This window comes from Bacillus sp. MUM 13 (assembly GCF_001866725.1).
Taxonomy (GTDB): Bacteria; Bacillota; Bacilli; order Bacillales; family DSM-1321; genus Peribacillus.
This window is the reverse complement of sequence record NZ_MLYQ01000040.1, coordinates 1-57,671: the sequence shown is the minus strand read 5'-3', so window position 1 is coordinate 57,671 and position 57,671 is coordinate 1. Positions and strand designations below refer to the sequence as shown.

The window sequence follows — 57,671 nt, the reverse complement described above, 5'->3', positions numbered from 1 at the left end:
ACGAAATGCTCACCGTTCTTTCAGGTTCCATGGAGCCTGTATTAAAGACAGGATCTGTAATTGCTGTCAAGCCGCTTGAGAATACAGATGCTCTTAAAGTGAAGGATGTAATTACCTATCGTGCTGTGGATCAGCCGGATATGCTCATCACCCATCGAATTAAAAGAATCATCTCTGAAAATGGGAAAAGAGTATTTATCACAAAAGGGGACAGCAACAATATAGAGGATACCATTCCTGTTCCTGAAGATCATGTCCTGTTTCAGTACAAAGGGCTGATGATTCCTTATGTTGGAGAAGCATTGGCTTTTTCAAAAACGAAAACAGGTATTTTATTTTTATTAATCATACCGGGAATATTGATCTTTTTGTGGCAGTTCCTGAAAATATGGAACGATGATCATGCAAGCGATAAACGGAAAGAGCAGATTTCCTGATTAGGAGTTTGCTACTGCAGAAGAAAGGAAGAATGCTATGGGAAAGAAATCGAAGGCGGGATTATCCATCGGGGCCATTATGCTTGCAGCCGCATTGACGGGCGGCGGGACATTTGCCTTTTTCTCGGACTCTGTCACGCAGTCCGGCAGCACATTTACTGCTGGCGTCGTGAAAATTGAGGATGTTTCAGAAACAAAGGGCTTTTCTTCATCACAGTATATTTCCGCGCTTGCACCCGGAGATACTGATACCAATACGGTTACGGTCAAAAATACCGGAAATCTTGATGTTTGGGTCAGAATTAATGAAGAGGCTTCAAATGCCACCAAAACAGGCGCACTTTTCAGCGGTGAAACACCTGTTGTGATTACCTATGACAGTGATGGTGCAAAGAAGCTTGCCCCTAATGAAACGGCCACCTTCAAAGTGACCTATGAATTCCCTTTAAAAGCAGATAAAACCTATCAGGAAGCACAAGGAAAATTTGATGTGGTGTTTGACGCTGTCCAGTCACGGAATAACGATGAAGGAAAAGGACCTAAAACTTGGAATTGAATGCATCTATAATATGAGGCTCAGTTACCTATGATTTCCGCTCCAGACGCTTCCTTTCCGGGGGGCGTTCGCCGGGCCTCCTCGTCGCTATCGCTCCTGCGGGGTCTCGCCTGCAACGCTAATCCCCCAGGAGTCAAGCGTCTTCCGCTCCAATCAATAAAGTGTATATATCAGCTATGTCCTTTAACTAAATAAAATTCATTTTTTTCATAAAACTGCAGACCACCTCTGCAGTTTTTTAAATTTTTAAAATTATTAGCCTTTTTCTATGGATTTATTTTACACATGAGGTAAAGTAGTGTTGTGAACAATTAATTATATTTGAATAGAGGTGTCAGCATGAATTTCGATTATCATTATCATCCATATCCATCTCAAAGGTCAACGGTCATGGCCCGTAATGGAATGGTGGCTACATCCCAGCCGCTTGCAGCACAGGCTGGACTTGATATCCTGAAAAAGGGCGGCAATGCGATTGATGCAGCGATTGCGGCAGCTGCCGCTTTAACGGTTGTAGAACCGACGTCCAATGGAATTGGCGGCGATGCTTTTGCCCTTGTATGGACAAAAGGGAAGCTGCATGGGCTTAATGCGAGCGGACCAGCTCCTGCTTCCATATCCATAGAGGATATTAAAAAGAGGGGCTTCGATGAAATTCCTGTTCATGGGTGGATTCCTGTTACAGTGCCTGGTGCACCATCGGCATGGGCTGAGCTTTCAAAGAAGTTCGGAAAGCTGTCATTAAAAGAAGTGCTTCAGCCTGCCATTGAGTATGCTGAAAAAGGCTATCCGCTTTCACCGATTTTGGGCAAGTACTGGGAATATGCATATAGAAGATTTCAGCAGACTTTAAAAGACGATGAATTTCAGCATTGGTTTGAAACCTTCGCACCTGATGGCAGGGCGCCTAAAGTCGGCGAAATTTGGCGTTCAGAAGGACATGCTGCTACATTAAGGTCGATTGCCGAAAGCGATGGGGAAAGCTTTTACCGAGGAGAAATTGCTGAGAAAATTGCCGCTTTTTCAAAGAAATATAATGGATATTTATCGAAAGAAGATTTGGCATCCTTCCAGGCAGAATGGGTCGAGCCGATTTCTGTCAATTACAGGGGATACGATGTGTGGGAAATCCCGCCGAATGGACAGGGCCTTGTTGCGCTGATGGGCTTGAATATTGCAAAAGGTTTTGAGTTTAACGAGAAGGATACCGCAGATTCCTACCATAAACAAATAGAAGCAATGAAGCTTGCTTTTACAGACGGCAAGGCATACATAACAGATCCGGCAGAAATGGGTACTGCAGTCGAGGAGCTCCTCTCAGATCATTACGGAGAATCAAGGGGAAGTGAAATCGGCGATACAGCCATTGAACCAGATCCTTATCAGCCGGCTAAAGGAGGAACCGTTTACCTTGCAGCAGCGGATGGAGAGGGGAATATGGTGTCCTTCATTCAAAGCAATTATATGGGGTTCGGTTCTGGGCTTGTTGTGCCTGGAACAGGGATTGGCCTGCAAAACAGGGGGCATGATTTTTCACTGAATCCGGATGATGCGAATGTGCTGAAGCCTGGTAAAAGAACCTATCATACGATCATTCCAGGATTTCTGACAAAAGATAATGAGGCAGTTGGGCCACTCGGTGTGATGGGCGGTTATATGCAGCCCCAGGGCCATATGCAGGTTGTCATGAATACAGTTGATTTTCATCTGAATCCTCAGGCAGCACTTGATGCACCGAGATGGCAGTGGATTTCGGGCAAAAAGGTTCAGGTAGAGCCGCATTTTCCTAATCATATCGCCCAAGCCCTCAGCCGAAAAGGACATCAAATTGAAGTGGCACTTGATACAGGCGGCTTTGGCAGGGGCCAGATCATTTGGCGCGATCCCAAAACAGGTGTCCTCATGGGAGGGACGGAGCCGCGTACAGACGGAAGCATTGCCGCATGGTAAAATGGAAATATGCTAGATTTTAGAGAGGAACTGCGGTGAATCAACATGAAACAAACGGATATTTTTATGGCTTTTTTCAGAGTGGGCATGCTAGGCTTTGGCGGCGGCCCATCAGCCATTCCTCTTGTACAGAAGGAAGTTGTGGAAAAGTATAAATGGATGGATCAGGATGAGTTCGGGGACGTGCTTGCTTTGGCAAATGCGCTGCCAGGCCCAATTGCGACAAAGCTTGCGGGATATATCGGCTACCGTGTCGGAGGCTTTTGGGGCATGCTCAACGGTGTTGCGGCAGCGATTGTGCCGACCATCCTTCTCATGATTTTCCTTCTGAATGTGTTAAATACATTCAGGGATCAGCCATGGGTAGGGGGAATGACAAAAGCGGTTGTACCTGTGGTCGCCGTCATGCTGCTTACAATGACCTGGGATTTTATCAAGAAATCAAGGAACTCAAATCTCGGATGGCTCTGGACCATCATTCTTGCCCTCGTTAGCCTGGTGCTGATGCAGGTGCTGCATGTACATCCTGCGATCATTATTTTCGTGCTGCTGCTCGGGGCGCTTCTGAAAAAAGATGCACCTTCTGATAAAAAGCAAAAGGGGAGCACAACACCATGATATATTTTAAGATTTTCTGGGCCTTTTTTGTGCCGGGCATTCTTGGATACGGAGGAGGACCTGCTTCCATTCCGCTTGTCGAAAAAGAAGTAGTTGATCATTATCATTGGCTGTCAGTGAATGAATTCAGCGAAGTGCTCGCACTGGGAAACGCATTGCCAGGGCCGATTGCTACTAAACTAGCGGGTTATATCGGATACCAGCAGGGCGGTATCCTGGGTGCGGTTGTCGGGGAACTTGCTTCAGTAGGCCCATCGCTTCTTCTGATGGTGGCTCTGCTCAGCCTGCTGATGAAGCATAAAGAATCACCGAAGGTAAAAAGAATGACCATGAGCGTCCGTCCTGTCATCGCAGTTTTGCTTGGAGTTATGACATACGACTTCTTTTTTTCTTCGTACAAAAATTCAGGGCTTCTGCAGACTGCTGCAATTGCGGCTATCAGCTATGTGCTGATGGAAAAACTGAAGGTCCATCCAGCATATGTTATTGCAGGAGCGCTGATTTACGGCGGACTTGCACTATCCTAAAAAAATCTCCAGTTACGGATGTGCCGTAGTTGGAGATTTTTATTTTGGCTTAGCTTCAATCACATAACGCTTCGGGGCATGCCCGATATAGGAAAAAGGGTAGCAGGTGCTTAGCGTAAGAATTTCTTCAGGGTCCGTGCTGCGAATGACCGTTGTATCATCTTTATCAACAATGTACGTTCGATAGATGATATAGGTATAGCTTTTATTATTTAACTGGATAGTCAGTTCATCAGATTTCCTTAGTGTTCCGAGCTTTCTGAAAACAGTATCTCTGTGTCCGGAGAGGACAATTTGGCTGTGCCCTCCTGGAAGTGAGGTAGAAGAAACATGGCCAACACCTTTTTCCAAGTCATCTTCATCTGCTCCTTCCACGATTGGCAGCTCCTTATTTAAGAGGGGAATTTGCAGAATTCCTATAACCTCTCCATTTTCTGCGTGCGGCTTTGCTGCAGACTTTATTTCTGTCTGCTGGATGTGCTGCTGTGCGGTCATTGACTTTGCTTGTGCCAAGCTTTGTTTTTGTTCTTTGTGCTGCATATTCATTTTATAAAATGAGAGACAAAGACAAAGTACACCTAAAACCAAGATAGCTAGTCCAGTTTGTTTCATTCCATTTTTGAGCTCCTTTTGAATTTTATGAATTCAATCCAGGTGTTTAGTTCCTCCTTGCTCGCGCCAGAGGAAATCGCTTCCTGCAATAGTGCCGCCCATTCAGAATCAAACTCTTCCTGTTCCTTGGATTCTCCCATTAAATCCTCTACAGTTGTCTCCAGAATATCTGCAATCTGAGATAAGATTTTTATGGAAGGGTTTTTCTGGATCCCCCTTTCAATATAGCTCAAATAAGACTTTGAGATGCCAATCTCATTAGCCAGCCGATTAAGTGAGTAACCTTTCTCCTTCCGAAATTTCTTTATTTTATCACCAATCATATCGACTCTCCTTATTAAGTAGTATTTACCTCTATTTTACATTATTAAGAACAAAATGTTCTTTAATAAATACAAAATAATGAGGAAATGGAAGAAAATTCTTGAAAAAGAATGAAAATAGTTCTTTTTGTGGAACGAATGGGCGATTTTTGGATTTTAAAGATTGCTACCTTTGTACTATACTTCAAATATAAGTTCAATAAAAAGAACGAAATAAACGAAATATACAAATATCATCCTTTTTAAAGAACTTGTTCTTTAAAAAGAACATAATATTCATCAATTAAAATAGGCAGGTGTTTATCGTGAAAAAACTGATTAAGTTCCTAAGTAATGCATTAACCTTCGTACTCGCGGCTTTATTGATTTTGATGGCATTCTTCGTGGTTTCGTCCAAAGCTTCAGGCGGCACTCCGCAAGCCTTTGGATATCAGCTAAAATCCGTGCTTTCCGGCTCCATGGAACCGACATTCCTGACAGGCTCAGTAATTGCTGTTAAGCCCCTGAAAGCTGCTGAAAAAACACAGCTGAAAAAAGGCGACATCATTACGTTCCAGGCTGGCGAGGATAAAACAATCACTCACAGAATTCAAAAGGTTATAAAATCTGGAGCCAATGTTTCGTATCAGACAAAAGGCGATAACAACAATGCTGCTGATCTGGAGCCAGTGCTTTCTGCCAATGTAGTAGATAAATATAACGGATTCACGATTCCATATGCGGGATATTTCATGAATTACGCTTCATCGAAAACAGGTTCAGCACTGCTGATGATCATTCCGGGCTTGCTGCTTCTGGCTTATGCAGCAGTTTCCATCTTAAAAGCCTTAAAGGAAATTGACCCTAAGAAAAACGAGGATAAAACAAAAACAGCTTAAAAAGGTTGCATTTCCTGCAGCAATGCAGGAATCAATATAAATTACATACCCACTAGGGTCAGGGAGGAAGAAAGAAATGAGTCTTAAGAAAAAATTAGGTTTAGGAATGGGTGCAGCTGCACTAGGTTTATCATTAGTCGGCGGAGGAACGTTTGCATACTTTAGTGATTCTGAAACAACAAACAATACATTTGCTGCAGGAACTTTAGATCTAAATGTTGATCCTGATATCATCGTCAACGTGAACAACATTAAGCCTGGAGACAAGATAAACCGTACATTTAAACTCCAAAACAATGGTTCTTTAGATATCTCAAAAGTGTTGTTAACAACTACTTATGAAGTTACAGATGCACAAGGTAAAAAGAATGATGATGATTTTGGAAAGCATATCAGGGTAAATTTCCTGAAGAATGAAGATAAATCGGGAATTCTTAATCCTAACAATGTGATTGTCAGTAAAACATTATTTGAATTAAAAAGCATGACTCCTGACCAAGTGAAAAATTTAAGTTTATTTGAATTGCTGGGTAAAGAGAGGAGCGGACTACAAGCTCATACTGAGGACAACTTATATGTACAATTTGAATTTGTCGATAACGATGCAGACCAAAATCAATTCCAGGGAGATTCTATCAGCCTTCACTGGAAATTCGATGCTCAACAAACCAAGGGTGAATCAAAATAATGAAATAGCTAAATAAAGGCGGGAATTCCATTCCCGCCTTTATTTAAATTAATTGTGATGCTGTTTTTAAACTACATGGTGATTGCGGGGTAATGCCGTGCATAAAAAAAGGCTATTGGCAAAGCCGGTTTTGATTATTGCTGCATTATTGGTGATTTACAGCTTTATCTATCCAAGTGTCTCTGAAGCATCGGAGCAGGAAATTGATATTGAAACAAACCCAGATCAGTTTTTATTTAAGGTAGGAAACTTAAAGCCAGGTGACTGGATGCCTCGTGAAATTACGATTCGCAACGCGGGCAAAAGGGATTTTAATTATTATTCTTTTGTTGAAAAAAAGCATTCGGAAAAAGAGTTATTTGTAAACCTGACATTATCCGTTCAAGACAAGAATAATCATTTCTTATACAAAGGGAAGTTAGCTGATTTTAAGGGATTTCCTCCCCGCTTCTTAAAGAGCGGCAGATCAGAAACTCTGCAATATACCGTTAAGATGCCAGAGGAGCTTGGGAATGAGTTCCAGGGTTCTGCGGCAGCAGCTCTATTTAAATTTTATGCCCAAGAGCCGGATTCTGCTGTAACACCTCCTTCAGGAAATGCCGGCGGCACTTCTCCTGATCATCATGGCAGCATGCCTGGACAGCAGCAAAACATGGATACAAAGCATGCTGACCATAACCAAACGGGAGAAAAGCTTCCTGATACAGCAACTGATACTTATAACATTCTGCTGGCTGGAGTATTTTTGACTCTTTCAGGCGGCACATTGCTTATTTTGCAGAAAAGAAAAAAACGAGAACGGCATTAAACAATAGAGGAGTTGTCAGTATGTACCGGAAAAATTGTTATAAATGCCACAGGCCTTCTTTTAGCAGTGCGGGTGATGGCCAATGGCTATGTCCTGTATGCGGGGCTGACTTAACGGATCAAAAGCTATTTCAGGCTGTTTCAATAGAAAATAGCCAGCAGAAATATGAATCTGTTAAAAAAAGCTACTCGCCAGGAAAGAAATAAAGAAAAAACTATATGGTTCGACATGAAGTGCAGCTGCCTCTGCCGTTAGCACATTTCCATCTTGCTAAAAAATGCGAATTGTTAAAATTTAGTATAAAATGTAAATAAATAGTTGGAAAATTCCTAAAATAATCGACAAGAAACAGCATAGGTTAACCTGCTTAACTATTATAATAAGAAAACTAGCTGATTTTTTTATGAATGCAGAAAAAGGCAAACCTATTGAAAGATAGGGACGCAAAGTCACGGGTCTAAGGGTGGAATAATGCTATGGCGGCCGGTCTGCCTGAAATACAAAGGTATTTTGGGAGGTTAATGATGGGAAAGACTGTATTGGATCTAGAGTGGGTTGAATTAATTAAGGAAGCTAAATTAATTGGAATTAACAAGGACGATATCAGGCAATTTCTCTTATCAAAGCAATCATTATTCAATCAGGGCGGACCAGAGACTTGTGAAAATACATATACGGAAAGCTGATGTAATTTGAAAGCCCTTAAACAAACGGCAATCTGGCCGGTTGTTTAAGGGCTTTGTCTTGGCGAATTTTCATACTTAATTTGCTTTTAGTTCCTGCTTATGATCACTATTCATCTTCTTTTTTCAATCTCCACTTGTTGAATTCGATAAACTCACGGAACTGGTCTTTGGTCACTCCAGAATCCATGGCTTCCTGAATGATATTCAGCCAGTCGGCATCCAGGTTTTCGGTGTCAGGCTCATCATGCAAAAGTGAATCTACCGGCACCCCCAGCACAGCAGATATTTTTTCAAGAAATTGAATGGAGGGGTTTGTTTGCAGGTTTCTTTCGAGTGAGCTTAAATATGATTTAGCTACTCCAGCTTTGTCAGCGAGCTCTGTCATGGACATTTTTCTTTTTTCTCTTAAATTTTTCACGCGGATTCCGATCATGTCACCACATCCTGAAACTTTTTCTTTATTTATCATATATATGTTATTTAATCTAGTCTATTTACATTTTACCAGCACTTATGCTATATAATCCATCTTTTCTTCAAATACAGTAAGTTGTACCTGCCATATAGAAATGGTAATATAAATTGTGGGCTTATTAGGCAGTTTTTTTGCAAAGCAGCCTATAAGAACGGCTGTTAAGAAACATGCCCATCTTCTATTTAAAATCAAAAATGGCCTGGCTTTGCTGCCAGGACAGTTGAAATAACAAATCTATCATTAAGTCAGCAAGTATTATTGATTCTATCGATAAAGAGGAGCGTTAATGAATGCTTAATATATTAAATAAAGTATTTGATCCAAATAAACGTGATGTAAAGAGGCTTCAGCGGATTGCTGATCAAATCGAGGGCCTTGCACAGGAAACGGCTGCTCTCTCTGACAGCGAGCTTAAAGCGAAGACGGAAGAATTCAAGCAGCGCTACCAAAACGGTGAAACGGTGGATGATTTGCTTGTTGAGGCATTTGCTGTTGTGCGTGAAGGAGCCAAGCGAGCACTCGGGCTTTATCCTTTCCATGTGCAGCTGATGGGGGGGATTTCCCTTCATGACGGAAATATTTCTGAGATGAAAACCGGTGAAGGTAAAACCCTTACCTCCACATTGCCGGTATATCTGAATGCAATCACAGGTAAAGGCGTTCACGTGGTTACGGTCAATGAATACCTGGCCAGCCGTGATGCTGCCGAAATGGGCAAGCTTTATGAATTCCTTGGCTTGACTGTCGGCTTGAACCTAAATGGCTTATCACAGGAAGAAAAGCAGGAAGCATACCAGGCAGACATCACCTACAGCACAAATAATGAGCTTGGCTTTGATTATCTTCGCGATAACATGGTGCTATATAAAGAGCAAATGGTTCAGCGCCCGCTTCATTTTGCAGTCATCGATGAAGTTGACTCCATCCTGATTGATGAAGCGCGTACACCGCTCATCATTTCGGGTTCAGCACAAAAATCAACAGCCCTGTATATCCAGGCGAACGCTTTTGTGAGAACGCTGGTAAAGGATACTCATTATACGTATGATGAAAAAACAAAAGGTGTCCAGCTTACGGAAGAAGGAATCAACCGCGCTGAGTCAGCATTCAATATTGATAACCTGTTCGATATCAATCATATTACCCTGAACCATCATATTAACCAGGCATTGAAGGCCCATGTAACCATGCACCTTGATGTCGACTATGTGGTGCAGGAAGGCGAAATTGTCATTGTTGACCAATTTACCGGCCGTTTAATGAAGGGCCGCCGCTACAGTGAAGGGCTGCACCAGGCTATTGAAGCAAAAGAAGGCCTGGAAATCCAGAACGAAAGCATGACTCTTGCGACAATAACATTCCAAAACTACTTCCGTATGTATGAAAAGCTTTCCGGAATGACTGGTACAGCTAAAACGGAAGAAGAGGAATTCCGCAATATCTACAATATGAACGTCATTGTCATCCCTACAAACCGTGAAATTGTCCGTGATGACCGTGCAGATCTGATTTATGCTTCCATGGACGGCAAGTTCCGGGCGGTTGTTGAGGATATTGCTGTGCGCCATCAAAAAGGGCAGCCGATACTTGTCGGTACAGTTGCTATTGAAACATCAGAAATCATTTCAAATTACTTGACTAAAAAAGGCATCCGCCACGATGTGCTGAATGCGAAGAATCATGAACGTGAAGCGGAAATTATTGCGAATGCCGGCGAGCAGGGTGCAGTTACGATTGCTACAAACATGGCAGGACGCGGTACTGACATCAAGCTTGGTGAAGGCGTGAAGGAATTGGGCGGCCTTGCAGTCATTGGTACGGAACGCCATGAAAGCAGGCGCATCGATAACCAGCTTCGCGGACGTTCAGGACGCCAGGGAGATCCGGGTGTGACTCAATTTTATCTATCAATGGAAGACGAATTGATGCGCAGGTTTGGATCTGACAATATGAAAAATATGATGACACGCCTTGGCATGGACGATACCCAGCCGATACAGAGCAAAATGGTATCAAGAGCTGTTGAGTCGGCGCAAAAACGTGTTGAGGGAAATAACTTTGATGCCCGTAAGCAGCTGCTTCAATATGATGACGTGCTTCGCCAGCAGCGTGAAATCATCTACAGACAGCGTTTTGATGTCCTTGACAGCGAAAATCTCCGCAGCATTGCAGAAAACATGATCAGCTCTTCTATCCATAGGGCGGTTGCCGCATTCGGCACGTTCGGCGAAGAAGAAGAATCATTGAATACTGCTGGAATCGTTGATTACGTGAACGCAAATCTTCTAAGTGAAGGCGACATTACAGAGGAAGATCTGAAAGGCAAGGATACAGAAGAAATTTCCGAGTGGCTTTTTGAACAAGTGAAAGAGCGCTATGATGAAAAAGAAGAGCTGCTTTCTTCTGAGCAAATGCGCGAGTTCGAGAAGGTTATCGTGCTTCGGGCTGTTGACAGCAAATGGATGGACCATATCGATGCGATGGAACAGCTCCGCCAGGGAATCCATCTTCGTGCATATGGCCAGATCGATCCATTGCGTGAGTACCAGCAGGAAGGCTTCGCAATGTTCGAAGAAATGATTGCGTCCATTGAGGATGAAGTGACTCAATACATTATGAAAGCTGAAATCCAGAATAACCTGGAGCGCCAGGAAGTGATCAAAGGACATGCCGTGAATCCGAAGGAAGATGGAGAAACGGTCAAGAAAAAGCCTGTCCGAAGCAAATCCGATACTGGCCGCAATGCTCCGTGCCCTTGCGGAAGCGGAAAGAAATATAAAAATTGCCACGGCCTTATGCAATAATAGCATCTAATCCGGGCATATAGTACAGACCTGTCATGAAAGAGGCTGGGCAGCTTCCGGTGCCGCCTCTTTTCGTGCGTTTTGATTAGAGTTTGCTTATCGGCCGTTTTTTGCATATAGTTATCTAGAGATGAACGTGCACGTTTTTAAAATGAAGAATATCCTTTTATAAAGGATTTACTACTTATGAGGTGAAGAATATGGAATTGTCAGATATTAGAAATGAGCTTGAAAAAACCGCTGGACGTTTAGCGGACTTTAGGGGGTCTCTTTGACTTAGAAGAAAAGGAAGCCCGAATTGCAGAACTTGATAATGTTATGACAGATCCTGATTTCTGGAATGACCAGCAAAAAGCACAAACAGTTATTAATGAAGCAAATGCGTTAAAAGAACAGGTGAATCAGCTTTCAGAACTCAATGAGTCCTATGAAAACCTTGATTTAACGTATGAACTTGTGAAGGAAGAAAGTGATGCAGAGCTTCAGGCTGAGCTTGAGCAGGAGATCATGGAGCTTTCTCAGAAAATGAATGACTTTGAGCTTCAGCTTTTATTAAGTGAAGAATATGATAAGAAAAATGCCATCCTTGAATTGCATCCCGGAGCTGGCGGAACCGAATCACAGGACTGGGGCTCCATGCTGCTTCGCATGTACACCCGCTGGGGCGAAAAGCGCGGCTTCAAGGTGGAGACGCTGGATTATCTTCCTGGCGACGAAGCAGGAATCAAGAGCGTTACCCTCTTAATTAAGGGGCATAATGCTTATGGATATTTGAAGGCTGAAAAAGGGGTGCATCGATTGGTGCGTATTTCTCCTTTCGATTCATCGGGCCGCCGCCACACATCCTTTGTTTCCTGTGATGTTATGCCGGAATTCGATGATAATATCGAAATTGAAATCCGTACGGAAGATTTGAAAATCGATACGTACCGTGCGAGCGGCGCGGGCGGACAGCATATCAATACAACCGATTCAGCCGTCCGGATTACCCATCTGCCGACAAATACGGTTGTTACCTGCCAGTCCGAGCGTTCACAGATTAAAAACCGCGCCCAGGCGATGACGATGCTGAAGTCTAAGCTTTATCAGCGTGAAATTGAAGAACAGCAGGCACAGCTTGATGAAATCCGCGGCGAGAAAGACGAAATTGGCTGGGGAAGCCAGATTCGCTCATACGTATTCCATCCATATTCCATGGTGAAGGATCACCGCACAAGCACAGAAACAGGTAACGTCCAGGCTGTTATGGACGGAGACATTGATGTTTTCATCGATTCTTACCTTCGTTCAAAGCTATAAGATATAAAAAAATCCAGGCTCGCAGACGCACATTTTTGTGCATTTGCAAGCCTGGATTTTTTTATGGGCAAACTGTTGAATACCGGTAGATTGCAATTCTTCAACGCTTTATCAGAGTGCCATTTACATACCTAAGCAGGGAATGCTATACTTCTTCTGTTCTTTTTCTTTTTTTACAATAATGTTAAAAAGCAGGAAATGTTTGAAAACAGCAACATTTAATAAGGGCTGTTTTCGTAAACCTTGCTGCCATAGAACAAGGTGTTGATTTCCGCTACAGGTTGCTCCGCTTTCCGCGGGGCGTGCGCTGAGCCTCCTCGACTTTCGTCTGCGGGGTCTCGCCTGTCACGCAGATCCCGCAGGAGTCTTCGCACCTTTCGCTCCAATCAACCTGCGTAAACAATAGTCTGCCTCGAGAACTTATTAAGTAACAATAATTTTTAAGAAAACAGTCTTAAGTAAAAACGGGATTTTCAAGGAGGATACGATGAAAAAAAGATACAGAGATCCAAAGCATCCGCTAGCCGATAAACTGACTGAATATCTATTGGTGCTGATTGGGGCCGGAATTGTGGCGATTGCCTTTAACGTGTTTTTATTGCCGAATCACATTGCTTCCGGCGGAGTGAGCGGTATCAGTACCATCTTGAATGCAAAGCTCGGCTGGGAGCCTGCGTATGTGCAATGGGCTTTTAACGTGCCGCTTTTCATTGCGGGCCTGCTGCTGCTTGGCATGCAGTTTGGTGTGAAAACACTTGTCGGAACGGTCTTCTTGCCATTTGTCGTGTTTTTGACAAAGAACTGGGAGCCCTGGACACATGATGCCCTTCTTGGTTCGATTTGCGGCGGGCTTGGTGTCGGGCTTGGCCTTGGAATAGTTTTCAGGGGGAAGGCATCTACAGGCGGAACAGATCTTGCCGCGCAAATCATCCATAAGTACACACATTTTTCCCTTGGAGCCTGTGTGGCTATCATTGATGGATTGATTGTTTTGAGTGCAGCGATTGTTTTTGATATTGAAAAAGGGCTATATGCCCTGATTGGATTATATGTAACAAGCAAGACCATTGATTTGGTACAGATTGGCCTGAAGCGTTCCAGAATGGTGCTGATTATCACGACCCGCGAGCAGGAGGTAAGCAAGGCCATTCTTACTGAAGTGGACCGCGGAGTAACCAAGCTATCCGGAGTTGGCGGCTATACGGAAGACTCCCGGCCGATTCTTATGTGCGTGATTGATCAATCGGAGTTCACCAAATTGAAACAAATCGTCCAAGCCGCTGATCCCAGGGCGTTTGTCATCGTCACTGATGCTTCTGAGGTATTGGGCGAAGGTTTTAATCACGCTTAGAGCTGGTATAATAAAGGTATACTTGCAAGTTGGTTTAGGAGGAAATGTTTTGAAGAAAAAGCTATTTGCCTTATTGGCAGGAACATCGATTGTTCTTGCAGCCTGCGGCGGCGGAAATGACAGCAGCAAAAACGATACGTCCAGTGCGGGTGCAGGGGATGCAGCGAAAATTTTTGAAAATAAATGCTCTGCATGCCATGGACAGAACCTGGAGGGAGCAGTAGGGCCAAACCTTACGAAAATCGGCTCCAAGCTTACAACAGATCAGATTAAGAAAACAATAGCGAACGGAAAAGGCAACATGCCGGCAGAGCTTATCACCGGCAAAGATGCTGACAAAGTTGCAGAGTGGCTTTCAAAGAAAAAATAAGCAAAAGCGCAGTCTCCCCTGAAATAAATAAGGGTGCTGCGCTTTTTTTTATGGGACAAACTGCCCCCTGCTGTTTAGAGCTGCCTATTAGTGCAATCACATATTGAGGTCAAGAATGAGGACGGACCAATTGGAATTATAGCGGGCACTATATCAGGCATGATCGCCTGCATCAGGAATACTGTGGGGAAATCTTATAAAAATCCAGCGGAATCATAGGTTGCAGAGATGGGAGGCGCATGGCCTAAGGCTTTTTTCCTTGTTGTTAAAGTTCAGAATATTTCAATCTCGATGAAATGAAACTGTAACATTTTTATTCTTATTTTGACAAATTTTGATGTTATAATGTTTCTGTGCTTCATAAACAGGGTAATACCTGTTATTTTTTCGCATTTTTATTCCATAGTTTGTCGAAAAAATGCAGTATCCTTAAAAGTGGAAATACAAAAGGTTATGAAATACATAGCTAATTAGGTGGTTTTTAAATGATTGAAATGACAGACGTCTCGAAAACTTACCCTAATGGCGTGACTGCTATTAGCGGACTCAATGTAAAAATAAAGCAAGCTGAATTTGTGTATGTGGTAGGGCCGAGCGGTGCCGGCAAATCTACCTTTATAAAGATGATGTATCGTGAAGAAAAACCTACAAAAGGCAATATCATTGTAAATGGCCTCAGCCTTCCAAAGCTCCGTAATACAAAGGTGCCTCTTTTCCGAAGAAATATCGGAATGGTCTTCCAGGATTTTAAATTGCTGCAAACCCTAACTATTTATGAAAATGTGGCATTCGCCATGGAAGTTATTGAAAAGCATCCTGACGAAATCAAGCGCCGTGTAATGGAAGTGCTCAATCTTGTCGGTTTGAAGCACAAAGTAAGAATGCTTCCTGCTGAGTTATCAGGCGGAGAGCAGCAGAGGGTAGCGATTGCCCGTTCGATTGTCAACTCGCCTAAAGTGGTGATTGCAGATGAGCCGACTGGTAACCTCGATCCGGAAACATCATGGGAAATCATGAATATTTTTGAAGAAATCAATAAGCGCGGAACGACAGTCGTCATGGCGACTCATAATAAAGATATTGTAAACAACATGAAGCATCGTGTTATTGCCATTGAAAATGGGAAAATTGTGCGCGATGAACAGCGGGGTGAATACGGATATGAAATTTAGAACCTTGCGCCGCCACTTCAGAGAAAGCGGAAAAAATCTCGGCCGGAATGGCTGGATGACCTTCGCCTCCATCAGTGCCGTTACCGTTACATTGCTTTTGGTTGGTGTGTTCTTTGTCATCATGATGAACTTGAACCATATTGCAGGCAACGTTGAGAAGGATGTTGAAATCAGGGCTCACATTGATACAGCCGCTAATGAACAGGACAAGCAGCTGATCGGCAAAAAAATTGAAAGCATTCCACAGGTAGCGTCCGTTACCTATTCTCCAAAGCAAAAGGAATTGAACAACTTAATAAACGACCTTGGCGAAAACGGGGATTCATTTAAACTGTTTAAGCAAAATAACCCGCTGCGTGATGTGTATGTCGTTAAGACAAAATCGCCGAAGGATGTTATCAAGGTAGCGAAAGAAATTGAAGGCTTTAACTATGTCCAGATGGTGAAATATGGACAAGGCTATGTTGAGAAGCTATTTAAAGTAGTCAACATTGCACGAAACATCGGAATCGTCTTAATCATCGGGCTGCTGTTTACAGCCATGTTCCTGATTTCCAATACAATTAAAATTACAATAGTTGCAAGAAGAAAAGAAATCGAGATTATGAGACTGGTAGGGGCAACAAATACCTTTATCAGATGGCCATTCTTCCTTGAAGGATTGTGGCTTGGCATTTTAGGTGCTGTGGTGCCGATTGTGCTGATCGGAGTTTCCTATCACTACTTATACGATTATATGAAACCAAGGCTTACGATAAAATTTGTGGATTTGCTGCAGATGAATCCTTTCATATATCAAATCTCTGCCATCCTGATTGTTCTGGGAGCATTGATCGGAATATGGGGAAGCGTCATGTCTGTAAGGAAATTCCTGAAAGTATAGATGGTCTGCAAAGCCTGAAGGGCTTTGCGCCTCTCTTTTAAGTTCCATTAGAGAGAAGCCTTGCTTATAAAAATAGCAGATGGAATCGCATCTGTTGGGGGAAAGAAAGGGGAACTTGGGAATTGAAAAAGAAACTTATCGCGCTTAATACGACGATCATGCTTGGACTTGGCAGTGTGTTTGCACTTCCGAACGTACATGCAGAATCGATTTCGGATATGAAGCAGAAGCAGCAGGACATACAAGATAAGCGTGCAGGGGTACAATCTGGCATACATAATGCGGAGAAGAAAATCAACCAGCTTCAAGATAAACAGGAAACTGTGGATCAGCAGCTTTCCCGCCTCGAAGCAGCCATTGATGATTCCGTCAAAAAAATTGATGAGAAAAATAATCAAATCGCTTCTACTAAGGCAGATATTGAAAAGCTAAAAAAAGAGATTGCTGTTTTAAAAGAAAGAATCAAACAAAGAAATGAAGTACTAAAACAACGTGCTGTTTCCTTCCAGGAAAGCGGCGGCGATGTCAGCTATCTTGAGGTTATTCTTGGCTCATCAAGCTTCAGCGATTTTGTGGGCCGTGTTAATGCGGTTGCAACAATCGTGGACGCTGACCAGGAAATCCTTAAGCAAAATGAACAGGATAAAAAAGATCTCGAAGATAAACAGAAATCAGTAGAAAAGAAATTGGCAGATCTTGAAGGAATGCTGGCAGATCTTAAAAATATGCAATCAAACTTAATCGTGCAGAAGAAACAAAAAACTGTGCTGATGGCGCAGTTGAAGAAGAAAGAAAGAGATACTGACGAAGAAAGAATGGGCTTGAAGGAAGAATCAGAAACACTTGCAGCCCAGGAGTCAGCTATTAAAAAAGCAATTGAGTTAGAAAAGACGCGCCAGGCAGAGCTTGCTGCAGCAAGAAAACGTGCAGCTGAAGAAGCGGCAAAACGTGCAGCAGAAGCAAAGAAAGCAGCGGCAGCCGCAGCAGCTTCTCATCATGCGAAAAGAAGCAGTACAAGCCATAGCTCCAGCCCGGCACCAGCACCAGCACCAGCTCCGAGTGAGAGCGAGCATCATGATGCACCGGCTGTTTCATCAGGTATGTTCACCCGCCCTAGCGCAGGTGTTGTTACCTCACAGCTTGGATCACGCTGGAACAAGTTCCACGCGGGAATCGATATTGCAGCACCAGGCACAAATCCGGTAGTAGCTGCAGCGGACGGCGTAGTAATCCGTTCGTATCTATCAAGCACGTACGGAAACTGTGTCATGATTTCCCATTCTATCAATGGCCAGCTGTATACAACCGTTTATGCGCATCTTCGCTCAAGAAATGTCAGCAATGGACAAGTTGTTGCTAAAGGACAGCAGGTCGGCATCATGGGCAACACAGGACACTCAACAGGGCAGCATTTGCACTTTGAGCTTCACATCGGACCTTGGAATGTTGCAAAAACAAACGCAGTCAATCCATTAAACTACTTGAATATGTAAGATACAAGGAAACCCTGAAAAGCCTGTCAATTGGCTTTTCAGGGTTTTTTGTTTGGCTTTTTAGGGCCTATTTTTAATTCTGCTTCGATTCCAGTCATCATCTCAAAAGCTCCCCCCGACTTGTTGGAGCAGACTACGACTTTTGCAGAGGTTTCAGGATAATAGGCAGAGTGGAAGTTTACTCCAGGGTCGTACCCCATTACATGGTATTTAAGTATATGATTATCCGTTTTCTTAATCCATATACCATAAGCATAGAAGTCACATTCATCGACTTGAATATGAGCTTTTATTAATGTGCTTGTGTACGCTTCACTTAAAAGCTGAAAAGTAAAAAGCGCCTCCCACAGCTTAACCATGTCTGCTGCAGTTACAAATGCTCCGCCATCGGAGCCTCCTTTGACGGGTAAGGAATATATATTTGTCTTCCAAGTACCATCAGGGTGGTCTATATATCCTAATGCTGTATTTGGAGGGAGAGAGTCGAATGTGAAATATCCCGAGTCCATCATGTTAGCTTTTTTAAAAATATATTCTTGAACGTATTCAGAGAATTCAAGGTCTGTTGCCTGTTCAACAATGAGCCCCAACAAAATATAACCCGCATTGTTGTAGTGAAAAGATTGTCCTGCTTGAAATTTCATCCGCTCGTTTTGAAATAATGGAAGGAAATCTTTTAACCTCCTTAATTGATACATAGGATATGTAATCCAGAGTTCCTCGAAGTCTGTCATAACTTCTTCATCAAAATAATCAGGTATTCCTGAAGTATGTGTCAGTAAATGATGGACAGTTATATCTTTGTCAAAGTACTGAAAATCAATATCCAGACAATCGCTTAATTTCGAATCAAAAGAAATTTTTCCTTTTTCTGCGAGCTGGCATATGGCAATAGCAGTAAAGAGCTTGCATCCTGAAGCTATTCCAAAGCGAGTTGATGAATTGTTTTTTCGCTGTTCAGAACGGTTAGCGAAACCAAAGTTTAAATCTATTATCATGTCCTCATCTTTTACTAATACGGTACCTGAGAAATCATTTTTCCTCTGAATATTTGAAATTACATCAGCTACGTGTACATTCATAAGAATTCTCTCCGATCTCATTTTTATAGTTAGGCTGTTTTTCGAAAATCCTGCTATTGTACAAGGTATTGATTTCCGCCTCCAAGCACCCTAGGTTAACAATGGGATCTCATTAAAAAAATAGTTTAAAAAGCACGAAAAGGGATAGTTTTAAACTTCATATTCTTATTTTACATATAATTCCACTTTAGAAGATTGAAAATTACTCTTTTTTTGAAAAAATCTTGCAGGTTTCCTTTTGAAATGCTGTTATACGCCTTAATTCTCATCTTTTATTTCCAGTTAAATGGATAATAGTTCCAAATTCGCTTTGATTAGAGCCAAATCTTCCTTGATTCGAGCGAAATCTCTGGTGATTAGAGCCAGATAGCCCCTCATTAGAGCGAATTGGTAAACGAGGGCTGTCGGATTGGAGTTTTAGCAATATTTTTGCCGCAAAAAAAAGCAGCTCCGTTAAAGGAACTGCTTACTAGACTTATAGAATGAGCATGCCGGCTAGTCCGCTTAAAATGCCGAGTACGACAACGGATGAAGCGACAAACAGAAGGACTTTCTTTGGAAAAGATCTTCCGACGATCAATAGTGACGGCAGGCTGATTGCAGGCAGTGTGACAAGCAATGCAGCAGCAGGTCCGCCGCCAAGACCGAATGACATCAGTGTTTGGATAATCGGGATTTCAGCAGCTGTCGGAATGACGAACAGCATGCCTGTGATGGCAAAGCCGATGACTGCCAGAATTCCTACAGCAGCTGCACCGCTCAGGTTAGGGAACAGCCAGACACTGACAAATCCAAGCAGCAGTACAGACAGGATGTATGCAGGCACAATATAAAGCAGCATCATGCCTAAAGCCTTGGCCCAGCGTGTAAGGAATGAGCCTGTTGGCTGGTTTTCCTCAGAATGGGAGATTACTTGTTCCATATCAAGAGGTTTTGTATCTTTTGCAAAACGGTTTGCAAGGTAGCTGACACCGAATGTCAGAATCAGCCCGAAAAACAGGCGGATCAGTGTGAATTTCCATGATAGAACGAAGGTCATGAATATTAGTGTAGCTGGATTAATTGTGGGATTGCCGAGCCAAAATGCAAGACTTGCCCCCACTGATACATTTTTCTTCCGCAGGCCGACAGCCATCGGCGCGGCGCAGCATGTGCACATCATTCCCGGAACGGCAGCCAGCCCTGCAATAGCTGTGCTTCCGAAGGATGTTTTGCCAAGTACTTTAAGAAGCCAGTGCGCAGGAAGCAGAACCTGAATAAGAGATCCCAGCAGGATTCCAAGTACAGCAGCCTTCCAGACTGAATTGAAATAGGCTATAGCATAGCTCCAGGCAGCATGCCATGATGGAGTGGATGAAGCATGCTCTCCTAAAATAGAAGGACCGATAGAATGAGTGGTAGCAGCCAGAATGGTCTTCTGGTAATAAGGCCACCATTTTACATATGATAGACCGGCAGCGGCGATTATAAGAAAGATAACAAGGAATATAGCAGCTTTTTTGCCGCTCATAGATTCCTGCTGAACCGGATGGTTTGTTGTGTGAGCCATGAGTTGCCTCCTTTTAGTATAAATCCAATTTTTAATTATAGCACAAAGAGGAAATCTGTATAGATATTTCTGCCTGAAGAAATAATGGATACCAGCGTGGACTGCGGCAAATAATGTTTCCAAGAGTAATGGATTTTCCCCCAGCCTTGTACCAATTCCCTGCTGATGGAAGTTCCGATTTATGAAATTTTTCGGAATGTGTTTTATAATAAGAAGTAAACAGTCTTCATAATAGAAAGGTAGATGTCTTATGACACAATCAATAAAACTTACTTCATTATCAACAAAAGGGGGATGCGGCTGTAAAATCGGGCCGGCAGACTTAGCACAGGTTATCCGCATGCTTCCGCCGGCTGCCCCGGATCCTAACCTTCTTGTAGGATTAGATACGAGCGATGATGCAGGAGTTTACCGCCTTAACGATGAAATGGCTCTTGTTCAAACGCTTGATTTCTTTACGCCAATCGTAGATGATCCTTATTCATTCGGACAAGTAGCTGCGGCGAATGCTATCAGCGATATTTATGCAATGGGAGGCAAACCGCTGACTGCCCTTAATATCGTGGCATTTCCAATTGCTGTACTTGAAAAGGAGATTCTTGCAGATATCTTGCGCGGTGCTGCTGATAAGCTGAAGGAAGCAGGAGCAACACTTGTGGGCGGACACTCGATTGAAGATAAAGAGCCGAAATTCGGGCTTGCGGTTACGGGACTTGTACATCCAGATAAAATCCGTGCCAATACTGGAGCCAAGCCTGGCGACAAGCTGATCCTGACTAAGCCAATCGGAGTCGGCATCCTGACATCTTCCATTAAAAAAGGCCTGCTTTCTGATGAAGAAATTGAACGGGTAACAGCAGTTATGGCTACACTGAATAAAACAGCGGCTGAAACCATGGAATCGTATGATGTTCATGCCTGTACCGACGTGACTGGATTTGGCCTGCTTGGTCATTCATCTGAAATGGCAAAAGGAAGCAGTGCCGGACTCCGTATTTTCAGCGATCAGGTACCAGTGCTTGAGCGTGCGAGAGAGCTTGCTGAAAAAGGCGTGATCCCGGGCGGAACAAGAAATAATTTTGCGCACCTGGAAGGTTCTGTGACATTCCCTGAAGCAATGGATGACATTGATCAATTGATTTTGTGTGATGCTGTTACTTCAGGAGGCCTGCTGATTTCGGTTTCAGGTGAAGAAGCAGAAGCCCTTTTTGAGGAATTGAAGTCTCATGGTGTTGAAGCGGCGATAATCGGTGAAGTAACTGAAGAAAATCCGGGACATATAACAGTTATATAAGAAGAAGCAGTGAAAGGCGGAGAATAATTTGTTCCAGGATATTACTGTAGATGAGTTGTTGAAGCTGCAGGAAAAAAAAGAATTGATGCTTGTGGATGTACGGTCTCCTTCTGAATATAGAGATTCTACCATACCGGGAAGTTTGAATATCCCGCTGTTTAATGATGCGGAAAGAGCAGAAATCGGCACCATTTATAAACAGGACAGCGCAGAATCGGCAAAAAAGCGCGGACTTGAAATTGTGTCGGCTAAACTGCCTGAATTTATCAGGGAGTTTCAGCAAATAGACGCGAATAAGGCAGTCTTTTGCTGGCGCGGAGGAATGCGCAGCAAAACCTCTGCCACAGTCCTTGACCTCATGGGCATCCGGACATACCGTCTGCAGGGCGGTGTCAGGGCCTACCGCAAATGGGTCGTGGAAAACCTTGAACAAATCGACTTTAAGCCGGAGGCATACGTGCTGAACGGCTATACAGGTTCAGGGAAAACCCTTATCCTCCAGCAGCTTCGGGAAAAAGGATTTCCGGTGATGGACCTTGAAGGGATGGCCAGCCACAGAGGCTCGATTTTTGGACAGATCGGTTTGCGCCCCAATAATCAAAAAACCTTTGAATCTCTTTTGCTACAGGACCTGATGGCCTACAAGGATTCACCGTATGTATTATTTGAAGCGGAAAGCAAGAGAATCGGCAAAGTGGTGCTTCCTCCATTTTTTATTGAAAAGAAGGAGCAGGGAATGCAGATTTTCATCGATATGCCAATGGAAGAAAGAGTCCGTCATATCCTTGATGATTACAAGCCTTGGGAGCATAAAGAAGACTGCATAGAGGCCTTCGAGAAAATCAGGAACCGGATCCACACCCCGGTTGCTGCTGAAATTGCGGCTAATCTCCAAGCGGAGGATTATGCGTCGGCTGTAGAGCTGCTGCTGGAATTCTACTATGATCCGCGCTATGAGCATACAGCAAAGCAGTTTCCAGAAGAGCGCAGAATCACCATCTCAGTAAAAAATGCAGAAGAAGCGGCTGAAACCATTCAGGAAATCCTGATTGGGCAAAAAGCCAATATCAAGTAAACATCGCAGCCTGGCCAAGTGCCAGGCTGTTTTTTGTGTTTATTTAAAAAAACGCAGGACGCGGCGTTCTAGTCTTTGTTCATCTATACGAGGCGCTTGCGCACTTTCATTCATATTCTGGACAGGCTTTTCATATAGTGAATTACACTAGATGTGGGGTCTGACCCCATTGATTGAAAAGGGGATTATTATGGCTAAAAAATGGGCTCTTCCTCTGGCGATTGCGGTTTCGTTATCTGCCGGGGCCGGCGGGGGTTATCTGGCGAGTTCGAAGTTTGGGAATCACCAGGATTACAGCGGAACCAATGGAATCAATACGAATGAAACGCGTAACCGGTCGGGTTTTGAGAAAACCGAAGAGTGGACAAAGCTTGAACAGGCATATGAGCTGATTCAAAGCCAATACGTAGAAAAGGTCGGCAATAAGCAGCTGATAGAAGGTGCCATTACTGGAATGCTGTCTTCTTTGAAGGATCCTTATTCTGTTTATATGGACAAAGAAACGGCCAAGCAGTTTAATGAAGCGCTGGATAGCACATTCGAAGGTATTGGGACAGAAATCGGCATGGAGGATGGACATATTGTCATTGTCTCTCCTTATAAAGACTCTCCTGCAGAGAAGGCTGGCCTTAAACCGAAGGATCAGCTTTTAAAGGTGGATGGAAAAAGTGTGGAAGATTTGGATTTGTATAAAACACGTCTCCTTATACGCGGCAAAAAGGGAACCAGTGTAAGTCTTGAAATAAAGAGGGCTGGCATATCCCGGCCTCTTACAATGGATATTGTCCGTGATGAAATTCCGCTTGAAACGGTGTTTTCCTCTATAAAAAAGGTACACGGAGAGAAAATCGGGTATATTGAGCTGTCTTCTTTCTCTGAACATACATCTGAGGATTTCAAAAAGCAGCTGGGGGCAATGGAAAAGAAAAAAATAGAGGGTCTTGTCATTGATGTGCGCGGCAATCCAGGAGGGCTTCTGACAAGTGTGGAAAGCATCCTCGGGGAATTCATTCCGAAGGATAAAGCGTATCTTCAAATCGAGCAGCGTGACGGGGAAACACAGTCTTATTACACAAAGCTGAAGGAAGAAAAAAATTATCCGATCGCAGTTTTAACGGATAAAGGAAGTGCCTCTGCAGCTGAAATCCTGGCTGGAGCGATGGAGGAAGCTGGCGGATATGCACTGATCGGAGAAAAAACATTCGGAAAAGGGACCGTCCAGCAGCCTGTACCCATGGGGGATGGAAGCAATATCAAGCTTACTTTATTCAAATGGCTGACTCCAGATGGAAACTGGATTCATAAAAAAGGCATCGAGCCGACGATTGAAGTTCATCAGCCCCAGTATTTCAATTCGCAGCCGCTTAATATCGAGCAGCCGCTTAAATTGGACAGCAATGATGAACAAGTTGGCCATGCTCAGAGAATTCTAAGCGGTTTGGGATTCGAACCGGGGAGGGATGATGGCTATTTTGACAAAAAAACGGAAATTGCCGTCAAGGCTTTTCAGCAGCATGAAGGTATAGAGGCGACAGGAGAGCTGGATAAGAAGACCGCTGCCCATATGGAAGCTGGCATTATCGAAAAAATCAAGAATGAAAATAATGATATCCAGCTGCAGACAGCACTGAAGTATGTAGCTGAATAGAAATAAGGCCCGGGAACATGATCCCGGGCCTTGCGTTTGTTATGCTCTATTCCTTTTTTTTATGATAAAGGATGCAAATGTCAGGACAAACAGGATAAACAGGCTTACAAAGGTTCCAATCGCATTCTGGCTGCTCAGAATGAATGAACAGAAAATGAAGGAAAGAGAAAGAATCGCGAATATGGATGGCAGCGGATGCCACAAAACCTTAAATGACGGCTTCTCCGGATACTCGCTGCGGAGCTTCAGCTGTGCGGCAAGTATGGCGATCCACAATAAAAGGACCGTAAAGCCAGGAATGGTCATCATATAGCTTATGATTTGTTCAGGTGTGAGGTATGCAAGAAATACGCCTGCTCCAATGAATAGACCTGTCAAAGAAATTCCGAAAACCGGTACAGAGCTTTTTGTTGTCCGAGAAAGGAACCGCGGTGCTTCCCCAGTTTGTGACATGGAGAATAATGTTCTTGATGTCGCGTATATCCCTGAATTGGCAGCAGAAAGAACAGCTGTCAGCAATACGAAATTCATGATGCCTGCAGCTCCCGGAAGCCCGGATGTGGTGAATACCTGCACAAAAGGAGAACCGGCAGACGATACCTTATCCCATGGCATAATTCCGCAAATGATCAAAATAGGCAGCACGTAAAAAAGGATGACTCTCCACACTGTTCCTTTGATAATCTTTGGCAGGACACGCTGTGCATCTTTTGTTTCCGTTACAGCCACACCAATCAGTTCTGCTCCGCCGTAGGAAAATACAACCACTAAGAAGGCGCTGAGAATTCCGTTTGCACCGTGGGGGAAGAAACCTCCATGTGCGGTATAATTGGTAAAAGGATGATCAGGCGATCCTGGAAATAATCCGAATAAGATACATGCTCCCAATATAATAAAAGCAATTAGTGCGATAATTTTGATGCCGGCAAACCAAAATTCGAATTCACCGTAATTTTTAACTGAAGTCAAATTGATCCCGATAATCAAAGCTCCGCATATCAGGGCGAGCAGCCACAGGGGAAGAGACGGGAACCAGTACTGTAAAAAAGAGCCTGCTGCCAGTAATTCAACAATAGTAACGATGATCCAGTTAATCCAGTACAGCCAGCCAGCAATAAAGGAAACTTGAGAGCCGAACGCATGATGAATCAATTTCTGTACATTCATGTCCGGAAAAACCATTGCCATCTCCCCAAGAGCTGCCATGACGATAAACAGCAGAAGCCCCCCAATTAAATATGCGATGATGACGCTGGGTCCTGCAAGATTCAATGTATCTGAACTGCCTTTAAAAATCCCTGTGCCAATCATCCCTGCCAATGCTATTAATTGCACATGCCTCGATAATAGGCCTCTATTTAACACTTGCTCATGCTTTTTCATGATGTGACAACCTTTCCCTCAAAATAGTAAACAATCTCAAATGATTGCATGGATTTACGCTTAAACGCTTTTAAGCATTAAAGCGACATATATAAATATAGCACAAATCAGCGAAATCCTCAAATTGCTTTTATAAAGGCTCTTTTCTTGAAGATTGTTTTTTTAATGAGTGCTGTGAGGCGGTCCCATTGGTAAATCGGGTTGACTGGAGAATCCTGGAGCGGAAATCAACCACCCTGTTCCATAGCAGCAAAGTTTCGAAAACAGCCTTAATAAAAGAAGGCAGTACATATATTCCGAATAGGCAGGATACCGGCAGTTTGTTAAAATAGAACATAGCCATGTGTACATGCATCGTGATTAAGATTGAGAAGGATGGTGAAGAGGAATTGAGGGAAGATTGGCTTATAGCATGCTTGCAGGGATTAGTGAAAATCTTTCAGCATCCTGTTTTATATATTGCTGTTTTAGTGAGTCTATTAACAGGATATCTCCGTGTGAAAAGAGAAAGAAAGGATTTTCATGTCCGTATTTTTGATGTGTCACAGGAATTGCGCTATCTTTTTCCGCAGGGAATAGTATGGGGATTGATATTGTCCCTTGTTGCCCTGGGGTGCGGCATTGTCATCCCGGAAGCATCTGTAATATTGATTGCTTTCATTACCATCGTGCTTGCGGCAACGACAAAGTTCAGGCTGCTTTCGCCTGCATACAGCATTGGTCTGGCATTTTTAGGCCTGTTTTTTATTTACGATCAAAATGTTTCGGTTCCTTATTTTCATGAAGCATTTTCCGCTATGGGCCAGTCGAAGTATCCGTCTCTTGCTGTGCTGCTGGGTCTCCTTTTAATAAGTGAAGGGTTTTTAATTGGAAGGAGTGCCATTAAACGGCCTTCTCCCAAACGGGCAGTCTCAAAGCGCGGACAGACAGTTGGTGTATATGTATCACGCAGAGTCTGGCTGATTCCGATGTTTGTCCTGATTCCAGGAGGGAACCTGCCGGAAATCTTTGACTGGTATCCCGTTTTTTCCATCGGCTCTGCACATATTATGCCGATTGTTCTTCCATTTTTGCTCGGCTTTTCGCAAAAAGTCCGAGGCATGCTCCCATTCATGGCCATCAAGGCTCACGGCAGGCAGGTTGTGCTTTTGGGAGTGATTGTCACACTGATTGCAGTCGGTAGCAAATGGTATCCGAATTTGTCCATCATTTCAGTTGTGCTGGCGATGCTCGGCCGGGAGCTGATTTCCTACTTCGTAAAAACCTCGGATGCGAAGAGGCCATTTTACTTTTCACCCAGCAAGCTTGGTGTCCGGATCCTGGGCGTTATTCCAGGTACTCCAGCAGATAAAATGGGACTTGAAATGGGAGAAATCATCAGCAAAGTGAACGGTGTGACAGCCGGAAACGAACTGGAGTTTTATGCAGCACTTCAAAAAAACCGTGCCTACTGCAAGCTTGAGGTCATCGGCAATAATGGAGAAATCCGCTTTGCTCAAAAAGCCCTCTATGAGGGAGAACACCATGAGCTCGGCATTCTATTCACTGAGGCCGCAGACAGTGACAGCGGAAAAGCGGTATAAATAAAGCTTTAGAATTTACGAGATTACTTAAGGCTATTAGGACTATATTTTCATCACTTAGAGAGTGTACTTTCTAAGTGATTTTTTTCGTTTCCGCAATAATATGCGAGACCCAGAGACACTCAGGGCCACTCGAAAGATAGAGCGATGTATTAGGACCAGTCTATATCTGAATTTAACTTTTTAACATCAGCCATAATACGCTGAATTAACGATTCTGCGGTTTGACTTTTGGCTAATCTTGGACTTTGGCCTGACCAAAGCGATATATAATCTGGATTATTATGTGCAGCAGAAGACTTTCTAATGTCTTGTGTCAGTGTATTTTGAACAGGATAATTCGGCAGGGAACGTTCATTATGCTGCATTTCTAAGATGAATTTATTTTTAATTCCCCTTGCCCATTTTCCGGAAAATGACCGGGTTAAAACTGTCTGGTCTTCATGAGCGTGAAGTATTGCGTCTTTATGGATCTGAGGTGCTCCGCTTTCAATGCAAGTCAAGAAAGCTGTACCCATTTGTACGCCCTGTGCTCCTAAGCAAATAGACGCCATTAACCCTCTACCGTCCATTAATCCTCCTGCAGAAACAACTGGAATGCTTACATGATCCACAACTTGCGGGACGAGTGACATTAAACCAACTAAGCTCTCCTGATCTCCATCGATAAAATTTCCCCGATGTCCGCCAGCTTCACTGCCTTGAGCAACCACAATATCCATACCTGAATTTTCATTTTCAACAGCTTCTCTAACAGTTGTGGCTGTTCCAATCAGAATAATGTTAACTGATTTTAATTCATCTATTACTTCTTTAGGAGGAATGCCAAATGTAAAGGAACAAACAGGCACCTTCTCTTCAATAACAACCCTGATTTGTTCCATGAATATTTCTAAAACTTCATCAAAATCAGGGATTTCAAAGCTATCTTTTGGGTGTACATGTAATTTCCGGCGAATCGTGTCTAAGATCTTATTAGCAGACTCAATTTCATTTTCTATTAGATTAAAAGGGCTAGGAACAAAAAGATTAATCCCAAAAGGCTTCGATGTTAGCTGTTTTATTTCCCTGACTTGTTCCCGTATCTGATCAGGGGACATATACCCTGCACCAATCATCCCGAGACCCCCGGAATTTGAAACCGCAGCTGCTAAATTCGAAGTTGTTGCTCCGCCAGCCATAGGAGCTTGTATAATCGGATAATCAATTTTCAAAAGTCCTGTCATTTTATTGTTTAACATGTTTTCACTCCTCGTTTTATGACTGATTTGCTTATATCTGACAATAATCCCCTAAAAAATGTTTATAGGTAAAATTCTATCTCTTTTCTGAAATATTGCAAAATACATGAATTGAAAACAGCGGCAGTTCTCTTGCCAGTCCTATGAAATAGTAAAAAAATAATCCGGGAAAAACGTGTGGAAAAAAGTATATGAAGAGTAATTATGGGGTTGTTATAGTAAAATACTGGGTACATATAGCTGCGGGGTGAAAATATGTCTATTTATGATGATATCGAGAAAATTAAGCAACAAATAGAAAAAGAAGATGAAGTGCCTTTAAAGATTGCTCTGTTTGGGCAGCCGGGTGCAGGGAAATCATCCATTATCAATAAGCTGGTCGGGGAGCAGGTCGCCAAAACTGGAGCCAGCACAGATGTGACGGTGGATGCGGATTTTATTCCTTATGAAGGATTGCTCCTTGTCGATCTCCCTGGATACGGAACTTCCAAGTTTCCTCCCAATGAGTGGATGAGCAGGTTCGATCCAAAGGACTTTGATTTGTTTTTATGTGTGTTTTCCGGCAAGTTCCATGATGCAGACACGGCTTTTTTCAAGGAATTAAAAGAAGAGGGCAGGGTTTGTTTATTTGTCCGCAATATGGCAGACCAATTATGGGAAGACGGAAAAACCCTAGAAGAGTTGGAACAGAATATCAGGGATGATGTTGAAAAGCAGGTAGGGTCTAAAGAAAAGGTCTATTTTACAAGCTGCAGGAATGCTACAGGCTTTGATGTTCTGCAGGAAGCCATTACACAATCCCTTAAGCCTGCCCAAAGAGAAAAGTATACGCGATATGCCAAAGCATATACGATGGATCATCTTGAGGCAAAGAAAGAGGAATGTAAAAAGCTTGTCGTACGTTATGCTGCAATAGCCGCTGCGAATGGAATTAATCCAATCCCTGGTGTGGATGTGAGTGTGGATTTTTCCGTGATGCTGAAGTTATTTTCGGATATCCGAAAATCATATGGATTAAATGACGAAAAAATTTCCAAGCTCGAGGGGGCCTTGCTTCCGCTGGCCAAGAAGGTTTTGGATTATGCAACAAGAGAAGGCGTGGCCCTGCTTTTGAAACGGTTTGCGGCCAAAACAGCCATGAAAAGCACGGCAAAGTTTGTGCCTATCGTCGGACAAATTGCCGCAGCATCAGCAGGCTATGCTATGACATATACAGCAGGAAACCACTTCCTGAATGACTGCCACGAGCTGGCTGCTGAGGTACTGAATAAGGAATTGGCCTGAGGACTATGATGATCAATCCGTTTAAGAGATTAAGGAAGTCGGCGGATTATTCCGCTTCCTCACATAAGCCAAATATCAGGAAATCTGTGCTGGAAGAGAACTTTTCCCGTTTAGAACGCGTTCTTGATGGATCGGAAAAAAAGACAATCGCCATTATCGGACAGCCGGGCGCCGGGAAGTCCTCGCTGCTTTTGAAGCTGACAGATGGCCAATGCACTCCGAAGCCGGTTATCGGACAGGGGACAGATGCAACAGATTGGAGCCTTGATCCTCAGACAAATCTGTTTTATGACTATAATGGAAGCCTATATATTGATACTCCGGGCTATGATACACTAGCGCATCCATTGAAAAGCTACCGTGATTATCTGCCTTTTGACAGGTTTGACGTGATCTTATTTTCAGTCAGAGGCAAAATTCATGGCAGTGATGAAGAGATGTTTGAGAGCATTCTTGAAAAAAGCAGGAGAACTTCATCGATTGTACTGATAAGAAGCTTTTCTGATGATTTAACAGACGATGAAAAAGCAAGTATCGAACAAGACTTTCATCTGAAATTCCGTTACACGAGATATAATATTCCGCTGATCTTCGTAAGCAACCGTTACGGAGAGGGAATAGACGAACTCAAGAAGGTTTTGGAACATAAAAAAACCAGCTAAGGACGATCTCGGGTAGAGATCGTCCTTTTGCTTACTTCTCCATAGCCTTCCAATCACCCGCAAGCATTCCGTACACAATATGGTCTACAAAATGGTCATACAGCCATTCTGCCTCCCTGATCCGCCCTTCATTCACAAATCCCAATCGCTCAGGGATGCTTCTGCTTTTGGTATTTTCAGAGGCCGCCCTTATTTCAACACGGTTTAACTTTAAATCATTGATAGCATAATCAGTCAGCGCCTTGGCTGTTCTCGTCATAATGCCATGCCCCTGATATCCCTCAGAAAGCCAGTAGCCGATTGCCGCGAATTTATTGGACCAGTTGATGCTGTTAAAACCGGCTGTTCCCACAATTTCCCCTTTGTAGAGAATCGCTGTGTTCAAGCTTGTGTTATTGCCAAAATTCTTCAAGCTTGAAGAAATGAACTCCTGTGTATCCTCTAATTTGGTATTAAAATCCAGCCAGGGAAGCCATTCGCGCAAATAGCTCCTTGATTGATTCGTTAATTCAAATATTCTCTCAGCATCTTTAAGCTCCAATAACTTTAAAGAGAGTTCATCATCAATTTTGTGCAAAAACATAGCTTTATCCCCCTGATAATAAAATTGGTTTATTTTGTATATTACCATAAGTTTAAGCAGAATTGGCAAGGGAAAGAAAGAGAGTTTAAATTTAATAGACGAAAAAGGTGATCCGCAGTGCAGCGAGGCGCTGCCGGATCACCTTTTTTTGCCTTAAATCTTAGAATCCTTTGATGACTCGCCCATACGCCAGTAAACAAGGAAGCTGACAAAAACACATGCCGCCACGTAAAAGTAGAAAACTTGCTCTTTGCCGATATTTTTCAGCCATAATGCGATGAATTCAGCGGTTCCGCCAAAGATAGCAACAGTAAGGGCATAAGGGAAACCAACGCCAAGCGCACGGATTTCTGTCGGAAAGAGCTCGGCTTTTACAATGGCATTAATCGATGTATAGCCGGTGACAATGATAAGTCCTGCCATCATAAGCAGGAAGGCGGCTATCGGGTTTTTTGTATGTTCAAGCAACATAAAGAGCGGAATCGTACAAAGAGTCCCGAGCACCCCGAAGCTGATCAGAAGCGGGCGTCTGCCAATTTTATCAGACAGCATGCCGGCAAGCGGCTGGAGCACGACAAAGATCAGAAGGGCGATGAAGTTGATCCAGCTGACGGTTTCCTTGTTGATGCCGGAAGTATTGACCATGAATTTCTGCAAATAGGTGGTATATGTATAAAAGGCGACAGTACCGCCAAGAGTAAGGCCTGCTACTGTTAAAACAGCCTTGGGATGCTTCATTAGCGCCCGGACAGTCCCTGCGTTTTTCTTGCTTTCGCTATTCATTTTTTCAAATTGCTCTGACTCATCCATTGTGCGGCGCAGCCACAATACGGCCAGGGCACCTAATGCGCCGATGACAAATGGAATTCTCCAGCCCCAGGATTTCATATCCGCTTCATCGAGCATTTGCTGCAGAATGATTTGGACACCAAGCGCTACCATCTGGCCTGCGACAAGTGTGACATATTGAAAGCTTGAGTAAAAGCCCCGTCTGCCATTTGAGGCCATTTCTGAAAGGTAAGTGGCTGAAGTTCCATATTCCCCGCCAAGCGACAGCCCCTGGAGCAGCCGTGCAAGAACAAGGATGATTGGTGCAAGCATCCCTATTGTAGAATAGCCTGGTGTGCAGGCGATGACGAGCGAACCTCCCGCCATGACAGTAATGGAAAGGGTAAGGGCTGAGCGCCGTCCAAAGCGGTCGGCATAGCGTCCCATCAGCAGGCTTCCTAATGGGCGCATCAAAAATCCTACCGCAAAAATGGCTGCAGTATTCAGCAGCTGGCTTGTCGGGTCGCCGCTCGGAAAGAATTCTGCCGAAAAGTAGACGGCAAAAGCAGAATAAACGTACCAGTCATACCACTCAATCAGGTTGCCGACCGAACCTTTGAAAATGTTGCCAGTAATGCGCCGGGTTTCAGCGTGTTCAGATGAATGTTTCATTGTTCCTCCTCCTCATGATGATCTGGTTTCATTGTTGCTGTTTCATAGTTTATGAATCTGTTAAAGCTCCCTATGGTACGGGATAAGGATAAATCAGCAGGCAATTTTACTAGAGCCTACTATTATAAAATAATCTTAATTTTCTAAAATTACAATGAAAACGCTTGTACCGAAGAGCGTCATAGAAATAAAAAAGCCGCCCATTGGTGAAATGGGCGGTACTTAAGTGGGGTCACGCAGTTCACTGATCGATTTTTTAAAAATTACTGCGTCATACAGGAATTTTTTCAAGAATCATGCGGTTTGTACCCGGAATCATGCAGCTTTCTGGCATAATCATGCGACTTTACGTGAAAATCATGCAACTTTCTATGAAAATCATGCAACTTACAGGAAGAATCGTGCAGCCTGCTCCGCATCGCGTTTTATAAAATGGCTCTTTTCTTAAAGATTGCTTAATTAGTTCTCGAGGCAATTCCATTGTTATAGCAGGTTGATTGGAGCGGAAGGTGCGGAGACTCCCGCGGTCTCAGCGCACGCCCCGCGGAAAGCGAAGCATCCTGGAGCGGAAATCAACCCCTTGTTCCATAGCAACAAAGTTTACGAAAACAGCCTATAAAATAAACACAGCAAAGAGGATGGCCAGGAGAATCCGGTAATAAGCAAAGATGCTCAGGCCGATTTTTCCGATTAATTTAAGAAAGACGACCGCGACCAGCATGGCTACAATGAATGCAGTAACAAAGCCGATTGAAAACATGGGAATGTCGCTTGCATGCAAAAAGTCCAGGCTTTTGATTAAATCAAGCCCTGTTGCACCGACCATGATCGGAAGCGCGACAAGAAAAGAAAATTCCGCTGATGTTTTATGGTTTGCCCCTGCAAGCAGGCCACCTGATATGGTGGAGCCTGCACGGGAGAATCCGGGACAGACGGCGAGGCATTGAAACAGGCCAATAGCCAGTGCCTGTTTATAGGTAAGCTCATCGACTGTTCCGGCTGTGAATCTGCCGTGCTTTTTTTCGGCAAAAATCATTAAAATGGCTCCGGCAACAAGGCTGACGACGACTACACTTGGAGAGAACAGCTTGGTTTTGATGAAATCATGAAGCAAAAGACCGGCTAAAGCGGCTGGTACAACGCCTAATATTATATGTATAAGATCCAGTTTTTTCTCGGGCTTTCCGATCGTTTTGAAATTCAGCAGGGAGAGGTACCTTCTCCAGTATAAAACTAATATGGCTAGCATTGATCCCAGCTGGATAATCACTTCAAAGGTATTCGCCTTTTGTCCTTTAAATCCAAACAAGTGGCCTGCAAGAATCAAGTGGCCGGTCGATGATACAGGCAGAAATTCGGTTAAGCCTTCTACTATCCCTAATATAAATGCAATGATATGTTCGCTCATTTGGTGCCTCCTTTTTTAACAGAATATCATATGTAAAAGAAGGCAATTGTTAAGATTTTATGTAGTTTTTTAAAGAGAGCTTAAAGGGAAACCTTGGTTTTTGCGCTTTTTTTCATCCTATTAAAATATACAAAATCACAGACGGCGCTAGGAGTACGAAAAGAGATTCTGTTTGGGTAGCTAAGGTAGCATAGACATGATTCGGTTTTGCAATGCGGCAGATGAATCAGCTCACTGTCAAAGCTGGTGTCGCGATAATAATATAGTCCGTTATTGGCCAGCCAAATGTGAAAGTTTCCATGAAACAGTACAATGTTTCCGGAGGTGCTTAATTCATTCACTTGTTTTAGCATTTCCTGATAAGATAGCATTGTTTTTCCACTCCTCTATTTATCTTCTTGTCGTGCATTATTTCCAAATCTATCAAAATGTATACTGTTTAGCGGCGTTTGTGATTCATTTAGAATAATAGCTGTTTCTTTACTATTCCTATCCGTTATAATGGAATACAAAATCATTTTCATACGGAAAGAGGGAGAGCAATGGGAAAAGGATTAGCCGGCAGAAAAGTTGCCATTGGCGGCTCGCGGAAAACAGAGGAAATGAGCTTGCTGATTGAAAAACAGGGAGGAGTCCCAGTTGTACGGTCTCTGCAGGGTACGGTTTTTTTAGCAGAAGAACAAACAGCACCGCATATTAAGTCTTTTATCGATTTTCAGGCGGATTGGTCTATATTCACGACTGGAGCAGGCATTGAAACGTTAATACAAATAGCCGGGAAGATGGGTATGGAGGAACCGTTTTTGCAGGCTGTCCGAAAAACAAAAGTGGCATCACGGGGCTATAAAACGGCAGGTGCCTTAAAGAAGCTGGGTGTTGATATTACGGCGGCGGACAGCGACGGTACGACAAGCGGACTGGTTCAGGCGCTGAAAAGCTTTGACTTTAACGGAAAAAAGGTCATGGTTCAGCTCCACGGAGAGAAGGCTCCCTCCCTTATCTCTTTTCTTGAAAATAACGGAGCAACTGTGATGCAGATTCTTCCTTATCAGCATATTGCTCCAGAACGGGAAACGGTGGAGAAGTTGTGCAAAGAGCTGATAAGGGGTGAAGTGGATGCGGTTTGTTTCACAACGGCCATACAGGTTTTTTCCCTTTTTGCTTTTGCCAGAAAAGAAGGGTGCTTAGAGGGCCTAATACATGCCTTTGGCAGCCATACAATGGCGGCCGCAGTCGGCAAGGTCACAGCGGATGCATTGAAGGAAGAAGGAATAGAGCGGATGCTGGTGCCTGGCAAGGAAAGAATGGGGGCCTTGGTCGTCGAGCTTTCCCGCTATTATGAAAACCAGTAACATAGCTGGCGGAAATCCGGCAGCTTGTTACTGGTAATGCTCCAGCACGGTGAAAAATTCCTTGATGAAAAGATAGAAATCCTTTTCTGATGGAGCGAGTTCCCTGGTTTTAGGCGTAATGATCCCAACTGTTCTCCTGACCTGGGGAGCTTCGATTGGAATTTTTGCGGTAAAACGCGGGGTGGAGTCGTAAAAGGTGCCGTCTGGAAGAATACTGACGCCCATTCCAGCTGACACAAGCCCTTTGATGGCATCCATGTCTTCCCCTTCTGAAGCTGTTTTTGGCTTGAAACCTGCTTGCCTGCATGCTTCCACTGCAATTCTCCGCAGCACGTAACCTTGAGGAAACAGCACAAAATCATCGTTGCGAAGCTCGCTTAGAGCCAGGCTTTTCTTTTCAGCAAGGGGATGATTGATAGGCACTAATGCTGACAGGTTTTCTGTAAATAATATGCGGGTGTTAATTTCGTCATCCTCTGGGGGGACAGGGCCGAGCAGGGCTAAATCGATATCCCCGTTTTTCACGGATTCAATGAGCGAAGAATAAGAACCCTGATGCAGATGAAAGGAAACGCTTGGCTGCTTATTTTTATAAGCAGATATGATTGTGGGCAGCAGGTAGCTGGCAAGGCTTGTCGGATAGCCGATTTTAATCGTGCCATGCTCAGGGTTCAAGTATTCATCCACCTGTCCTTTGGCGTAATCAATCGCTTTTATGGCTGTTTTGATGTGATGCAGAAAAATCCTGCCGATGTGGGTGAGTCTGATATTTCTTCCAGCCCGTTCGAATAACTGTACGCCAAGTTCAGTCTCCAATTTCGATATCTGAAGACTTATTGCGGATTGGGCAACATGAAGATGCACGGCTGCTTCTGATACATGCTCCCGTTCTGCGACCTCGATAAAATAGCGCAATTGCCTCAATTCCATTGATTCCGCCCCCTACTCATCTTGAAAAGAGATTATTTTAATCTAAATTATATATTGTTTATATCAATAATAACATCCTATAATGAACAAAAGAATTGCGCCTGAAAGCAAACGAACGGAGGAGATCATATTGACATATAATCAAATGCCCAAAGAACAAGGACTCTACCGCCCTGAATTTGAGCATGATGCATGCGGAATCGGCTTATATGCCCATATAAAGGGCGATAAAACACATGACATTGTTGAAAAAGGACTGCAAATGCTTCGTCAATTAGATCATCGCGCCGGTCAGGGAAGTGATCCGCATACAGGGGATGGAGCCGGATTGATGGTGCAGATTCCAGACCGGTTTTTCCGCTTGGCCTATCCGGAAATACACCTTCCCGCGCAAGGAAGCTATGGTGTAGGCATGCTGTTTTTCTCTAATGATGACAAAAAACAAGGTGAAATTGAAGAGAAAATTAATGACTATATTGAACAAGAGGGACAATTGGTGCTTGGATGGAGAACTGTGCCTGTTGATTTCAGAAAAGTCGGGAAAGTCGCACAAATGAGCCGTCCCTTTATTCGCCAGGTTTTTATCGGGAAAAGCCCGGAAATCGAGGAAGGACTGCCATTTGAACGTAAATTATATATCATTAGAAAGCAGGCAGAGCAGTGGGCCCTTAAGCAGGAGAGGACTTTTTACTGTGCCAGTTTTTCAAGCAGCACGATTGTGTATAAAGGCTTGCTGACTCCGGAACAGGTGGATGCATTTTACCTGGATCTGCAGGATCGGAATTTTGTTTCAGCATTTGCTTTAGTGCATTCCCGCTTTAGTACAAATACTTTTCCGAGCTGGGAAAGAGCACATCCGAACCGCTACCTGATTCATAATGGCGAAATCAATACGCTGAGAGGCAATATAAATTGGATGAAGGCCCGTGAAAGGCAATTTGTTTCAGAAGCGTTTGGCGAAGACCTGAAAAAGGTTCTTCCAATCCTTGATACAAGCGGCAGCGATTCCTCGATTCTTGACAATGCCCTTGAATTTTTCATTTTGTCCGGCCGCAAGCCTGCACATGCAGCTATGATGCTCATCCCGGAGCCGTGGTCAGAGAACCCCCATATTTCTAAGGAAAAGAGGGCGTTTTACGAATATCACAGCATGCTGATGGAGCCGTGGGACGGACCGACAGCGATTTCTTTTACAGATGGAAAGCAAATCGGCGCTATGCTTGACCGGAACGGATTGCGCCCGGCACGTTATTATGTAACAAAAGATGATTACATTATTTTCTCTTCTGAAGTTGGCGTCCTTGACTTGGAACAGGAAAATATTCTATACAAAGAACGATTAAGCCCAGGGAAAATGCTGCTGATTGATTTGGAGGAAGGCAGGATTATTTCTGATGAAGAAATCAAGTCAGAAATGGCAGCCGAGCATCCATACCAGCAATGGCTTGATGAACAGATTGTAAAATTGCCTGAGGGATCACATGAAGCGGAGGAAATAGAAGTTTCAGACATCGTTGAGCGTCAAAGGGCTTTCGGCTATACCTATGAAGATATCAATAAATATCTGATTCCTCTTGCAGCGGAGGGAAAAGACCCGCTTGGTTCCATGGGGAATGATATGCCTCTTGCTGTATTGTCGGACCAGCCGCAGTCGCTGTTTAATTACTTCAAGCAATTGTTTGCACAGGTAACCAATCCGCCGATCGATTCCATCCGCGAGCAAATTGTTACATCTGCTGTGACTTACTTAGGCAAGGAAGGTGATTTGCTTCATCCGGATGAGCGGAACTGCCGCCGGATTCAGCTTGAAAGCCCCGTATTATCAGCCGGACAGTTCCAAGCGATAAAGAAAAATGAATGGCCGGATTTTAAAAGCGTTACGATATCTGCTGTTTTTTCGGAAAATTTGGAAAAGGGGCTGGAACACATCCTTAGCACCGCGGAGGAAGCCATTGCAGCAGGTGCAAGTATCCTGATTCTCTCAGACCGGGACATGAATAAGACGAAAACAGCACTTCCTCCGTTACTTGCTGTAAGTGCACTTCACCAGCATCTTGTGCGCCTCGGCATCCGTACGAAAGCAAGCATTATTGCAGAATCAGGAGAAGTGAGGGAGGTGCATCATTTTGCCGCACTGATCGGATACGGTGCAGATGCTGTTTATCCTTACCTTGCTTTTGCTTCATATAAGCAGGCTGCGAGTGATGGAATTCTCCCAATTCGTTATGAAGACAGCGTCCGCCAGTACATCTTGGGAATCACGGAGGGTGTAATTAAAGTGATGTCTAAGATGGGGATTTCCACCGTGCAAAGCTACCGCGGTGCCCAGATTTTTGAGGCTGTTGGAATCAGCACCGATGTGATTGGAAAGTATTTCAGCGGCACGGCCTCACAGCTTGGCGGTATCGGCCTGAAAACGATTGAGGAAGAGGCACTGAGACGCCATCATCAAGCATATGTTCATCATTATGAAGAGACGCTTGAATCGGGAAGCGATTTCCAATGGAGAAAATCGGGGGAGCACCATGCATTTAACCCGAAGACCATTCATACCCTGCAGTGGGCATGCCGAAAAGGAGATTACCGCTTATTTAAGCAGTTTTCACATTTAGCGGATGAAGAGCGGATGAGTTTTCTGCGCAATTTATTTACTTACAAAAAAGCCCAGCGGCCATTGCCAATCGATGAGGTAGAATCGGTCAGCTCCATTGTGCGCCGTTTCAAAACAGGAGCCATGTCATTTGGTTCATTGAGCAAAGAGGCGCATGAGACACTGGCGATTGCGATGAACCGGCTCGGAGGCAAAAGCAACAGCGGTGAAGGCGGAGAGGATTCAAGACGGTTTTACCCTGATGAAAACGGAGATAACCGCAGAAGCGCTATTAAGCAAATTGCTTCAGGCCGTTTTGGAGTGAGCAGCCACTATCTTGTTAATGCGGATGAACTGCAGATCAAAATGGCCCAGGGAGCAAAGCCTGGCGAGGGCGGTCAGCTTCCCGGAAGCAAGGTGTATCCGTGGGTCGCAGATGTGCGCAGATCAACACCTGGAGTAGGGCTGATTTCGCCTCCTCCGCATCATGATATTTACTCGATCGAAGATTTGGCGCAGCTTATCCATGACTTAAAAAATGCAAATCGTGAAGCAAGGATCAGTGTGAAGCTTGTAGCCAAGGCAGGTGTCGGCACGATTGCGGCAGGAGTGGCTAAGGGTGCTGCGGATGTAATCGTGCTCAGCGGCTATGACGGCGGAACTGGGGCTTCTCCCAAAACGAGCATCAAGCATACAGGTCTGCCTTGGGAGCTTGGGCTTGCTGAAGCTCACCAGACACTGATGCTGAATGGGCTGCGGGACAGGGTTGTCCTGGAAACGGACGGCAAGCTCATGACAGGGAAAGATGTGGTGATGGCAGCGCTGCTGGGTGCGGAAGAATTCGGATTTGCAACAGCTCCTCTTGTTGTAATGGGCTGTATCATGATGCGTGCCTGCCATTTGGATACATGTCCTGTGGGAGTTGCCACACAAAATCCTGAACTCCGCGAAAAGTTTGCCGGAGATCCGGAGCATATTGTCCAATACATGCGTTTTGTTGCCGAGGAAGTGCGCGAGATCATGGCGGAGCTTGGTTTTAGAACGATTGAAGATATGGTTGGCCGCACAGATGTCCTTACTGTCAGCGAACGTGCTAAGTCACACTGGAAAGCAAAGCACCTCGACTTATCGGCCCTGCTGTATCAGCCTAAGGGAGCACGCACATTTAAAACCCCTCAAAACCATGGCATTGAAGATTCTCTTGATATGAAGGAAATCCTTCCTGCGGCAGAGAGGGCACTTAGTGAAGGGGTTCCGTTTGAGGCGTCCTACTCCATTACCAATGTGAATCGTGTGGCTGGCACGATTACGGGCAGCGAGATATCAAAGCGCTACGGTGAAGAAGGGCTTCCGGAGGATACAATCAAACTCCTTTTTACAGGATCAGCCGGGCAAAGCTTTGGTGCCTATGTGCCAAAAGGAATGACAATGATTGTCACGGGTGATGTGAATGATTACTTCGGAAAAGGCCTATCAGGAGGAAAACTGGCAGTCAGCGCTCCTTCTTCCTCCAAGCAATTTGCTGGAGGCAATGTGATAGCCGGAAATGTGGCATTGTACGGAGCTGTTGGCGGGGAAGCGTATCTCAATGGCCGTGCAGGCGAGCGCTTTGCAGTCAGAAACAGCGGAGCAGATGTGGTTGTTGAAGGAATCGGTGATCATGGCTGCGAATATATGACCGGCGGCCGGGCCGTCATTATGGGTGACACCGGCAAGAACTTTGCTGCAGGAATGTCTGGCGGTATAGCATATGTACTTCCTGATGATAGAGAAGGGTTTTACTCATTATGCAATATGGAAATGATTGAGTTTGAAAAATTGACGGATAAAAAGGAACTGAATGAATTAAAAGAGCTGATCATAAAGCACTTCCATTATACAGAGAGTTCAAAGGCTTTATATGTACTGGAAAATTGGGAAGAAGCTTCAGCCCATTTTGTTAAAGTCATTCCTAAAGATTATAAACGCATGATGGAAAGCATCTCTGAGCAAAAGGCAGCGGGTGCAACAGATCAGCAGGCCCGGCTGAATGCTTTTCATCTTCATTCTAAAAAAGTAAAAAAGGCATTGCCTGACACTCTTGGAGTGGTGATGCAGTAAGAAAAGGGGGAGAGAAGATGGGAAAAACAACAGGTTTTATGGAATATCCCCGTGAAAAGGGGCCGGAACGGGGTCCAATAGCCAGGCTGAATGACTGGAATGAATATGTCACTGCCATTCCGGACGACATGGCAGCGAGGCAAGGAGCACGCTGTATGGATTGTGCCACTCCTTTTTGCCATATGGGAATGGAAGTTGCAGGAGTCACGACAGGCTGCCCCATTCATAACCTTATACCTGAGTGGAATGATTTAGTGTACCGGGGAAAATGGAAGGAAGCGCTCGGCAGGCTTTTGAAAACAAACAACTTTCCTGAATTCACTGGCCGGGTATGTCCTGCACCTTGTGAAGGATCCTGCACTCTTTCTATTACTGATCCTGCCGTTACGATAAAAAACATTGAACGGGCCATTATAGATAAAGGCTTTGAAAATAGCTGGATCACACCGCGGATTCCAAAGATTTCCACTGGCAAAAAGGTGGCGATTATAGGCTCGGGGCCTGCAGGACTGGCCAGCGCCGACCAATTGAACCAGGCGGGGCACGCTGTCACTGTTTACGAACGCTCGGACCGTGCTGGAGGGTTATTGATGTACGGCATCCCGAACATGAAGCTTGAGAAACATATCGTCGAGCGCAGAATCTCTTTATTGAAGCAGGAGGGCATTGAATTTATTACAAACACAGAGGTAGGCAAGGATATTTCTGCAGAAGACTTAAAGGGGCAATATGATGCCGTTATCCTTTGTACCGGTGCCCAAAAGCAGCGTGATTTAGTGATAGAGGGACGTGAAGCAGCGGGTGTTCATTTTGCCATGGATTATTTGACAGGCACTGCAAAAAGCATGCTGGATTCTGACTTTGCGGACGGCCAGTTCATTAACACAGAAGGCAAAGATGTGATTGTCATAGGCGGCGGAGATACAGGCGCAGACTGTGTTGCCACCGCTCTTCGTCAAAAATGCCGCAGTGTGGTCCAATTTGGGAAGCATCCTATTTTGCCTGCAGTGCGGGCGGCGGAAAATATGTGGCCTGCTTATCCCAATGTGTTCACGCTTGATTATGCTTATGAAGAAGCGGAAGCTGGTTTTGGGAGAGATCCGAGGCAGTATGAAATCGGGACAAAGAAAATCATTGCGGATGAAAATGGGCATGTGAAGGAGCTTCATACGATTCAAATGGAAAGAATCATTGAAGAAAATGGAGCCTATTTCTACAGGGAAATTCCTGGTACTGAAAAGGTCTGGGATGCACAGTATGTTTTTATAGCCATTGGATTTGAAGGCACGAGCGAGCACCTGCTTAACGCATTCGGACTACAGGCCAGCGGGCAAAAAGCAGAAGCGGCCCACGGAGTTTACCGGACGAATGTGGAGGGAGTTTTTGCTGCAGGAGATGCGAGGCGCGGGCAAAGCCTGATTGTCTGGGCCATCCAGGAAGGCCGTGAAGCTGCACGCGAGGTGGACCGCTATTTAATGGGGAGCTCAAACCTGCCTTAAAAAAAGGGATTTCCCTTCTGAATGGCGAAATTAGCATCATGTCAGGATTTCTAGGGGGAATTATGAAAAAGAACGTTTATTTCGTCAGGCATGCGGAAGCGGAAGGGCAAGCCTATGATGCCCGGCTTACAGACCGGGGGCAGGACCAGGCAAGCCACTTGTCGGCTGCGCTTTCTGGTGTGAGTATTGACAGGATTATCTCGAGCCCTTTTTTGCGGGCGGTTCAAACGGCAGGGCCGCTGGCTGAGAAAAGAAACCTGGAGATAGAAATAGATGAAAGACTATCAGAGAGAGTTTTAGGCAGTGGAAATTTGCCTGATTGGCTGGAAAAATTGGAATCATCTTTTACGGATTTAGAAGTTAAGCTGGAAGGCGGGGAATCCAGCCGTGAAGCAATGAGCCGCGGAACTGCTGTTGTAGAAGATGCATTGAAAAGTGATGCAGAGCATATTTTGATTGTCACACACGGAAATTTAATGTCACTGATGATTAAGCATTATCAGCCCGAATTTGGGTTTGATGACTGGAAGAAGCTTGGGAATCCGGATGTTTTTTTGCTGGAAGTGAATGGTGATGCTGCATCTTTATCGAGAATATGGGAGAATGCCAGGCTGACTATTTAGCATTCTCATAAATTGGGAGCTGTCTTTCTGATAGCTCCTTTTTGCTGCCTTGAGGCAGTAAGGTGGGTGCAAGCATTCTATTAAACAGGTTAAACATGATTCTCGCTCATATCATGCAGGAATTCGCTCGAATCAGGCTGGATTTGGCTCGAATGAACGTGAATTTGGCTCGAATCACAGCGGATTTGAAACTATTATCCATTTAATTGGAAAAAATGAAGCTTTAAGCAACATATAAAACGGGTTCAAACCCGTTCTTTAAGGGAAATTTCTTCAATAGAAGCGGCCGGATGCCCAAAAATAGTGCTTTTCCGGCTGAATGGGGTCAGAAAAAAGGAGAAAATGCACAATCAGTTAACGAAAGCGTGCATACACATATGGTAGAGAGTGAGGAAGACAGCGAATATGGACGAGGCCTCAAGATTTTAAAATTTGATGCAGACGGGGAGTGTAAGGTTTGGATAAGAAATTTATAAATATGCAAGGCAAGAAGGTAGCTTATATTGAAAAGGGAAGAGCAGATGCCCCTCCAGTCCTGCTTTTGCATGGAGTTCCTGAATCAGCACTGCTATGGAAGGAAATCATCCCTGTCATTGTGTCATGCGGGTATAAAGTATACGCCCCTGATCTGCCCGGCTTTGGAGACAGCGAAAAATTTGATGGACCCTCCACATGGGAGCGTTTTGATCAGTTTGTTACCGGGTTCACAGCTTTGCTGAAAATAGATTCCCTGCATCTTGTCGTGCATGACTGGGGAGGCCTGATTGGGCTGAAGTGGGCATGTGATCATCCTGAACGCATCTTAAGCCTGATTGTCACGGATTCAACCATCTCAGATGAATACATGTGGCACGATCTTGCCAGGATATGGAGAACTCCGGGAAAAGGAGAGGCATCCATTAAAGGCATGTCAAATCGTGCACAGTTCCTTGAAGCCATGAAAAAGGAGATTCCTAATAGTGATGACGAAACGCTGAACGACTTCTTTAAAGTCTTTCAAACTCCAGAATCCGGGCAGGTAATCCTGGATTTATACCGCTCGGGAAATTTGGAAACGGTGAAGAACTATAAAGAAAAATTGCAGAAAATAAAAAATCCGGCAACGATACTATGGGGAGAGAAGGACCGGTATATTTCCAGCGAATTTGCCGGCAAGCTTCAAAAAGAGGGACTGCCGCATGCAAATGTCCATATTATCCCTGATGCCGGCCACTTCATCCATATCGAGGCCCCTAAAAAAGTAAATGTATATGTTCAAAAGCATTTCAATTCTTTATCCTAATGCGGGTTTGGCTGCATGATTAAAGTAAGGGCTGTCTAGTACGACTAGGCAGCCTATTTTTGTGCGGAAAAATGCAGCATACTGGTAATTAAATGTTTTTTTATAAGCAATCGTACAAGCCAAATTTTTTTTTCTCCATAGCATGAGTAGGAGGATTCAGTCAGCTGAAGGAGGAATTACAGGATTGCGTAAAAAAGAAGAAACCGAAAATTTGCCTCAAGGCCCAAAAGGAAGGCTGTTTACTGGCAACTTAAGAGATTTCCAGGAGGATCCTCTTGGATTTCTTTCCAGTTTGCCTAAAGAGTACGGAGAAGCAGCAAAATTTCGTTTTGGCCCTTTTCAGAATATTTACCTTGTCACAAACCCGGAGTTAATTAAGCAAGTGCTTGTTACTAAACAAAAATCATTCGTAAAATCGAGAGACTTCAAGGCTTTAAAACCTGTCCTCGGGGAAGGGCTTCTTACTAGTGAAAAGGACTTTCATATGCGCCAAAGAAGACTGATACAGCCTGCTTTTAAAAAGAGCCATATCAGCAGCTATGGCCAGGATATGATTGATATAACGAGGGATTACTTGTCTTCCTGGGAAGATGGGCAGAAACGGAATATTACACAGGACATGATGGGCATTACTCTTGGAATTATCACAAAAACCATGTTCAGCATGACTTTTAAAGAAGGATATGCCGCTATCGGCAAACCTTTGGAGTCTGCCATGAGAAGTGCCATTAAGAGAATGAGAGCGATTATAAAGCTTCCGCTATGGATTCCTGTCAAGAAAAACCGTGAATACAGGCGCGCCATAAACAAACTGGATACAGTGCTTTATGACATCATTAGCCGCCGCAGAGAACAGACAGAAAGACATGATGATATGCTGGATATTTTAATGGATGCCAAAGATGCAAAAGATGGAATGGGCATGTCAGATGAACAGGTCCGAGACGAGCTTATGACCATTTTCCTCGCTGGCCACGAAACGACAGCAAACGCATTGTCGTGGGCCCTTTATTTGCTTTCACAGCATCCAGAAACAGAACAAAAGCTTTTTCAGGAAATTGATTCTGTCATCGGGGACCGCCCGCCTGCTCCTGATGATTTCATGAAATTATCGTACACACAAAATATCATTTGGGAAGCAATGCGGCTATTTCCTCCTTCCTATGTGACAGGACGGGAAGCAGAGGAGGATGTGGAAATCGGAGGATACAGATTTAAAAAAGGAGATACGATTCTGGTAAGCCAGTATGTGATGCACCGCCATCCAAAGTATTTTGAGCAGGCTGATTCATTCATTCCTGAGCGATTTGAAAACAATTACTTAAAAACTCTGCCGCCATATGCTTATTTCCCGTTTGGAGGAGGGGCGAGAGTCTGCATCGGCAATCACTTTGCCGTCATGGAGGCAGTGCTTGTTCTTGCCTGCATCGCACAGCGCTACCGGCTTAGGCTTGCTCCCGGCCATCATGAAGTAAGGCCGTATCCTTCTATCACAATGAGGCCGAGAAGAGGATTGCAGATGATTGCTGAAGAAAGATCAAAAGCGAATTGACCGCTGCAGCAGCCAATAAAAACGGTACATCAAAGAGGCGGATTTTATTGGAAAACTAAATACTTGTCCATACGTTTTTGATTATTTTGCATATGGTATAGGATGCTGAAATTATGAGTTTACTATTTTGGAAAATCAAAAGAGGGGGAGGAATGGTTAGCGTTATGAACAGTTTATTCGATTTAACAGGCAAAACCGCCATTGTGACTGGCGGAGGGAGAGGCCTTGGAAAACAAATTGCCCTTGCCCTTGCTGAGGCAGGAGCAAATGTTGTCGTCTGCTCCCGGAATTTGGAGGCTTGCAAGGAAGTGAGCAGTCAAATAGTAGGGATGGGGGGATCTTCTATTTCCTCCAGCTGTGATATATCAAGTGAAGATGATATTGAAAAAGTGATCAATGATACGATCAGTGTATATGGCACTCTGGATATCCTTGTGAACAACAGTGGAACATCCTGGCTCGCGCCTGTCGATGAGCTTCCTTTGGACAAGTGGCAAAAGGTAATGGATGTTAATGTAAATGGCACCTTTTTGTTTTCCAAAGCGGCAGCAAAAATCATGAAGAAACAAGGATTTGGGAAAATCATCAACATTGCATCAGTATCCGGATATGGCGGAACTCCTCCAGAGGTTATGGAAGCGATTGCCTATAATACTAGCAAAGGCGCAGTAATTACATTTACAAAAGACTTGGGTGTGAAATTAGCGAAATACGGCATTCAAGTGAATGCAATCGCACCTGGATTCTTCCCTACAAAAATCGCCAAGGGTGTTTTGGAGAAAAATAAACACAGTGTCTTATCAGGAATACCCGCCCGGCGATATGGAAACGAAAGTGACTTAAAAGGCGCAGCCATCTATTTAGCATCAAATGCTTCTGATTATATGATTGGACAAATCCTTAATGTGGATGGCGGGATCACCGCTTTGGTGTAACCTTAAATGGATGCTGTATGTTGTATGGGAAGCCCGTCCTTCAGGCTCTTGATTAAAGGAAGGGAGGGATGTATATATGTATACGTTATATATACCAGGCGAAAATACGATTTATCTTGAAAATCACAGTGCAGGAATGGCTTCACAGGTATACTCAGGGTTCTTTGAATATCTGAGACAACTTGATCAGGAAGCAGAGTCAGAGAATGAGCATGATCATCAATAAATGGCTTTTTTCGTACTTTTGCTGCTATAGAACAAGGTGCTGATTTTCGCTTCCGCGGACCGGGCGGGTTACCTCATCGTAAGAAAAGAGTCATAGATAATAAATAGCTGGCAGCCTATTATGGCTGCCAGTTTTTTCTCTGTTTGATCAGAGCAGAAGCGGAAAGCAGCAGGCATGGCAGAGCCGAAAAAAGCCTCAATCCTTAGATTCGGGCTATTTTCGGCTATTTTGCAGAGTTTTTCGCTGCAGCTGCTCCCTGATTTCCTTTGAAAACAAAGTAAAGGGCAGCAATCATGAGTAACACTCCAATAAATCGCTTTGTATCAAAGTGTACAGTTTCACTTTTGAACCAGCCGAAATTGTCTATCAGCATACTTGCAGCCAGCTGGCCGATAATGACAGAAACTACAGCAGCTGTGACACCGATTTTAGGAACGGCAAGCACCATTAAAGATAAATATATGACACCGAAAATGGCGCATATCAATTGCCATTTCGGCACCTCGGTTACATGCAGGATATTGCCGCTGCCAAAGAAATTCACAACAATGGTCAAGATAATGGCTCCTGTAAAAAAGGTGAAAAACGCACTTTCAATTGTACCGGCTTTCTTTCCCAGGGTGCCATTTATGGCTGACTGAATGCTTAAACCTATTCCAGCCAGTATGGGTATAATGACGATCAGGCTATTCATAGTGTGTCCCTCCTAGATGATCAGAAATAATGATGCGATTAATAAGACAATGGCTGTGAGCCTGTTTACATTAAACTTTATACGGGTTGAGCCAAATAAACCAAAATGCTCAATGATGATGCTCATCATAATCTGACCGATAATGACTGACGTAACGGAGACGCCTACGCCAATTAACGTGACGCTTATTACAAGCAGGGCAAGGTAAACAACACCGAGCATGCCTCCGAGCAGGTTCCACTTGGGTACTTTAAGAATCTGTACGATATCCCCTTTTCCAAAAAACAGCACAAGAAGAAACGTCGCCATTGCACCGATGATAAAGATATAATATGTGCTTTCCAATTCACCGATGGTTTTCCCCAATGTGCCTCCAATAGCTGCTTCAAAGCTTAACGACATGCCTGCAATGATAGCTATGATATAGATAAAAAATGATTTCATGTATTGCCACCTCGTTGAATTTAAATATCTAGAATAATAGATGTATTTATTTGTGGAAACTCTTTTATACTGGGGTTAATGGTGAATGAGTCATAAGTGCGGGAAAAGCGGGTTAAGTGAGATCCCGCCAGGCTCCCTGATCGTCAACTGCTACATCTCTTTTTCCATGAATTCTGCAACCTTCTTTATTGTATCCTCATTGCGCCTATAGTATGTCCATTGCCCATACCGAACCGCTTCAAGCAAGCCTGCCTTTTGCATCAGGGATAAATAGTGGGAAACGGTTGACTGTGATAAATTCACCTTGTCCTGGATGTCCCCTACACACACACCGCCTTCAATACTGACCTCCTTTGGAAGGTGCGCCTGCTGCTTTGGAAAATTCTTTTCAGGCTCTTTCAGCCATTTTAAAATGTTAAGACGGGTCTCATTGGATAATGCTTTGAAAATGTCTATATGTTTCATATTTATATTCTATTTCCAATTTTATCGATATGTCAAATGCGTGATCTCTGATTCGTGGTATTTGAATCATCCTCGATTAGAGGATTTTCCACCGAAAATAGCGTGATCTTCATCTTATTAAAGTGCGTTCTAGCCTTCTTTCGAGCGAAATGAAATGTTATTGCCAATCATTAGTGAAGAGTCCAACAGTATTATTGTGTTTGAAAAGGAAAAAATTGGGTAAAATAACTTCGGCGGAACCATTGATATTTTTTACTTAAGGAGGCAATACCGTTGAAGAAATTAGCATTCATTATGTTTTCTTTGCTGCTGGCAGGCTGTGGACATTCCTCGGAAGGCGAGAATGCTCCTAAAAGCAAAGAAGTGCAGGGTGAAGTAAAAAAGGAAAAAGCAGAAAAGGCGGTTAACAAGGAAGAGCCGGCAGATGCGAAGCCAAAAGAAGATATTACAGGTAAACCTGTACTGGCCTATTTGAAAGAAGAAAAAACTAATGGAGATATTAAGGGAATAGGGATGGATCCTGTAACGGGCAGGAAAGTGATGGCCATTACGCAAAAAATGCAGAACAGCATTGCTGCCAATAAAGCATGGTTTGCTGAATATACCCAAAAAAATATGAAAGAAGGAGAAGCGCTGCCCTACAGCCCTAAATTCGGAATCACAGAGAAGGAATATCAGCTCCTGCTCGACTCGCAGAATCATTCCGAAATGATAAAAAAAGGAGAAACTTCTGTTGAAATTAAAAGGCAAGGGGACAAGCTGACGGTAACCGCCCCCAATTCATCTTTCAAAACCGCTGTTTTTGACCTGAAAGCCAATACAGTTAAAACAAAATATGGTGTGCTCTCCTATAAGGGGAAAATTGAAGCATCCAGTGAGCAGGCCATAACTGGTCCCTGGTCAGGAGAAGCGTGGAAATTTGAAGATGGAAATGTGAAAACCATGCAGGATGCACAGAATATGGATGAAAATTCATACATAAAGTCAGTCAATTTTTATGTTGGCAAACTGCAGGACACGGGAGAAACACTGATTTATTTCACTTACCGGGAACTGAAAGATATGAAGAAAAGCCAGGCAGACGAGTTTATTGTTTTAAAATAACAGCAATGATGATTTCCTGTGGAAGTCCCAGTTTTCTCAATGATTATCAAGAGGTATAAACCACAAATAGCCGCCCGGATCGGCGGCTTTGGATGTGTTTATATTTATTGCTCTTTGGAACCGGCAGCTTCATTTTTAACATGGCGCATAGCGAAAACTTTTTTTGCGACAGAAAGGGCATTAAGTACACGCGGGAAGCCTGTATAGGGAATTAAATGTGTGATGCTTTCAACAATTTCTTCCGGTGTTAATCCGGCTGTAAGCCCAGTATTGATATGAAGTTCAAGCTGAGGCTCTGTTCCTTGTGTGACAAGAGAAGAAATGGTAACAAGTGCACGCTGTTTATTTGATAGGCCTGGACGGGAATAAATTTCTCCATAAGCAAACTCAATGATAAATTTGCTGACATCCGGAGCGATATCCTGCAGATCATCAGAAATCTTTAAATGTGTGGAAATGTCATCATTGCTCTTTAATGTATATTCCATTAATTTATCTAAACCTTGCTGATATCGATCTTGTGCCATCATTATTCCTCCTATAAAAAAGTAAATGTATGTGCACAAAAAACTATACTCCTTTAGTTTTTATTCGTAAAATACATATAATTCATCATACTTATTCATTTTTATTATATGTTGATTTTTCTCTTTTCATATCTCCATGATGAAGAGAACTGATATTTTGTATGAATTCACGGGTGGCATGTGAAACATATCTTCCTTTTTTCAGAATGATCCCAAGGAGCCATGGAATCGACGGATTCACAATGGGAACTGCACGAATGGAGTGATGATCGATTTTTTTTGCAATCGAATGCGGAAAAATCGAGACTCCCAGGTTTTCGCTGATCATTTCGCTTATAAAGTCCCATTGAGAGCTTTCATATGCAATATTCGGGGTGAAACCAGCTCCTGCGCATTCCTGTATGATACGATCGTGTAGAGTGAAATCTTCGCTGAACAATATAAAAGCTTCATTCTGCAAATCCTTCATTTCCACTTTTTCTGCATCTGCAAGGGGATGTGAGGAGTGGACAAAAAGCATAAGCTCTTCATACACGAAAGGAACAATATCAAACTCGTCCTCATCCACAGGCAGCACCACTACCCCCAGATCAATAAGCCCGTCGCTTACCTCCTGTTTCACCTTGTTGGCTCCATATTCCATCAGTTTAATGGTGATATCAGGATACATACTATTAAAAGTTTTAATGATTTTCGGAAAGAACAATACCCCGATTAACGGCGGCAAACCAATCTTTATCTTCCCCTTTTTCAGATTCATCAAATCATATAAGCGTGTTGATAGATTATCAAGGGACTCCATAATCATCTGGCCTTCCTCAAGGACCATTTCACCTGCTTCTGTTAATTCAATTTGTCGGGATGAACGGTCGATCAGGTCAACATCCAATTCATCTTCAAGACTCTTCACCATCTTGCTTAGTGTTGGCTGGGATAAATGCAGAACAGAAGAAGCTTTTGTAAAACTCCGATGCTTGGCCACTTCGATAAAATAAGTTAATTGGCGAATATCCATGATTGAATCTCCAATCTTTCTAAATAACTGTTTTCGTAAACTTTGCTGCTATTGAGCAAGGGGCTGATTTCCGCTCTGCTTCAATCAACAAGTAATAAAGCCTTACTTAAAATAACTCCGCTCTTTATTCTATAACTATTTTGCATACTTTTCATACATTTAATTCATTTTATTTATTCTTTTGGAAGGAGTACTATTGAGGTGTAGCGAAAAGCTTTAAATTAATTCTTATTAGCTGTGCATGTTTAGTCCTTTTCATATGAAGGGAACTATCATTTCACAGAGGATGAATATAAAAAAAGAGGAGCGGGTAAATATGGTGGAAAATAAAGTAGTAGTAATTACAGGCTCAGCAAGCGGAATAGGCTATGAAATCGGTAAAGTGTTTGCAGAAAACGGCAGCAAGGTCGTTTTGACAGATATTAACGGGGAAGGCGCTGAAACAGCTGCAGAGGAACTTCGCAAATTGGGGCTTGAGGCAATTGGCCTTAAAGCAGATGTAACAAGTGAAGAAGATATTAAAAATATGATCCAAGCCGCACATGAAAAATATGGCCGCTTAGATGTACTCATTAACAACGCAGGGCTGCAGCATGTATCACCGATAGAAGAATTTCCAACTGCAAAATTTGAATTAATGATTAAGATTATGCTGACAGCACCATTCATTGCAACAAAATATGCACTTCCTATCATGAAGGAGCAGGCATTCGGACGGATCATCAATGTAGCTTCCATCAATGGTTTAGTCGGTTTTGCCGGAAAAGCTGCATATAATAGCGCGAAGCATGGCGTGATTGGTCTTACAAAGGTTTCAGCTTTGGAATCTGCCCCATTTGGTGTGACAGTCAATGCACTTTGCCCTGGATATGTGGATACACCGCTAGTCCGCGGACAGCTGCAGGGAATTGCAGACACAAGAAATGTTCCATTGGACAAGGTTCTTGAAGAAGTCATTTATCCATTAGTTCCGCAAAAGCGTCTATTGGATGTAAGTGAAATTGCCGATTATGCGATGTTCCTTGCAAGCGATAAGGCAAAAAGCATTACAGGGCAGGCTGTTGTCATGGACGGCGGTTATACTGCTCAGTAAAAAGCCTTCATCAGCACATGAAAAGCCCCTGCGCATTCAGCAGGGGCTTTTCTGATAATAGATGCTAGTGAAAAACAAGAAGCGGTAAGCCTTCTTGCCTGATTTTGCTTTTATAATAAGTCATCCAAGATTCCGCCGATTAATCCACGGGCTTCATGGCTGTTGTGATCTTTATATCCGCATATCCGCGGCTGCCTCCGTAATGGCCGGAACGATCTATAGGGCTGCCGAATATGAGAGTACCTTCCTGAAAATTCTAGTTTAATTGTTTTAAAAACTTAGTCTGATAGTTTTGCATAGTAAGTTTTAAGAGGAAAACGGACAGGAATTTTTCTTGCGTTTTCTTGAGCATTTCAGGTTTTTCCCACAAATCCCTGAAAACAGAAAGCAGGAGCTGTTCAGCCATAGATGAGTTTTGGGTCAGTGAAAAGGCGGTTTTAAATAGCAAAACCTCATATTCAAGATAAAATTGCTTGTATGTATCCTTATGGTTGCTTGCAATGCAGTGCTCCACTTCGGCTATGCCAATTCTCATCCTCTTATCTCCCTGCAATGTTTTATGAAATCTTGCTACTTTTTCCCTATAACCATATAATCAAAACACTAAATTTTACATGCCGGAAAGTTACCTGAAAAAACCCTGACAGGTTTGACTATCAGGGTTTTGAATTAAAGCTCAAGTCTCACTTTATACTAGGGAATACTGGAGGAAGTTTAGAAACTCTGTATTGAATTTCTCTTTTTCATCATAAAAGATTCCATGCCCGCTTTCTTCAAAGGGAATAAGCTGTGCATCTGGAATCATTTCCATCATTTCAAGGGCAAAGTCGTATGGACAGATTTTGTCCTTTTTTCCATGCATCAAAAGAGTGGGCACAGCAATGTCAGATAGCTCCATTCTCAGATCTTCATCACGGAGGGCATATGCAGATTGAATGGTGCCGTTTGAGGAGGAGGTTAAAGCAAGCTGATTGAACCACATGGTGAATTCCTTTGATGGCTGGGTGCCGAAGAACTTTGTGCCGAAGTCTGCAAGGGCAGCAGGGCGGTCTTCCTGTATTTGCTTTATCAGTTCATCCACTTTTGCTTTTGTCATGCCGTACGGGTAGTCCTCCCTTTGAGTGAAAACGGGAGCTGCTGCACTCAAAAGCAATAACCTGCTTATGCGATGACCTCCGTGCCTTGTCATATAACGGGCTGCAATCGGGCCGCCCATGGAGAAACCGGCGAGCACTGCCTGATCAAGATCCAGCTTGTCAATGACTGCTTTAATATCATCTGCCATTGTGTTGTAGTCATATCCTTTCATTGGACGGTCTGACTTGCCGTACCCTCTTAAATCGATGCCGATGAAGCGATAGCCTCTTTGAGGAAGCTCGTTCATCAGAGATTCGAACATTTCATGGTTCAGCGGCCAGCCGTGAATAAGGATGACTGGCTTCCCTTCGCCAATATCCTCTGCAAATATTTTTACGTTATCTTCAGTTTGAATATAATGTCCCATTTTTTCAGCTCCCTTTATTCCAATTAGTGGATAATTGTGCCTTTCTATCACTAACTACCCGGCGTAAAAATTTTAAAACAGCAGAAAAGAGTTTGTACTTCAAATGGGCCCGCTAAGAGAATTTTTAAAAAAATGAGGTGCAAAGTGATCCAAGCAGAAAGATCTCTCGTTAGCCAGGCAAATAGAATAAAAAATTAATATTTTGAAGAAGGAGTGATCCGAATTCAAACCACCATCGTTAGGTTAATGAAAAATCAAACAGCAGCAGTTATTTTAAGAAATAGCAGCCAAGAGTGATCCAAAAGTTTTTACAGCACGTTAGAAGGACAACGCCAAAAAGCAAAAAAAGTGATCCAAAAGAACCTGCAGCACGTTAAAAGGAAAAAGCAAAAAAAAGTAAAAGCACTGATCCAAAAAGAAAGATGCTCCGTTAGCTTCTGCAAGAAAAGAAAAAGCCATATTAAAAAAATTTAACAATGAAAAGGAGAATGACTCATGAATGTAAACAAAAATTTAAAGGTATTAGCAGCTCCAGTACTAGGAATTTCATTATTGTTCCCGACGGTAGCCAATGTGAGTGCGGCAGAACAAAAGCCAACTGTCAATACGCCGGCAGCAGATTTAAGGGCTTCCCTTGATCAGCTTCTATCCGAACACTTTGCATTAGCCTTTACCGCAATGACCACGGCCTATAACGGTTCAAATGATGCTGGTGAAGCCATGAAGGCTCTTGACCAGAATGCACTGGATATGCAGCCTGTCATTACTTCTCTATACGGCGAAAAAGGCGGGGAGCAATTTGAAAAGATTTTCCGGGCGCACAATAACTACACAGACGATTATGCCAAAGCAGTAAAAGCAAATGACAAAGATGCTGAGAAGAAAGCAGATATGATGGTTGATAAATTTGTAAAAGATTTCTCGGCATTCCTCGGGGCTGCAACGGAAGGAAAGCTTCCCCAAAACGCAGCAGAGCAAGCGCTCCGCATGCATGAAGATTTAGTGCAAAAGGCTTTTGATGATTATGTGAATGGAGATTATAAAGGCACTTATACCACATATCGTGAAGGATTCAAGCAGATGTTTGACGTAAGCAAGGCATTGTCATCTGCAATTGTTGCCCAAATGCCGGATAAGTTTAAAAATACGAAAGCAGATACACCTTCTGCAGATCTGCGCTCCGCGTTAAACAGGTTGGCTTCAGAACATTTTGCTTTAGCAACGATGGAAATGCAGAAAGAGTATGCAGGCGCCAATGATTTTGATTTCGTGAACTGGGCACAGGATGCCAACACGGCAGATTTCAAAGCAGCCATATCCTCCATATATGGAAATCAGGCCGGAGAACAATTTGTAAGCGTATGGCAGCCAGACCATATTGATGCACAAAGCGATTATGTCCAGGCTGTAAAGAAAAATGACAATGCCGCAAAAAAGGATGTAGTTAACAGAATCAGCGGGTTTACTAAGGAATTTGGATCGTTCTTAGGAACAGCAACTGGAGGGAAGCTTCCTGCACAGGCTGCACAAGATGCTTTAATGGCCCATGAACAAAGTGTCAGGACTACATTTGATCATGCAGCTTCAGGGAACTATGGAGATGCATACAAATCATGGAGAGAAGGCTACAAGATGATGTTTGGTGTAGGACAGGCGCTTGGAAATGGAATTGTTTCTCAAAACCCGGGTAAATTTGCCGGCACATCCATGCCTGGCCAAATGCCGCATACAGGCGGCGGCGGAGCGAGTGAAACTACAGATTCACAAATGCCATGGATGGAAGCTTCCATTGCAGCCATGCTTGTGCTTGGATCCGCATTAGTCATTAAAAGAAGAAAATCAAGCGAACAATAAAGCAGGCAGATAGAACGTAGGGGCACTGGTGTCCCGAGCCTAAATAGACGCGGAAATTCCGTTTATTTAGTTCATCCGGATTAAAGGGCAGTGAAAGTTACGCTTTATACAGATTTACAGCAGACTTTTTCCGGTGAATATGGTACAATAAAAGTAATCAAATATGAAACGAACTCGGAGGAGCCTGTCGCCAAGGGACTATTATGTCCCTTGGAGGCAGGCTTTTTTTGTGTTTTTTTCTGCTATTGTTGCAAATCATATATTAAGAAAGGCGGGATTTTATCGTGTTAATTCTTCAATTAGCCATTATTTTGATTTCATCAAAGATTGCAGGGAGTATAAGTGTCAGGCTTGGCCAGCCGTCTGTTCTTGGCAAGCTTTTGATCGGCATAGTCCTTGGTCCGTCTCTTTTGGGAGTGATAACCGAAACGAAAGCTCTTGAGGAGTTCAGCCAAATTGGCGTCATTTTATTGATGTTTCTTGCCGGACTTGAAACAGATGTCCAGGAGTTTAAGCGAAGCGGGAAGGCATCTCTTCTCGTCGGCTTCGGGGGCATCCTTGTTCCGCTCAGTTTAGGGTACTTTGCTGGAGTACTTATGCATCTGACAGTCATGGAATCCTTGTTTTTAGGCCTGCTGCTTTCGGCAACCAGCGTCAGCATCTCTGTGCAGGCATTGAAGGAAATGAACCAGCTGCAAACCAGGGAAGGAACCGTGATTTTAGGTGCAGCGGTAATTGATGATGTGGCCGTCATTATTGCTCTGGCATTTTTAATGAGCTTTGCGGGCGGAGATGTGAGCCTGTCTGCGGTGATTTTCAAAAAGGTTTTATTCTTTGCTGCAGCCATCCTATTCGGCTGGAAGGCAGTTCCTTGGTTCATGAATAAATTTGCATCATTAAAAGTAACGGAAACCGTCATTTCATCTGCCCTGATTTTATGCTTTGTTTACGCCTTTGCTGCAGAATATACAGGTGTGGCTGCCATTATAGGAGCATACATTGCCGGTGTTTCGATAAGCGTGACAAAGTTCAAACACGAGGTTTTTGAAAAGGCTGAAACGATTGGCTACTCACTTTTTGTGCCTGTGTTTTTTACATCCATAGGAGTCGCGGCGGATTTTTCCGGTTTAAAGGAAAACCTGGTCCTGATTGTACTCTTAAGCCTGCTGGCCATTTTCACAAAACTGTTTGGGGCATCACTGGGTGCCAAAATAGCCGGATTTGGGTGGAGCAGTTCACTGGGAATTGGAGCTGCAATGGTGTCACGGGGAGAAGTGGCACTGATTATGGCTTCTATCGGTTTGGAAGCAAGGCTGCTTTCAAAGGAAATGTTTGCAGTGATTGTAGTTGTCGTGCTGGCAACAACCATTATTACACCTCCGCTGATGAAATGGTTTTTCCGGAATAAAGAATAGCATGTGTGCCGAAAAAACCTCCAGAAGCTGCAGACTTCGGAGGTTTTTTCTATACGCTATTTTCGTAAACTTTGCTGGTTAATTTTTGCTCCAGGATGCTCGCCCTTATGCCCCAATGAACCTGACTCGTCAATGGGAACGTCTTAAATAACAAATTTTAAAAAACACCATCTTTAAGAAAGGCTCTTTTCTTAAAGATGGTTGTTTTTTAATTGTTCTGTAAAGCAAACCTGTTGTTAAACCAGGTTGATTGGAGTGTAAGGTGCGAGACTCCTGTGGGATTAGCAGGAAGGTGAGACCCCGCA

The 57,671-nt window shown here is 43.6% G+C and carries 54 protein-coding genes and 1 riboswitch (1 of these 55 running past the window's edge); of the genes, 36 read left to right on the top strand and 18 right to left on the bottom strand.

Features of this window, described 5'->3' with window-relative positions; translation table 11 throughout:
• The 5 genes from BIV59_RS12190 to BIV59_RS12170 form a co-directional block, all read left to right on the top strand.
• Nucleotides 1-437, top strand: partial view of a signal peptidase I gene (locus tag BIV59_RS12190; protein ID WP_071351764.1) — the 3' portion only. It extends 115 nt beyond the left edge of the window; 437 of the gene's 552 nt are visible here — the last part of the coding sequence; its start codon lies beyond the left edge, outside the window; its stop codon occupies nt 435-437.
• A 37-nt stretch (nt 438-474) separates the two neighbouring features.
• Nucleotides 475-993 carry a TasA family protein gene (locus tag BIV59_RS12185; RefSeq protein ID WP_071351763.1) on the top strand — a complete coding sequence of 173 codons (519 nt, stop codon included), beginning with the start codon at nt 475-477 and terminating at the stop codon, nt 991-993.
• 339 nt (nt 994-1,332) lie between these two features.
• Nucleotides 1,333-2,943: a gamma-glutamyltransferase family protein gene (locus BIV59_RS12180; RefSeq protein WP_071351762.1), complete on the top strand. Its 1,611-nt coding sequence runs from the start codon at nt 1,333-1,335 to the stop codon at nt 2,941-2,943.
• A 45-nt stretch (nt 2,944-2,988) separates the two neighbouring features.
• On the top strand, nt 2,989-3,561 hold the full coding sequence (locus tag BIV59_RS12175; protein WP_071351761.1) for a chromate transporter: 573 nt from the start codon (nt 2,989-2,991) through the stop codon (nt 3,559-3,561).
• The gene (locus BIV59_RS12170; protein WP_071351760.1) at nt 3,558-4,088 is read left to right on the top strand and encodes a chromate transporter; all 531 of its coding nucleotides are present in this window, start codon (nt 3,558-3,560) and stop codon (nt 4,086-4,088) included. The genes BIV59_RS12175 and BIV59_RS12170 overlap by 4 nt, the downstream gene beginning before the upstream one ends.
• A 39-nt stretch (nt 4,089-4,127) precedes the next feature.
• On the opposite strand, the gene BIV59_RS12165 is transcribed toward BIV59_RS12170, so the two are convergent.
• Nucleotides 4,128-4,700 carry a class D sortase gene (locus tag BIV59_RS12165; protein WP_071351759.1) on the bottom strand — a complete coding sequence of 191 codons (573 nt, stop codon included), beginning with the start codon at nt 4,698-4,700 and terminating at the stop codon, nt 4,128-4,130.
• Complete coding sequence (locus BIV59_RS12160) at nt 4,697-5,023, bottom strand: helix-turn-helix domain-containing protein (protein WP_071351758.1); 327 nt, start codon at nt 5,021-5,023, stop codon at nt 4,697-4,699. Before BIV59_RS12160 ends, BIV59_RS12165 begins: the two co-directional genes overlap by 4 nt.
• A gap of 305 nt (nt 5,024-5,328) precedes the next feature.
• On the opposite strand from BIV59_RS12160, the gene sipW reads away from it, so the two are divergent.
• From sipW to BIV59_RS22830, 5 genes are all read left to right on the top strand, one after another.
• Nucleotides 5,329-5,901, top strand: coding sequence for a signal peptidase I SipW (sipW, locus tag BIV59_RS12155; RefSeq protein WP_071351757.1), 573 nt, complete (start codon nt 5,329-5,331; stop codon nt 5,899-5,901).
• 76 nt (nt 5,902-5,977) lie between these two features.
• Nucleotides 5,978-6,589, top strand: coding sequence for a TasA family protein (locus BIV59_RS12150; protein WP_071351756.1), 612 nt, complete (start codon nt 5,978-5,980; stop codon nt 6,587-6,589).
• A gap of 97 nt (nt 6,590-6,686) precedes the next feature.
• Entirely contained in the window at nt 6,687-7,397 is a 711-nt protein-coding gene (locus BIV59_RS12145) for an LPXTG cell wall anchor domain-containing protein (RefSeq protein ID WP_071351755.1), read from the top strand.
• 20 nt (nt 7,398-7,417) lie between these two features.
• Nucleotides 7,418-7,603, top strand: a complete 186-nt coding sequence (locus BIV59_RS12140; RefSeq protein ID WP_071351754.1) for a hypothetical protein — start codon at nt 7,418-7,420, stop codon at nt 7,601-7,603.
• 202 nt (nt 7,604-7,805) lie between these two features.
• Nucleotides 7,806-7,893, top strand: a riboswitch (cyclic di-GMP riboswitch).
• Between the two features lie 28 nt (nt 7,894-7,921).
• Nucleotides 7,922-8,083 carry an anti-repressor SinI family protein gene (locus BIV59_RS22830; RefSeq protein ID WP_139194359.1) on the top strand — a complete coding sequence of 54 codons (162 nt, stop codon included), beginning with the start codon at nt 7,922-7,924 and terminating at the stop codon, nt 8,081-8,083.
• Nucleotides 8,084-8,189: 106 nt separating this feature from the next.
• Here BIV59_RS22830 and BIV59_RS12135 read toward each other — a convergent pair whose 3' ends face one another.
• The gene (locus tag BIV59_RS12135) at nt 8,190-8,516 is read right to left on the bottom strand and encodes a helix-turn-helix domain-containing protein (protein WP_071351753.1); all 327 of its coding nucleotides are present in this window, start codon (nt 8,514-8,516) and stop codon (nt 8,190-8,192) included.
• 332 nt (nt 8,517-8,848) lie between these two features.
• Between BIV59_RS12135 and secA the strand changes: the two genes are divergently transcribed.
• From secA to BIV59_RS12100, 7 genes are all read left to right on the top strand, one after another.
• Nucleotides 8,849-11,362, top strand: coding sequence for a preprotein translocase subunit SecA (gene secA / locus BIV59_RS12130; protein WP_071351752.1), 2,514 nt, complete (start codon nt 8,849-8,851; stop codon nt 11,360-11,362).
• Between the two features lie 200 nt (nt 11,363-11,562).
• A protein-coding gene (prfB, locus tag BIV59_RS12125) for a peptide chain release factor 2 (RefSeq protein WP_139194358.1) occupies nt 11,563-12,661 on the top strand; the annotation gives its coding sequence in 2 pieces (ribosomal slippage) (nt 11,563-11,634 and nt 11,636-12,661; 1,098 coding nt in all).
• Nucleotides 12,662-13,148: 487 nt separating this feature from the next.
• Entirely contained in the window at nt 13,149-14,012 is an 864-nt protein-coding gene (locus BIV59_RS12120) for a YitT family protein (RefSeq protein WP_071351750.1), read from the top strand.
• Nucleotides 14,013-14,061: 49 nt separating this feature from the next.
• A complete protein-coding gene (gene cccB / locus BIV59_RS12115) occupies nt 14,062-14,382 on the top strand; it encodes a cytochrome c551 (RefSeq protein WP_071351749.1) in 321 nt (106 codons plus the stop codon).
• Nucleotides 14,383-14,867: 485 nt separating this feature from the next.
• Nucleotides 14,868-15,554 (top strand): cell division ATP-binding protein FtsE, encoded by a 687-nt coding sequence (ftsE, locus tag BIV59_RS12110; RefSeq protein ID WP_071351748.1) that lies wholly within the window; start codon nt 14,868-14,870, stop codon nt 15,552-15,554.
• Nucleotides 15,544-16,437, top strand: a complete 894-nt coding sequence (gene ftsX, locus BIV59_RS12105) for a permease-like cell division protein FtsX (RefSeq protein WP_071351747.1) — start codon at nt 15,544-15,546, stop codon at nt 16,435-16,437. Before ftsE ends, ftsX begins: the two co-directional genes overlap by 11 nt.
• Nucleotides 16,438-16,559: 122 nt before the next feature.
• On the top strand, nt 16,560-17,930 hold the full coding sequence (locus BIV59_RS12100) for a murein hydrolase activator EnvC family protein (protein WP_071351746.1): 1,371 nt from the start codon (nt 16,560-16,562) through the stop codon (nt 17,928-17,930).
• A 38-nt stretch (nt 17,931-17,968) separates the two neighbouring features.
• On the opposite strand, the gene BIV59_RS12095 is transcribed toward BIV59_RS12100, so the two are convergent.
• Together BIV59_RS12095 and BIV59_RS12090 are read right to left on the bottom strand one after the other, a co-directional pair.
• Nucleotides 17,969-19,012 carry a serine hydrolase domain-containing protein gene (locus BIV59_RS12095; protein ID WP_071351745.1) on the bottom strand — a complete coding sequence of 348 codons (1,044 nt, stop codon included), beginning with the start codon at nt 19,010-19,012 and terminating at the stop codon, nt 17,969-17,971.
• Nucleotides 19,013-19,487: 475 nt separating this feature from the next.
• Nucleotides 19,488-20,522, bottom strand: coding sequence for a permease (locus BIV59_RS12090; RefSeq protein ID WP_481747431.1), 1,035 nt, complete (start codon nt 20,520-20,522; stop codon nt 19,488-19,490).
• Nucleotides 20,523-20,811: 289 nt separating this feature from the next.
• Between BIV59_RS12090 and selD the strand changes: the two genes are divergently transcribed.
• The 3 genes from selD (at nt 20,812) to BIV59_RS12075 (ending at nt 24,578) form a co-directional block, all read left to right on the top strand.
• A complete protein-coding gene (gene selD, locus BIV59_RS12085; RefSeq protein ID WP_071351743.1) occupies nt 20,812-21,855 on the top strand; it encodes a selenide, water dikinase SelD in 1,044 nt (347 codons plus the stop codon).
• 28 nt (nt 21,856-21,883) lie between these two features.
• Nucleotides 21,884-22,930, top strand: coding sequence for a tRNA 2-selenouridine(34) synthase MnmH (gene mnmH, locus BIV59_RS12080; RefSeq protein WP_071351742.1), 1,047 nt, complete (start codon nt 21,884-21,886; stop codon nt 22,928-22,930).
• Nucleotides 22,931-23,120: 190 nt separating this feature from the next.
• A complete protein-coding gene (locus BIV59_RS12075; RefSeq protein ID WP_071351815.1) occupies nt 23,121-24,578 on the top strand; it encodes a S41 family peptidase in 1,458 nt (485 codons plus the stop codon).
• Nucleotides 24,579-24,617: 39 nt separating this feature from the next.
• Here BIV59_RS12075 and BIV59_RS12070 read toward each other — a convergent pair whose 3' ends face one another.
• A complete protein-coding gene (locus tag BIV59_RS12070) occupies nt 24,618-25,961 on the bottom strand; it encodes an amino acid permease (RefSeq protein ID WP_071351741.1) in 1,344 nt (447 codons plus the stop codon).
• Nucleotides 25,962-26,317: 356 nt separating this feature from the next.
• On the opposite strand from BIV59_RS12070, the gene BIV59_RS12065 reads away from it, so the two are divergent.
• Entirely contained in the window at nt 26,318-27,544 is a 1,227-nt protein-coding gene (locus BIV59_RS12065; protein WP_240501894.1) for a PDZ domain-containing protein, read from the top strand.
• 152 nt (nt 27,545-27,696) lie between these two features.
• Here the strand turns inward: BIV59_RS12065 and BIV59_RS12060 are convergent, their stop codons facing one another.
• Complete coding sequence (locus tag BIV59_RS12060) at nt 27,697-28,812, bottom strand: NAD(P)H-dependent flavin oxidoreductase (protein ID WP_276205143.1); 1,116 nt, start codon at nt 28,810-28,812, stop codon at nt 27,697-27,699.
• Nucleotides 28,813-29,040: 228 nt separating this feature from the next.
• On the opposite strand from BIV59_RS12060, the gene BIV59_RS22825 reads away from it, so the two are divergent.
• Together BIV59_RS22825 and BIV59_RS12050 are read left to right on the top strand one after the other, a co-directional pair.
• Nucleotides 29,041-30,069, top strand: coding sequence for a GTPase (locus tag BIV59_RS22825; RefSeq protein ID WP_083392149.1), 1,029 nt, complete (start codon nt 29,041-29,043; stop codon nt 30,067-30,069).
• 8 nt (nt 30,070-30,077) lie between these two features.
• Nucleotides 30,078-30,731 carry a GTPase domain-containing protein gene (locus BIV59_RS12050; protein ID WP_071351739.1) on the top strand — a complete coding sequence of 218 codons (654 nt, stop codon included), beginning with the start codon at nt 30,078-30,080 and terminating at the stop codon, nt 30,729-30,731.
• A 31-nt stretch (nt 30,732-30,762) separates the two neighbouring features.
• On the opposite strand, the gene BIV59_RS12045 is transcribed toward BIV59_RS12050, so the two are convergent.
• The 3 genes from BIV59_RS12045 to bacA all read right to left on the bottom strand — a co-directional run bounded on the left by BIV59_RS12045 (nt 30,763) and on the right by bacA (nt 34,162).
• Entirely contained in the window at nt 30,763-31,314 is a 552-nt protein-coding gene (locus BIV59_RS12045; protein ID WP_071351738.1) for a GNAT family N-acetyltransferase, read from the bottom strand.
• A 153-nt stretch (nt 31,315-31,467) separates the two neighbouring features.
• Nucleotides 31,468-32,754 carry an MFS transporter gene (locus BIV59_RS12040; RefSeq protein WP_071351737.1) on the bottom strand — a complete coding sequence of 429 codons (1,287 nt, stop codon included), beginning with the start codon at nt 32,752-32,754 and terminating at the stop codon, nt 31,468-31,470.
• Between the two features lie 613 nt (nt 32,755-33,367).
• Nucleotides 33,368-34,162, bottom strand: coding sequence for an undecaprenyl-diphosphate phosphatase (gene bacA, locus BIV59_RS12035; protein ID WP_071351736.1), 795 nt, complete (start codon nt 34,160-34,162; stop codon nt 33,368-33,370).
• A gap of 542 nt (nt 34,163-34,704) precedes the next feature.
• On the opposite strand from bacA, the gene BIV59_RS12025 reads away from it, so the two are divergent.
• A complete protein-coding gene (locus BIV59_RS12025; RefSeq protein WP_071351734.1) occupies nt 34,705-35,514 on the top strand; it encodes a uroporphyrinogen-III synthase in 810 nt (269 codons plus the stop codon).
• A gap of 27 nt (nt 35,515-35,541) precedes the next feature.
• On the opposite strand, the gene gltC is transcribed toward BIV59_RS12025, so the two are convergent.
• Nucleotides 35,542-36,444 carry a glutamate biosynthesis transcriptional regulator GltC gene (gene gltC, locus BIV59_RS12020; protein WP_071351733.1) on the bottom strand — a complete coding sequence of 301 codons (903 nt, stop codon included), beginning with the start codon at nt 36,442-36,444 and terminating at the stop codon, nt 35,542-35,544.
• A 130-nt stretch (nt 36,445-36,574) separates the two neighbouring features.
• On the opposite strand from gltC, the gene gltB reads away from it, so the two are divergent.
• From gltB to BIV59_RS23665, 8 genes are all read left to right on the top strand, one after another.
• Entirely contained in the window at nt 36,575-41,134 is a 4,560-nt protein-coding gene (gltB, locus tag BIV59_RS12015) for a glutamate synthase large subunit (RefSeq protein ID WP_071351732.1), read from the top strand.
• A gap of 17 nt (nt 41,135-41,151) precedes the next feature.
• On the top strand, nt 41,152-42,633 hold the full coding sequence (gltD, locus tag BIV59_RS12010; RefSeq protein ID WP_071351731.1) for a glutamate synthase small subunit: 1,482 nt from the start codon (nt 41,152-41,154) through the stop codon (nt 42,631-42,633).
• Between the two features lie 62 nt (nt 42,634-42,695).
• A complete protein-coding gene (locus BIV59_RS12005) occupies nt 42,696-43,256 on the top strand; it encodes a histidine phosphatase family protein (protein WP_071351730.1) in 561 nt (186 codons plus the stop codon).
• A gap of 62 nt (nt 43,257-43,318) precedes the next feature.
• Nucleotides 43,319-43,462 (top strand): hypothetical protein, encoded by a 144-nt coding sequence (locus tag BIV59_RS23670; protein ID WP_170846147.1) that lies wholly within the window; start codon nt 43,319-43,321, stop codon nt 43,460-43,462.
• A gap of 251 nt (nt 43,463-43,713) precedes the next feature.
• The gene (locus BIV59_RS11995; RefSeq protein ID WP_071351728.1) at nt 43,714-44,538 is read left to right on the top strand and encodes an alpha/beta fold hydrolase; all 825 of its coding nucleotides are present in this window, start codon (nt 43,714-43,716) and stop codon (nt 44,536-44,538) included.
• 184 nt (nt 44,539-44,722) lie between these two features.
• Entirely contained in the window at nt 44,723-46,090 is a 1,368-nt protein-coding gene (locus tag BIV59_RS11990; RefSeq protein ID WP_240501893.1) for a cytochrome P450, read from the top strand.
• Nucleotides 46,091-46,203: 113 nt separating this feature from the next.
• Nucleotides 46,204-47,025 carry a glucose 1-dehydrogenase gene (locus BIV59_RS11985; RefSeq protein ID WP_240501892.1) on the top strand — a complete coding sequence of 274 codons (822 nt, stop codon included), beginning with the start codon at nt 46,204-46,206 and terminating at the stop codon, nt 47,023-47,025.
• 76 nt (nt 47,026-47,101) lie between these two features.
• On the top strand, nt 47,102-47,251 hold the full coding sequence (locus BIV59_RS23665; RefSeq protein ID WP_170846146.1) for a hypothetical protein: 150 nt from the start codon (nt 47,102-47,104) through the stop codon (nt 47,249-47,251).
• 223 nt (nt 47,252-47,474) lie between these two features.
• Here the strand turns inward: BIV59_RS23665 and BIV59_RS11980 are convergent, their stop codons facing one another.
• From BIV59_RS11980 to BIV59_RS11970, 3 genes are all read right to left on the bottom strand, one after another.
• A complete protein-coding gene (locus tag BIV59_RS11980; protein ID WP_071351727.1) occupies nt 47,475-47,945 on the bottom strand; it encodes a DMT family transporter in 471 nt (156 codons plus the stop codon).
• A 12-nt stretch (nt 47,946-47,957) separates the two neighbouring features.
• On the bottom strand, nt 47,958-48,389 hold the full coding sequence (locus tag BIV59_RS11975; protein ID WP_071351726.1) for a DMT family transporter: 432 nt from the start codon (nt 48,387-48,389) through the stop codon (nt 47,958-47,960).
• Between the two features lie 150 nt (nt 48,390-48,539).
• The gene (locus tag BIV59_RS11970) at nt 48,540-48,854 is read right to left on the bottom strand and encodes an ArsR/SmtB family transcription factor (protein WP_071351725.1); all 315 of its coding nucleotides are present in this window, start codon (nt 48,852-48,854) and stop codon (nt 48,540-48,542) included.
• Nucleotides 48,855-49,127: 273 nt separating this feature from the next.
• Here BIV59_RS11970 and BIV59_RS11965 point away from each other — a divergent pair, with 273 nt between their 5' ends.
• A complete protein-coding gene (locus tag BIV59_RS11965) occupies nt 49,128-49,958 on the top strand; it encodes a hypothetical protein (protein ID WP_071351724.1) in 831 nt (276 codons plus the stop codon).
• A gap of 104 nt (nt 49,959-50,062) precedes the next feature.
• On the opposite strand, the gene BIV59_RS11960 is transcribed toward BIV59_RS11965, so the two are convergent.
• Together BIV59_RS11960 and BIV59_RS11955 are read right to left on the bottom strand one after the other, a co-directional pair.
• Nucleotides 50,063-50,485, bottom strand: coding sequence for a carboxymuconolactone decarboxylase family protein (locus BIV59_RS11960; protein WP_071351723.1), 423 nt, complete (start codon nt 50,483-50,485; stop codon nt 50,063-50,065).
• Nucleotides 50,486-50,576: 91 nt separating this feature from the next.
• Nucleotides 50,577-51,500 (bottom strand): LysR family transcriptional regulator, encoded by a 924-nt coding sequence (locus BIV59_RS11955; RefSeq protein WP_071351722.1) that lies wholly within the window; start codon nt 51,498-51,500, stop codon nt 50,577-50,579.
• Between the two features lie 316 nt (nt 51,501-51,816).
• Here BIV59_RS11955 and BIV59_RS11950 point away from each other — a divergent pair, with 316 nt between their 5' ends.
• The gene (locus tag BIV59_RS11950) at nt 51,817-52,593 is read left to right on the top strand and encodes a 3-hydroxybutyrate dehydrogenase (protein WP_071351721.1); all 777 of its coding nucleotides are present in this window, start codon (nt 51,817-51,819) and stop codon (nt 52,591-52,593) included.
• A 256-nt stretch (nt 52,594-52,849) separates the two neighbouring features.
• On the opposite strand, the gene BIV59_RS11945 is transcribed toward BIV59_RS11950, so the two are convergent.
• Together BIV59_RS11945 and BIV59_RS11940 are read right to left on the bottom strand one after the other, a co-directional pair.
• Nucleotides 52,850-53,128: a hypothetical protein gene (locus BIV59_RS11945; RefSeq protein ID WP_071351720.1), complete on the bottom strand. Its 279-nt coding sequence runs from the start codon at nt 53,126-53,128 to the stop codon at nt 52,850-52,852.
• A 153-nt stretch (nt 53,129-53,281) separates the two neighbouring features.
• Nucleotides 53,282-54,097 carry an alpha/beta fold hydrolase gene (locus tag BIV59_RS11940; protein ID WP_071351719.1) on the bottom strand — a complete coding sequence of 272 codons (816 nt, stop codon included), beginning with the start codon at nt 54,095-54,097 and terminating at the stop codon, nt 53,282-53,284.
• Between the two features lie 495 nt (nt 54,098-54,592).
• Between BIV59_RS11940 and BIV59_RS11935 the strand changes: the two genes are divergently transcribed.
• Together BIV59_RS11935 and BIV59_RS11930 are read left to right on the top strand one after the other, a co-directional pair.
• Nucleotides 54,593-55,951: a copper amine oxidase gene (locus tag BIV59_RS11935; RefSeq protein ID WP_071351718.1), complete on the top strand. Its 1,359-nt coding sequence runs from the start codon at nt 54,593-54,595 to the stop codon at nt 55,949-55,951.
• A gap of 284 nt (nt 55,952-56,235) precedes the next feature.
• Nucleotides 56,236-57,366, top strand: a complete 1,131-nt coding sequence (locus tag BIV59_RS11930) for a cation:proton antiporter (protein ID WP_071351717.1) — start codon at nt 56,236-56,238, stop codon at nt 57,364-57,366.
• Nucleotides 57,367-57,671: the final 305 nt, after the last annotated feature.

Bases quoted from the DNA above. Each gene is read 5' to 3' on its own strand.
- BIV59_RS12185 (WP_071351763.1), top strand. From the start codon at position 475: ATGGGAAAGAAATCGAAGGCGGGATTATCCATCGGGGCCATTATGCTT.
- BIV59_RS12180 (WP_071351762.1), top strand. From the start codon at position 1,333: ATGAATTTCGATTATCATTATCATCCATATCCATCTCAAAGGTCAACG.
- BIV59_RS12175 (WP_071351761.1), top strand. From the start codon at position 2,989: ATGAAACAAACGGATATTTTTATGGCTTTTTTCAGAGTGGGCATGCTA.
- BIV59_RS12170 (WP_071351760.1), top strand. From the start codon at position 3,558: ATGATATATTTTAAGATTTTCTGGGCCTTTTTTGTGCCGGGCATTCTT.
- BIV59_RS12165 (WP_071351759.1), bottom strand. From the start codon at position 4,700: ATGAAACAAACTGGACTAGCTATCTTGGTTTTAGGTGTACTTTGTCTT.
- BIV59_RS12160 (WP_071351758.1), bottom strand. From the start codon at position 5,023: ATGATTGGTGATAAAATAAAGAAATTTCGGAAGGAGAAAGGTTACTCA.
- BIV59_RS12150 (WP_071351756.1), top strand. From the start codon at position 5,978: ATGAGTCTTAAGAAAAAATTAGGTTTAGGAATGGGTGCAGCTGCACTA.
- BIV59_RS12140 (WP_071351754.1), top strand. From the start codon at position 7,418: ATGTACCGGAAAAATTGTTATAAATGCCACAGGCCTTCTTTTAGCAGT.
- BIV59_RS22830 (WP_139194359.1), top strand. From the start codon at position 7,922: ATGGGAAAGACTGTATTGGATCTAGAGTGGGTTGAATTAATTAAGGAA.
- BIV59_RS12135 (WP_071351753.1), bottom strand. From the start codon at position 8,516: ATGATCGGAATCCGCGTGAAAAATTTAAGAGAAAAAAGAAAAATGTCC.
- secA (WP_071351752.1), top strand. From the start codon at position 8,849: ATGCTTAATATATTAAATAAAGTATTTGATCCAAATAAACGTGATGTA.
- BIV59_RS12120 (WP_071351750.1), top strand. From the start codon at position 13,149: ATGAAAAAAAGATACAGAGATCCAAAGCATCCGCTAGCCGATAAACTG.
- ftsE (WP_071351748.1), top strand. From the start codon at position 14,868: ATGATTGAAATGACAGACGTCTCGAAAACTTACCCTAATGGCGTGACT.
- ftsX (WP_071351747.1), top strand. From the start codon at position 15,544: ATGAAATTTAGAACCTTGCGCCGCCACTTCAGAGAAAGCGGAAAAAAT.
- BIV59_RS12095 (WP_071351745.1), bottom strand. From the start codon at position 19,012: ATGAATGTACACGTAGCTGATGTAATTTCAAATATTCAGAGGAAAAAT.
- BIV59_RS12090 (WP_481747431.1), bottom strand. From the start codon at position 20,522: ATGAGCGGCAAAAAAGCTGCTATATTCCTTGTTATCTTTCTTATAATC.
- selD (WP_071351743.1), top strand. From the start codon at position 20,812: ATGACACAATCAATAAAACTTACTTCATTATCAACAAAAGGGGGATGC.
- BIV59_RS12075 (WP_071351815.1), top strand. From the start codon at position 23,121: ATGGCTAAAAAATGGGCTCTTCCTCTGGCGATTGCGGTTTCGTTATCT.
- BIV59_RS12070 (WP_071351741.1), bottom strand. From the start codon at position 25,961: ATGAAAAAGCATGAGCAAGTGTTAAATAGAGGCCTATTATCGAGGCAT.
- BIV59_RS22825 (WP_083392149.1), top strand. From the start codon at position 29,041: ATGTCTATTTATGATGATATCGAGAAAATTAAGCAACAAATAGAAAAA.
- BIV59_RS12050 (WP_071351739.1), top strand. From the start codon at position 30,078: ATGATCAATCCGTTTAAGAGATTAAGGAAGTCGGCGGATTATTCCGCT.
- BIV59_RS12045 (WP_071351738.1), bottom strand. From the start codon at position 31,314: ATGTTTTTGCACAAAATTGATGATGAACTCTCTTTAAAGTTATTGGAG.
- BIV59_RS12040 (WP_071351737.1), bottom strand. From the start codon at position 32,754: ATGAAACATTCATCTGAACACGCTGAAACCCGGCGCATTACTGGCAAC.
- bacA (WP_071351736.1), bottom strand. From the start codon at position 34,162: ATGAGCGAACATATCATTGCATTTATATTAGGGATAGTAGAAGGCTTA.
- BIV59_RS12025 (WP_071351734.1), top strand. From the start codon at position 34,705: ATGGGAAAAGGATTAGCCGGCAGAAAAGTTGCCATTGGCGGCTCGCGG.
- gltC (WP_071351733.1), bottom strand. From the start codon at position 36,444: ATGGAATTGAGGCAATTGCGCTATTTTATCGAGGTCGCAGAACGGGAG.
- gltD (WP_071351731.1), top strand. From the start codon at position 41,152: ATGGGAAAAACAACAGGTTTTATGGAATATCCCCGTGAAAAGGGGCCG.
- BIV59_RS12005 (WP_071351730.1), top strand. From the start codon at position 42,696: ATGAAAAAGAACGTTTATTTCGTCAGGCATGCGGAAGCGGAAGGGCAA.
- BIV59_RS11985 (WP_240501892.1), top strand. From the start codon at position 46,204: ATGAGTTTACTATTTTGGAAAATCAAAAGAGGGGGAGGAATGGTTAGC.
- BIV59_RS23665 (WP_170846146.1), top strand. From the start codon at position 47,102: ATGTATACGTTATATATACCAGGCGAAAATACGATTTATCTTGAAAAT.
- BIV59_RS11980 (WP_071351727.1), bottom strand. From the start codon at position 47,945: ATGAATAGCCTGATCGTCATTATACCCATACTGGCTGGAATAGGTTTA.
- BIV59_RS11975 (WP_071351726.1), bottom strand. From the start codon at position 48,389: ATGAAATCATTTTTTATCTATATCATAGCTATCATTGCAGGCATGTCG.
- BIV59_RS11970 (WP_071351725.1), bottom strand. From the start codon at position 48,854: ATGAAACATATAGACATTTTCAAAGCATTATCCAATGAGACCCGTCTT.
- BIV59_RS11960 (WP_071351723.1), bottom strand. From the start codon at position 50,485: ATGGCACAAGATCGATATCAGCAAGGTTTAGATAAATTAATGGAATAT.
- BIV59_RS11955 (WP_071351722.1), bottom strand. From the start codon at position 51,500: ATGGATATTCGCCAATTAACTTATTTTATCGAAGTGGCCAAGCATCGG.
- BIV59_RS11950 (WP_071351721.1), top strand. From the start codon at position 51,817: ATGGTGGAAAATAAAGTAGTAGTAATTACAGGCTCAGCAAGCGGAATA.
- BIV59_RS11945 (WP_071351720.1), bottom strand. From the start codon at position 53,128: ATGAGAATTGGCATAGCCGAAGTGGAGCACTGCATTGCAAGCAACCAT.
- BIV59_RS11940 (WP_071351719.1), bottom strand. From the start codon at position 54,097: ATGGGACATTATATTCAAACTGAAGATAACGTAAAAATATTTGCAGAG.
- BIV59_RS11935 (WP_071351718.1), top strand. From the start codon at position 54,593: ATGAATGTAAACAAAAATTTAAAGGTATTAGCAGCTCCAGTACTAGGA.